Origin of the sequence: Saccharopolyspora cebuensis (assembly GCF_039542665.1) — a bacterium.
Taxonomy (GTDB): domain Bacteria; phylum Actinomycetota; class Actinomycetes; order Mycobacteriales; family Pseudonocardiaceae; genus Saccharopolyspora; species Saccharopolyspora cebuensis.
This window is the reverse complement of record NZ_BAABII010000011.1, coordinates 1-54,559: the sequence shown is the minus strand read 5'-3', so window position 1 is coordinate 54,559 and position 54,559 is coordinate 1. Positions and strand designations below refer to the sequence as shown.

Below are 54,559 nucleotides of genomic sequence, written 5' to 3'. Positions count from 1 at the left end.
GTATCAACTAAGGGTGGAGCTGAGGGGATTCGAACCCCTGACCCCTTGACTGCCAGTCAAGTGCGCTACCAACTGCGCCACAGCCCCGTGTTCTGCTCTCCGAGCGTCCCGGGGCTTTCCGTTCCCCGTTCATCTCGTGTGCCACTACAGTACAACAGCCCTTCGCGGGGCTCCGCAGGGGGGTGGGCCATTCGGGTCCGCGCAGGTCGGGCGGGGTGCGCCCCTGGGCGGGGGCTGCCGCTATCCGGGGCGGAGCGTCTCCGCCGCCACCCGGAGGTCCGCGACGAGCTCGGCGTAGCGCTGCTCGCGGTCGTCCTCGGAGCGCAGCACCGCCGACGGGTGGACGGTGGCCAGCACCCGCATGCCCTCGTGCTCGATCAGCTCGCCGCGCTGCCTGCTGACCCGGAACGACGGCCCGAGCAGCGCTTGCGCGGCGGTCGCCCCGAGGCACACCACGACCTCCGGCCGCACCACGTTGAGCTCGGCGGTCAACCACGGTCGGCAGGCGTTGACCTGACCGCGGGACGGCTTCTGGTGGATGCGCCGCTTGCCCTGCTGCCGCTGGAACCGGAAGTGCTTGGTGGCGTTGGTGACGTAGACGTCGTCGCGGTCGATGCCGACCTCGGCCAGCGCTTCGTCGAACAGCCGCCCGGCGGGTCCGACGAACGGGCGGCCGGCGCGGTCCTCCTGGTCGCCGGGCTGCTCCCCGACGACCACGGCCCGCGCCGACTCCCGCCCCTCGCCGAACACCGCCCGGTCGGCGTCCCGGTACAGCTCGCAGCCCCGGCACTCCTGCACCGCCTTGCGGAGCCCGGGCAGCCGGACGCGCGGCGGGACGTACTCCTCGGCGCCCGGCACGGTCAGCTCGCCCGGTTGTTCGGGCTGGGCAGGCCGCGGGTGTTGGCGGCCTTGACGAACTCCGCCCGCGGCTCGTGCAGCTCGCCCAGCGCGACGGTCTGGCGCTTGAACGGCAGCTCCAGCAGCCAGTCCCCGGCGATGCGGGCCTTGTGCGAGAACGTCGGCATCTTGGACAGGTGGTAGACCCGGTGCAGCAGCCACGCCGGGAAGCCCTTGAGCTTGATCCCGTAGACCTCGGCGGCGCCGCGGAACAACCCGAGCCCGGCGACCGATCCCGCGTACTTGTGCGCGTAGTTCTTCATCGGCTCACCGCGCAGCGAGGCGACCACGTTGTCGGCGAGCACCCGGGCCTGGCGCACCGCGTGCTGCGCGGACGGCCCGCACAGCGCCTCCGGGTCGCTGCTGGTCAGGTCGGGCACCGCGGCGCAGTCCCCGGCGCCGAAGACGTTGTGCGTCCCGCGCACCTGGAGCTTGGCGGTGCACTCCAGCCTGCCCTTGCCGTCGCGCGGGAGGTCGCTCTCCTCCAGCATCGGGTGCGGCTTCACCCCGGCCGTCCACACCACGGTGTCGGCGTCGAACTCGTCGCCGTCGGAGAGCACCACGTGCCCGTCCTCCAGGGTCTTGGCCGTGGTGTTCAGCTTCACCTCGATGCCGTGCTCCTCCAGCCGCCGCTGGGTGTACCGGCCCATCGGCGCGCTGACCTCCGGCATGATCCGGTCCATCGCCTCGACCAGCACCCAGCGCATCTCGGCGGGCGAGACGGTCGGGTAGTCGCGGCTGGCGTAGCGGGTCATGCTCTCCAACTCGGCCAGCGCCTCGATGCCCGCGTAACCACCGCCGATGAACACGAAGCTGAGCAGCCGCTTGCGCAGCTGGGCATCGGTGGTGCCCGCCGCGATGTCCAGCCGGGACAGCACGTGATTGCGCAGGTAGATCGCCTCGCCGATGGTCTTGAAGCCGACGCCGACGTCGCCGAGGCCGGGGATCGGCAGCGCGCGCGAGATCGACCCCGGCACCACCACGAGCACGTCGTACTCGATGTGCTCGGAGGTCCCGTCGGCGAGCGTGGCGGTGAGGTTCTGCTCCTTGCTGTCGATGCAGGTCACCTGGGCCGTGATCACCTCGGAGCGGCGCAGCGCCTGGCGCAGCGGCACCACCACGTGCCTGGGCTCCAGCGAACCGGCCGCCGCCTCGGGCAGGAACGGCTGGTACGTCATGTGCGGCTGGGTGTCGATCACGGTGATGCGGCCTTCCCCGGACCGCAGCTTGCGCTGCAACCGCAGCGCGAGGGTCAGTCCGGTGTGGCCGCCGCCGATGATGACGATCCGGGGCTCAGGCATGGTGCGGCGCTCCTCTCGCACCTTCTCTGGTGCGTCGGGGATCGACTTCGCGATCGGGGTGCCTGCGCAGGTACTCCTGCTCCAGTTCGAACGTGCGGGCGGTGTGCTCCCGCAGCGAGTCCGGCGAGCCGTGCAGGAAGGTGTCGTGGCGGGTCTCGTGGAGGTGCTTGAGCTCCTGGCGCAGCACCTCGTCGGACAGCTCCTCGCCCGGGACTCCGGTGGTCATGCTCATCACGCCCTCCAGCCACTCGGCCGCCGGGACGCCGCGGGTGCAGCGCCGACAGCTGAGTACCCAGTACACCCGCAGCGGAACCACCATCAGCCAAGCGGTGAATCCGCTTGCAGCCGAACCCGACCACCGTCAGGCAAGCGGCGAAGCCGCTTCCGCCTTACCCCACGCACGCAACTGGCACCGCCGCGGGTTCTCAGCGGCCTTCTCGCGAGGACGCCCTGACGCTGTGTACGTGGTTGGTACATGAGGAAGGGCGCCCGGAGCGAGAAGGCCGCTGAGGTTCCGCCACCCGCACCGCACCAACGCGACCACCACACCTCTTCCCGACGAGAAGACCGCTGAGGCTCCGCCACTGGCACCGCGCGCCAACCGGACCACGGCACCGACCAACTCAGTCCGCGACGCGGCGTGGTTCTTCTTCCTTCTCCTCCGCCACCGGAGCGGCGCGGGTTTCCGGTGCCCGCGCCCAGACCAGCAGCGCCAGCACGGCGGTGAGCCCGGTGACGGCGAACGCGGCGCGGAACGACACCGCGTCGGCCAGCACCCCGGCGACCAGCGGTCCGAGGATCGCCCCGAAGTCGGCGGCCATCTGGAAGGCGGCCAGCACCGGACCGCCGCGACCGCTGCCGACGACGTCGGCGACCGCCGCGTTCTGGGCGGGGTTGAGCAGCCCGGCGCCGATCCCGGCGACCAGCGAGGCGGCCAGGAACAGCGGCACCGATTCGGTCAGCCCCAGCGCGGAGGTGCCGACCGCCGAGACGGCCAGCCCGACCAGCACGAGCGGTCGGCGACCGCGCTGGTCGGCCATCCGCCCGGAGATCATCAGCACCGCGGCGTTGCCGACCGCGAACACCGACAGCGCGAATCCGGCCATCGCCTGATCGGTGCGCAGCACCTCGACGACGAACAGCGGCACCAGGGCGATCCGCACCCCGAACACCGCCCACCCGTTGCTGAAGTTCGACACGATCGCCGCCCGGTAGGCGCGGTGCGTCAGCGCCTCGCGGACCGACATGCCGGGGACGCGGCGGTCGGGTTGCGGCGCGGCCAGGGTCGACTTGCGCAGCATCGCCCAGCCGACGAAGGCGGCGACGAACAGCGCGATGCCGTAGATCACGAACGGCAGCCGCAGCGAGAAGCCGACCAGCAGGCCGCCGATGATCGGGCCGGAGATGTTGCCCATCAGGAAGCTGGTGGCCCACACCCCGGAGGCCCGGCCGCGCAGGTGCGGCGGGGAGAGCCGGATCAGCAGCGCGACCCCGGAGACGGTGAACATGGTCGAGCCGGTGCCGCCGAGCGCCCGGAACACCAGGAGCTGCCAGTACGAATCGGCGAACGCGCAGGCGGCGGTGCTCACCCCGACGATCGTGATGCCCCACAGGTACGTCGGCCGCTCCCCGAACCAGGACACCAGGCGCCCGCTGACCGGCGCGAACGCCAGCCGCATGAGGGCGAACGCGCTGATCACGAAGGAGGCCGCGGTGACCCCGACGTCGAAGCTGGTGGCGAAGGTCGGCAGCGCCGGGGCGACGATCCCCATCCCCACGGCGACGATGAAGCCGCCGATGACCAGGATCCAGATTTCCCGGGGCAGAGCGCGGATGCCCGGTTCCGGCCGCACCGAGGTGCTCGACACCGCTCCTCCGTCCTGAGGCCGCGCGGTGCCGCGCCTGCCCCCTCGCGACTTCCTCCGGCGCGGCGGCGGGTGCGGGCGCTCGGGAGGCGAACCAGAAGATCACGCGAGCAGCGGGCACATTTCACCCGTACGCGCGACCTCCTAGGTAAGCAGACGCGGACCGGTCGGTCAATCCGGACGGCACGCGCGGGGCGGGGCGGACCTCACAGCAGCTCGTCGACGTTGCGGGCGTAGGAGGTCACCGAGTACACCTCCTCGAACCCGCAGGCCCCGGCGAACCGCTCCGCGGGGGCGCCCTCGTCGCGGTGCCCGGCCACCAGCAGCGCGCCCCGCTCCCGCAGCGCGCCGACGACCTCGGCGACCAGCGTCCGGCCCACACCCCGGCGGCGGCGCCCCGGCCGCACCACCACCTGCTCCAGCAGCCCGACGCCACGCGCCAGGAAGCCCTGGGCGAACCCGGCGATGCGGTCGGCGCCGGGGTCGTCGACGACCCGCAGCACGGCGCGCGGCTCGTCCAGCCGGTGCCCGTAGTGCTTGCGCAGCGCGCGTTCGGCGCCGGCCGGGAGTTCCGCGTCGTCGGCGATCAGCTCCACGAGCTGCGCCAGGTCGTCCTCCCCGGCGGGGCGGGCGGACTCGGTGACCACCTGGTCGACCCGGTGCAGCAGGGCGACGTGCTCGTCGACCGCGCGCCACCCGGCGTCGTCGGCGATGCCCTCGATCTCGGCGACCGTGGTCGGCGAGGCCAGCACCAGCGCCTCGGACCGGCCCGCCTCGGCGAACACCTGCTCCAGCTCCAGCAGCGTGCCCGCCACCCCGGCGAGCGTGCCCCACAGCGCGCAGGCGTGGTTCGCGCTGGTCAGCGGGTTGTCGGGGTTGAGCACCACGGTCGCGTCGCCGACCCGGGTGCGGCTGCCGTAGCGCACCTGGGCCGAGGCCAGCCGGGCCTGCTCGACCAGCCCGGCCAGGTCGCGGGCCTGCCGGGGGCCGAGCAGCGCTTCGTCGTCGGGATCGTGCAGCGGGTCCACGCCCCCATTGTCGTGGACGGTCCAGCACCACCGTCCGGCCGGAGTGCGGCAGGATGGACGTGTGACGACCACCACGGAACTCGCCGACGAGCTCGTCGGGCTCCTGCTCGACGCCGATCCGGTGCAGGCCACCCTCTACGGCATCCGCGGCCGGGACGACCGGCTCCCGGTGATCGGCGCGGCGGCCGAGTGGGAGCTGCGCCGCCGCTGCGACGACATCCGGATGCGCGCGATGGGGATCGACACCGCGCACGCCGGGCTGGAGGAACGGCTGACCGTCGCGGTGGTCGTCCAGCACGCGCAGGCGATGGTGGACCACTTCGACGCCCGCGCCGCCGAGTACACCATCATCGGGAACCTGTTCGCGCCGGTGGCGGGCCTGCTGTTCCACCTCGGCCAGATCCGGATCGCCGACGCCGAGCAGGGCCGCGACTACCTGCGGCGGCTGCGCGCGATCCCGGAGTTCACCGCCTCGGCCGCCGACCGGCACCGGGCGGGGATCGCCGCGGGCCGGCTACCGGTCCGGCGGTTGGTCGACGACGCCATCGCGCACCTGGACGCCCACCTCGCCGCCCCGGACGACGACCCGCTGCTGGTCCCGGAGCTGCCCGACGCGGAGTCGGACGAACGGCGCCGGGTGCTCGCCGAGCTGGTCCGCCCGGCGCTGCGCACCTACCGCCGGGTGCTCGCCGACGAGATCGCCCCGCACGGGCGGGAGGACCGGCGGCCCGGCCTGTGCTGGCTGCCCGGCGGCCCGGAGATCTACCGCAGGCTGATCCGGGCGCACACCACCACCGAGCGGGAACCCGACGAGCTGCACGACACCGGCCTGGCGCACCTGCGGGAGGTGCGCGCCGAGCTCGGCGCGGTCGGCGAACGCGCGTTCGGCACCGGCGATCCGGACGAGGTGCTGGAACGGCTGCGCACCGATCCAGCCCTGCGCTGGCGGGACGCCGCGGAGATGCTCGGCACGGCGCGCACCGCCATCGGCCGCGCCGAGGCCGCCGCGCCGGGCTGGTTCGGGCGGCTGCCGGACCAGCCGTGCGAGGTGCGGGAGGTGCCGGGGCCCGCGTCGCCGAGCACGCCGCTCGGCTTCTACCTCTCCCCCGCGCTGGACGGCTCGCGGCCGGGCGTGTACTTCGCCAACACCGCCGACGCCGACCAGCGCCCCCGCTACAACGCCGAGGTGATCGCCTTCCACGAGGTGATCCCCGGCCACCACCTGCAACTCGGCCTCGCCCAGGAGCTCGGCGGGCTGCCGCTGCTGCGCAGGCTGATCAGCATCAACTCCTACACCGAGGGCTGGGGCCTCTACACCGAGCGGCTGGCCGACGAGATGGGCCTGTACTCCGACGACGTGGCGCGGCTCGGGATGATCAGCCAGGACGCGCTGCGGGCCGCGCGGCTGGTGGTCGACACCGGGCTGCACGAGGCCGGGTGGAGCCGGGAGCGGGCGGTGGAGTTCCTGCTCGCGCACACCACCCTGCCCCGGTTGGAGGCCGAGGCGGAGGTCGACCGCTACATCTCCTACCCCGCCCAGGCGCTGTCCTACCTGGTCGGACGGCTGGAGCTGGAGCGGGTCCGGGACGCGGCGCGGGAGCGGCAGGGCGAGCGCTTCGAGCTCCGCCGGTTCCACGACGTGATCCTCGGGCACGGTGCGCTGCCGGTGTCGGCGCTGGACACGCTCTGCGCCGAGGAGCTGCGCTGACGCCTGCGACATCCAGGTAGTCCTGCGCCGCGACCTCCGACATCGGCGCCGCGAACCTCTAGGGTCGACCGGAGCGTGCCCACCGCGGTCGAGCTGGGAGGTGCCGTGACCGGGACGTTCCACCCCCGCGACGAGCAGCAGGACCGGTCGGCCACCGGCGAGCCGCCGTGGATGCGGCGGGTGCTGGCCCGGATGCGCGCCGAGGACGGCTGGTACCTGCTGCGGAGCCGGTCCGCGCTGCCGGACGCGGTGCTGGTCGGTCCGCCGGGCGTGCTGGTGGTGCTGCTGCGCGCGGAACCGCCGGACCTCGCCGACACCCGCGCGGCGTTCGTCCGGGTCGCCGAGCTGCTGGCCGGGGTCGGCGGCCCGCGCGGGCTGCTCACCGAAGCCGTCGTCCGCACCGTCGTGGTGCACCCGGAAGGCGCCGCGGGGTTCGGCCGCTCCGGGGAGCACCTGGTGCTCGGCGAGTCCGAACTGGACCGGGCGCTGCGGCGCGGTGATCCGGTGCTGACCGCCGAGGAGGTGCGGGCGGTGGCGCGGCACCTGGACGACCGCGCCGAGCACCTGCGGCCGGACTGGAACCCGGCCGTGGTCCCCGGCCAGCGCGGCGATCCCGGGCTGTTCGAGGTCGCCGACGTGCGCGCGCAGCGGGTGGAACGCGCGCTGGACAAGCCGTTCCGGGACTGGCGGACCTTCCTCGACGACACCCAGCTCGGCGTGGTGCGCAGGCACTACTCGGGTCCGGCGCGGATCACCGGCCCGGCGGGCACCGGCAAGTCGGTCCTCGCGCTGCACCGGCTGGCCTACCTGGCGCGGCGCACCACCGGGCGGCTGCTGTTCACCACGCACGTGCACAACCTGCCGCGCATCGCCAAGGAGGACTTCCGGTCGCTGGCCCCGCAGTTGGAGCGGCGGATCGAGTTCGTCCACCTGCACGCCTTGGCGCGGGACCTGCTGGCCGCGCGCGGGCGCGACGCCGAGGTGGACGAACCGCGGGTCGACGCGGCGTTCACCGCGGTGTGGCGGTCCCCGCTGGCCGAGCCGCTGCGCGCGCACCGGCCCTCGAAGCACTACTGGCGGGCCGAGGTCGAGCGGGTGATCAAGGGCCGCGGCATCCGGGAGTTCGAGGTCTACCGGACGCTGGCGCGGCGCGGCCGGGGCACCCACCTGCCCGCCGCGGTGCGCAGCCAGGTCTGGCGGTTCTACTGCGAGTACGAGCGGGAGCTCTCCGAGCGCGGCGCGTTCGACCACAACGACGTGCTGATGCGCGCCCTCGCCGAGCTCGGCCGCCACCCGCTCCCGCGGCCGTACGCGGCGGTGGTCGTCGACGAGGTCCAGGACCTCACGCTCGTCGGGCTGCGCCTGGTGCACGCCCTCAGCGGGGACGGGCCGAACCAGCTCCTGCTCATCGGGGACGGCCAGCAGCAGGTCTACCCCGGGGGTTGGCGACTGTCCGAGGCGGGGATCGCGTTGCGCGGGCGCGGTGAGATCCTGCGCCGCAACTACCGGAACCGGGGCGCCATCGTGGACCGCGCGGGCGCGCTGCCCGCGATCAACCGGTTCGACGACCTCGACGGCGGGCCCACGGTGAACCTCGCCGCCGCGCACCCGGTGCTGGGCGGCGGCCAGGTCGTCGAGTGGACCGGCACCGACCAGGAACAGGCGCTGCTGACCGCGCTGCGCGCCCTCGACGACCCCACCGACGCCGTGGTCCTCACCCGCACCCGCGCCGCCGCCGACCGCTGGGAGCAGGTGCTGCGCGCGGCCGGCATCCCGGTGCAGCCGCTGGACCGCTGGGACCGCCGGTCCGGCGGGTGCTGCCACGTCGGCACCGTCCACCGCGCCAAGGGAACCGAGTTCCGCTCGGTCTTCCTCCCCGACGAGCAGCACCACGGCGGCGACCGCGGCGACGAACGCGAAGCCCGCGAACGCCACCGCCTCGTCGCCATGACCCGGGCCCGCGACTACCTCTGGATCGCCACCCGCTGAGCACCGCCCGCCGCCGCCGAGTCGGCGCCGCGGGCGCGGCGGTGCTCCAATGGTGGAGGGCTTCGGGGGGAGGACCGGCGTGGCGATCTACCAGTACCGGTGCGCGGCGCACGGCGCCTTCGACCGCTCCCACCCGATCGGCTCCGCCGCAGCGGAACAGCCGTGCCCGACGTGCCACTCGGCCGCGCCCCGGGTCTTCACCGCGGTGTCGCTCACCGGGGCGGCGCGCTCGCGGACGGCGCTGATCGACCGCACCGAGCAGACCCGCGAACGGCCCGCGGTGGTGTCCGCGCCGCCGCCCCGTCGCGGGCGCGGCGGTGTCACCACCAACCCGAAGCACCGGCACCTACCACGTCCGTGAGGGGGTCCCGCCATGCCCGAGGTCGTCTTCCCGCTCGACTCCACCAGGGGATTCGCCGACCAGCGGATCGTCGGCCACAACCGGTACCACCCGGACATCCCCGCCGTGGTCGAGGTCCGGCCCGGGGACGAGTTCCGGGTGCACTGCCGGGAGTGGTTCGACGGCGCCATCCGCAACGACGACTCCGCCGACGACGTCCGCGACGCACCGATGTCGCGGGTGCACGCCCTGTCCGGCCCCTTCGCGATCCGCGGTGCCCAGCCGGGTGACCTGCTGGTCGTGGACATCCTCGACGTCGGACCGCTGCCGCAGGAGGACTCCGGACCGCTGGCGGGCCAGGGCTGGGGCTACACCGGGATCTTCGCCCGGCGCAACGGCGGCTCGTTCCTGGTCGACCGGTTCCCGGACGCCTACAAGGCGGTGTGGGACTTCACCGGCCAGACCGCCACCTCGCGGCACGTCCCCGGGGTCTCGTTCACCGGCATCACCCACCCGGGCCTGATGGCCACCGCTCCGTCGGCGGAGCTGCTCGCGAAGTGGAACGCCCGCGAAGCCGCGCTGATCGCGACCGACCCGGACCGCGTCCCGCCGCTGGCGCTGCCACCGGAACCCCAGGACGCGATCCTCGGGAGCCTGACCGGCGCCGAACGCGACCGGGTCGCCGCCGAGGCCGCCCGCACCGCACCGCCGCGGGAGAACGGCGGCAACCAGGACATCAAGAACCTGACCAGGGGGACCCGCGTGTTCTACCCGGTCTTCGTACCCGGGGCGAACTTCTCCGTCGGCGACCTGCACTTCTCCCAGGGCGACGGCGAGATCACCTTCTGCGGCGGGATCGAGATGGGCGGTTTCCTCGACCTCCGCGTCGACCTGATCAAGGGCGGCATGGACCGCTACGGCGTGTCCGAGAACGCGATCTTCCTGCCCGGCAACACCGACCCGCAGTACAGCGAGTGGCTCGCGTTCTCCGGCACGTCGGTGACCCTCGACGGTGAGCAGCGCTACCTGGACTCCCAACTGGCGTACCAGCGCGCCTGCCTGCACGCGATCGACTACCTCACCACCTTCGGCTACCGCCCCGAGCAGGCGTACCTGCTGCTCGGCGCCGCGCCCGTCGAAGGCCGCTTCTCCGGCGTGGTCGACATCCCGAACTCCTGCGCGACCCTCTACCTCCCGACCGCCATCTTCGACTTCGACGTGCGCCCCTCGGCCACCGGCCCGCACCGCATCGACCCCGGCATCGGCGCACCCCACTCCCCCACCTGAGGACGCGGAGCCGGGTGAGGGGCACCGGCGGCGGTCGACCGGTCGCAGGCCCCTTCGGGTGATCTCGCGCCACGTCGTCCCCGCCCGAAGGGGCCGCGCACTACACACGAAGGCGTGAGCGAGGCCAACGATCTCCGTCGACCGCGCGGATTCCGATCCCTCATCCCTGCGCACGCGTGGGCGACCTTCGTCCAGGACGGGGTTCGCACCACCCATCGCGCCCGGGACCGGGTGCTGCGCCAAGGCGAACCCGGCGGGTGGGTGCTGGTGTGCGTGTCCGGTCGGCTGAAAGTGGTGTACTCGGAACCGGACGGTCGCGAGCTCATGCTGGCGGTGCGCGGACCGGGAGACGTGATCGGCGAGTTCTCCGGGTTGGACGGGCGGCCCAGGTCGGCCACCGTGCAAGCGATCGAACCGGGCATCACCTCGAAGCTCTCCGACCAGCGGTTCCACGCCATCGCCGAACACTTCGGCGTACGACCTCAGCTGAACAGCTACGTCCTGGGGAAGGTGCGGGAAAGCGCAGCCCACGCGTGGCAGCTCGCCCACCGCACCACGGCGTCCCGCCTCGCCGACCTGATCGTCACGCTGATCCGGGCCGCCGGTCCGGACCACCCGGCGGCCACCACCATCGCGATGTCGCAGGAAGAGCTCGCCACCGCGCTCGGCTTGGCCCGCTCGGCGATCACCCCGGTGCTGGCCGACTGGAAGAGCAACGGCCTGGTCGGCATCTCGCGCGGGAAGCTGCACGTGGACGACGTCCCGGCGATCCTCGCGCACCGAAGTCCCGATGTGTCCACTTCTGGACAGAACTGAACGGCGCACCCGGGCAGCCTCTGTTGGTGTCACCCCCTCGACCGATGGAGGCGAACCCGTGGACTGGGAACTTCCCGACAACAACGGCGCGCTCGGCGAATACTCCGGAATCCTCGCCGTGGACGTGCACGGCTTCAGCAAGCACAACGACGTCCAGCAGAACACGATCGCGGCATTGCTGCCCACCGTGCTCCAGCAGGCGGCCGACCGAGCGTCCCTCGACGAACTGTGGAACGGCCGTCGCTTCCGCGCCCCGCGCGGTGACGGCTACTTCCTGGGCTTTCGCCCCGATCTCGCGGGAGCCGTCGTGGACCGCTACTTCGACGCCCTGCAGAGCGAACTGCGACGCCGCTCGGGCGAGTTCCGCGCTTCCGGCGTGGAGCTCCGGCTGCGCGCCAGCCTGCACCTCGGTCCGCTCCAGTCCTTCGACGAGCTGGTTACGGACTCGCCGGTCGGCGGTGACATGGTGACGACCAGCCGGATGGTGGACGCCGACGCCGTCCGGGCCCTCCTGGACCGTTCCGCCCCGGACGTGACCTTCGTGGCGTCCGTGGTGTCCTCGACCGTGATGGACGCGGTCATCGCGGCGGGCTTGTCCTCCCGGCGTCCCACCGAGTTCGTCGAAGCCCCGCTACACGTCGAAGCCAAGAACTACACCGCTACGGGGTATCTGCGCGTACCCGCCCCATCGGGCGAACTGCTCACCGCTGGCTTGCTCGTCGACCGACCGGGAGCGACAGCCGAGGCCCAGGCTGCGTCGGTGTCCAACCGCAGCGATGGGGACGGGGAGACGATCGTGCAGAGCCGAGACGTGAACGGGAGTATCCGCGACCGCTCCACCGATGTGCACGGCCGTGTCGCGGTGAACGGCCGGCACAACGTCACAGCTGGACGGGACGTCATCGACCAGTCCTCGGGCAAGCAGGAGTTCTCAGGCACGTTCCGCACAGCGGGCGATTCCAACTACGGGGCCTCCAGCGGACGGCGCATCGGCGTCAACGGCGACGAGACGGGTCGGTGAGGGACGTGGACCTCGACTCCTTCGGAATCCTCGATCCGCCGCTGTCCGCAACGCTCGCGTCTCCGCTTCCCGAAGAGGCGGCGCCGGCTCCGCCGACCGTGGACGGCCACGACAACGTGACCGCGAGCCGGGACGCCTACGCCTCCCACCTCGATTTCCGCGGAGCCGTCGTCCTCAACAGCGAGTTGGTTGGCCAGGTGACCACTCCCCGGGTGCGGCAGCAGGGCGGGCGTGGGCTCCAGGATCCTGAGGCGCTGGATCGGCTGGCGAACAAGTACGTGCCGCCAGCCGGACTCCTGGGAAACCGGCCGGGCACCGCGTTCCACGCCTTGCTTACCCGCGGCCTAATCATCCTCGCGGCCGAGGAGGAGTCTGGAGGGCAGTTCGCCGCCGGCTTGGTGCTGGGGCGGGAGCTGCGTGACCTCGTTCCGCATGCCCTCGTCGTTCGCGAGGAACTCGTGGATTCCGAATTCCACTTCACGCCGGAAGAACTGCTTTCCGAGCACGAACCCGCCGCGGTCCTGCTCGACATGCGCGAGGCCGCGAGCGAAGACATCGACCGGGTCCTCCGCGGTCTCGCGGAATTCACCGACCACCTCGCGAAACGCCGCAGCTTCCTGATCATCATCGTGCCGCAGGAGCATGCCCGCCAGTTCGACGAGCGGTTCCCGGAACGGCTGCACCGGCTCCAGCGCCCCTCCCCCGCGGAGGTGCTCGCCCACTACCTCGACGGGCTCCCCGCCGTCGACTCGTTGTTGGCACGGGCCGGTACGCACGAGTCCTTTAGCCTCCTGTGGCCGCCCAAGGTGAAGGAGCTCGCGGATTGGATCGCCGACCGGGTGGCGCAGGGCACCGCACCTGTACCGGCGCTCGACGAATGGCTGCACAAGGAGCAGGGCGGATGGAGCGATGACCTCCGCACCGTGATCGAGGAGCATCAAGCCGCTGCGGACGCCGAGTGGATCGCCTTGCTGTTGGCGGCTGCCGCCCTCGAAGGCGCATCCGGGGACGCGATCGTCAGTGCCGCGGATCTCGCCATGGCGCACAGCTCGATCCCGTCCCCGGAACTCCCACCGTTGCTGCGACCGAGCTCCGTGGTCACGCTGTCGAAACTCGGCAAGCAGAAGTTCGTTTCCGCGACCCGCACCTTCGAACAGCCGGGTTTAGGCACCTGGATCCTCAAGCACGTCTGGCGGGAACACCACATGCTCCGCTGGCCGATGCGCGATTGGATGGGCGAACTCCCCGGGGTGCTCCGGGACATGGACAGCACGGCACTGGAGCAGCTCGCCGACCGCACAGCGGCTCTCGCCGGTGAAGCCGGCCCCGGCCTGGTCATCGACCTCGCGGTGCGGTGGGTCTTGCCCGGCGACCGGACGCACGAGAATTCGCCGCGGTGGCCCGAGCCCTACCGGCGCTCGATCGCCGCGCGGCTGTTGACCACGGCGGCGACCGACCCATCGCTCGGTCGGCCGATCCGGAAGAAGCTGCTGGACTGGTCGAAGACCGGGAGGCCGGTACTGCAGCTGCTCGCCGTCGACGTCTGCGCCGGTATCGGTGCGGAATTCCCCCGGGTGGCATTCACCCGGCTGAAGCACTTGGTCGGTTCGGCCCACCGGGGGGTGGCGTCTTCGGCCCGCGCCACGGTTCGTCAACTCGCCGCCGAAGTTGGTCCATCGGCCTTCTTACAGTACCTGGAGGAATGGTTCTACGCGGCCCCGCCCGAGCGGCTTGAGCTGGTGGCCGAGAGCGTCTCCGAAGTGCTCGCCGAGCGCGGCTGGGAAGTGGATTCCGATACCGCGACGTCGTTCTGGCAGCAAGCGCTGCTCTCGATGCCACCCGAGATCCTGCGCCTCGCCGTGGAGAGCTGGCTTCGCACCGCGGCGACCGCCCACGCCGAAGCGGGCGTGGCCATGGTCGAGTCGCTCGTGACGGCCACCGGGCACGAGTCGCGCCGGATCTCCCAGTTGCAGTACGCGAGCCGATTCAGCGGTTCCGCGCTGAGCGCGGGCACACCCGAAGAAGACGGCCTGTCCGAGACCGTCAAACACCTGTGGACTCGACTCGACGAAGTCGATCCCGTATGGCAGTAGGAGCAGTCTCCGTGATCGATTACACGCCGTGGCGCCCCGTGGACGCCGAGAACGCATCGGAAAGATGGACCGTACGGCATACGCCGGACCAGCAACAACCGATATATCGCGTCGAAACCGAGCTTGTGCTCAGTAGCGCCGATTGCGCCCTCCAGTTCACCGCCGCACTCGTCGTCGAGGGCGCCAGCGAGCAGGAACCACCACCGGCCAGCTTGTTGCAGATCGCCCGGGAGGGCATCTGGCGGCGCGCCGAGGACATCAGTCGCGAGCGCAAGCTGACCGAGGCGGAGCGGCTGCTCGGCCAGCTCAACGAGGTGCTGATCCCGTGGCAGCCGATCTCAAACACCCTGGTGCAAGCGCGCGCGCACTGCCACTCGGTGGATGCCGACCCGGGCCTCGTGGCCGCGGTCGCCGCCCGGGACGAGGCGATCAAGCAGGAGCTCATCGACGCGTGGAAACACGACCGGCGCAGCATGGGCGAGCGGCGGATGCAGGTTTTGCTCACCGATCCGCTCCAGGCGACCGCTTGGTGGTTCGTCGACAACCCCGACAAGACCGATCAGCTGCCGCACGTCGCCGAACGCTTTCGTTCCTTGCGCGCGCTCCTGGCACCCGAGCAGCAGGACTCCGCCGGCCGGCTCCTGAACGAGCTGTGGGAGGAACTCAACGACGGGGCGCGCGCGCACGCGGAGCGGGTCCTGAGCACGCTGTTCGACCAATACGGTCGTCGGGACCTCGGCGCACGGCTGCACAGGCTCGGCGCCACGGCGCCGGCGGAGGTTGAGCGGTCCGAAGTCCCGGGCTGAGGAGTCCTGGACCGACGCGGCGGGGCCGAGCGTCGGCCCCGTCGGCTGGGCGCCCCGCGTCCGGGCACGAAGAAGGGGGCCGACGGCTGTCGGCCCCCTTCGCAGGTGGTGGAGGTGCCGGGAATCGAACCCGGGTCCTCCGTCGCCTCATCGAGACTTCTCCGTGCGCAGTCCGCTATACCTCTGCTCGGCTCCACCGGTCACGCGGACAAGCCGGTGTGATGAGCCCAGTCGCTGTTCGATGTCCCACCAGATCCCGCGACCGGATCTGGCGGTGCGAGCCTCCTAGCTGATGCCGGATTCCGGGCCGGAGGCGCTCCCGGTCCGACAGAGTCGCTCCTAGCTGATCAGGCAGCGAGGGCGAACTCGCGCTGACTCTTGTCGGCGCTTGTTGAGTTGCGACGACGCTTCACGGTGGTCTCTCGCCTGCACCGGCACGCTTCCCTCGATTCAACGTACGGAGTCGAAACCGTTCACCCCCATGTCCCTTCTCGTTCCACCGGCTCTCACCGGCGCACCCAGGATAACGCGTCCCCCCGGCCGGATCATTCCCTTATCCCGCGAATCGATCACGTCCGGAGTTCTAGCAGGTCAGACGGGGTGTCGTGGAGCACAGCCCGGAGGAACGGGTCCCCCAGCCGCTCGTCGGCCGCCGCCCACCCGGCGATGGCCCGGAGCTGCTCGGCGTAGCTGTAGGGGATGTTCGGGAAATCGGTGCCGAGCACCACCCGGTCCCCGTGCTCGACCAGCCGGGACGGCCAGTCCGCGGGCAGCGGCGCGAACCGCTCCGAGAAGCCGACGCCGACCATCGTGGTGTCCACGTGCACCCTCGGGTACCGCTCCACCAGGTCCAACGCACCCGGGTAGTCGGGCATTCCGGCGTGCGCGAGGACCGCCACCAGCCTCGGGTGGGCGCGCAGCACCGCCTCGAACACGTCGAGCCCGGTGTGCTTCCCGCGCCGGGGGCCGTCCCCGCAGTGCACCACCACCGGGACGCCGGCCTCGGCGAGCAGCCCCCAGGCCGCGTCCAGCTCCGGATCGCGCGGGTCGAACGCGCCCACCTGCACGTGGACCTTCACCACCCGCGCGCCGGCGCGCAACGCCTCGGCCAGGTAGTCGGCGACCCCCGGCTCCGGGTACAGCGTCGCGGTCGGGACCGCGCCCGGGGTGCGGGCGGCGAACTCGCGGGCCCACCCGCTCAGCCACGCCGCCATGCCCGGCTTGTGCGGGTAGACCAGCGGCGCGAACGTCGTCACCCCCAGGTCGCGCAGCACCTGGATCCGGGTCCGCTCGGCGTGCCGGTAGAAGATCGGCCACTCGGTGCCGTAGTGCCGCCCGGCCTGGTCGAAGAACGCCCACACCTTGCGCAACACGCGTTCCGGCAGGAAGTGGGTGTGCAGGTCGACCAGCCCGGGCAGCCCCAGGTCCGCGACCCAGCCGCGGACCTGGGCGTCGTCGGCCGGTCCCACCACCGTCAGCGGATGCCCTTCGCCCGGCGACCCATCTCGCGCTGGATCTCCCGCTCGGCGTCGCGCTTGGCCAGGTCCTGCCGCTTGTCGTGGGCCTTCTTGCCCCGGGCCAGCGCCAGCTCGACCTTCGCCTTGCCGTCGGAGAAGTACAGCGACATCGGCACCAGGCTGAGCCCGGTCTCCTTGATCTTGCCGACCAGGCGCAGGATCTCGTGCCGGTGCAGCAGCAGCTTGCGGGACCGGCGCGGCTCGTGGTTGGTCCAGGTGCCCTCGGTGTACTCCGGGATGTGCACGTTGCGCAGCCACACCTCGCCGTCGTCGACGGTCGCGAAACCGTCGACCAGCGACGCCTTGCCCTGGCGGAGGCTCTTGACCTCGGTGCCGGTCAGCGCGATGCCGGCCTCGTAGGTGTCGAGCACCGACCAGTCGTGCCGCGCCCTGCGGTTCTGCGCGATCACCTTGCGGCCGCGTTCCTTCACCATGAGGACAACTCTAGCCGTCCCGTCACCCGGTTTTCCGAACCGCTACAACCGGACGTAGAGGCGCAGCGTGACGTAGCCGGTGATCGCCGACACCACCGCCGACACCAGCAGCAGGATCGGTGACACCACGCCGATGTCGCCGTAGGTGATCTCCGGGATCACCCCCGTGCCGGACAACGGCGCCATCACCTGGTCAATGAAGGCGGCCTTCGCCACCAGCAGCCCGCCGATCGCCAGCACCGCGCCGATCAGCCCGGACACCACCGCCTCCAGGAGGAACGGGAGCTGGGTGTACCAGCGGGTCGCGCCGACGAGCCGCATGATGCCGGTCTCGGTGCGCCTGGTGAACGCCGAGAGCTGGATGGTGTTGGAGATCAGCAGCAGCGCCGCCAAGGCCTGCACCAGCGCGATCGCGAACGTGGTGTTGCGCACCCCGTTGAGCATGGTGGACATCTGCTCCAGGTAGGTGGCCTGGTCCACCACCCGGTCCACGCCCGGCCGGTCGCCGAACTGCTGCTCGAGCGCGGCGAAGCGCTCCGGCGTGTCCAGCTTCAACCGCAGCGAGGCGGGCAGCGCCTGGGCGCGCGCGACCTCCACCAGCTCCGGCTGCGACTCGAACACCCGGGCGAAGTTGTCCATCGCCTCCTGGCGGTTCTCGAAGGTCACCGACTCCACCCCGGAGGTCGTTTCGAGCTCCGACTTCAGGGACGCGCACGGCTGCTGGTCGCAGCTGGTGTCGTTGGCGCTGACGTCGTCGGTCAGGAACACCACGACCTCGACCTGGTCCTGGTAGGTCGCCTGCATCTTGTCGATCATCCGGACGACGAGCAGACCGCCGCCGAGCAGGCCGACCGAGATGGCCGTCGTCAGGATCATCGCGATGGTCATCGTCACGTTGCGACGAAGGCCGTTGACGACCTCGCTGAATACGAAGCTCGCGCGCATCTTGTGTCAGCTTTCCTGGCTGGGGTTTCGGGGGCAGCGGGGGCGACCGCCGGGTCGTTCGGGGGACTCGCTCAGCGACCGACGCCGTAGACGCCGCGGGCGTCGTCCCGGATGACCCGGCCGAGGCTCAGCTCGACGACGCGGCGGCGCATGGAGTCGACGATCCCGTGGTCGTGGGTCGCCATGACCACGGTGGTTCCGGTGCGGTTGATCCGCTCCAGCAGCAGCATGATGTCCTGGCTGGTGTCCGGGTCGAGGTTCCCGGTGGGCTCGTCGCACAGCAGCACCAGCGGCCGGTTGACGAACGCCCGGGCGATCGCGACCCGCTGCTGCTCGCCACCGGAGAGCTCGTGCGGCATCCGGTCGGCCTTGCCGTCGAGGCCGACGAGCTGGAGGACCTCCGGCACCACCTTGCGGATGGTGTGCCGGGGCTTGCCGATCACCTCCAGGGCGAAGGCGACGTTCTCCGCGACGGTCTTGTTGTTCAGCAGCCGGAAGTCCTGGAAGACGCAGCCGATGCGCTGGCGCAGCCGGGGGACGCGGCGCCGCGGCAGCTTGGCCACGTTCCAGTCGGCGACGAAGACCCGACCGCGGGACGGCACGTCCTCCCGCAGCAGCAGCCGCAGGAACGTCGACTTCCCGGACCCCGAGGGGCCGATCAGGAACACGAACTCGCCCTTGTCGATGCCCACGGAGACGTCATCGAGCGCTGGTCGGGTCGACGTCTTGTACGCCTTTGACACGTGCTCAAGCCGAATCACGGGGCGTGAGTTTACCTGCGGCCGTTCGAGGGACGTCGCTCACCCGTACCGGCGGCACCGAGGCCGCTGACCTGCCCGTCGACGGGCAGGCCGGATCAGGCCGCGGACTCCTGCCGACGCCGCCAGCGGATCGCCGCCTCCAGGAAGCCGTCGATCTCCCCGTCGAGCACCGCCTCCGGGTTGCCCACCTCGTGCTCGGTGCGCAGGTCCTTGACCATCTGGTACGGGTGCAGCACGTAGGAGCGCATCTGGTTGCCCCAGCTCGACCCGCTGTCCTTGAGGGCGTCGAGCTCGGCGCGCTCCTCCTCGCGCTTGCGGGCCAGCAGCTTGGACTGCAGCACGCGCATCGCGGCGGCCTTGTTCTGGAGCTGCGACTTCTCGTTCTGGCAGGACACCACGATGCCGGTCGGGCCGTGCGTGATGCGCACCGCGGAGTCGGTGGTGTTCACGCTCTGCCCGCCCGGACCCGAGGAGCGGAACACGTCCACCCGGATGTCCTTCTCCGGGATCTCGACGTGGTCGGTCTCCTCGACGGAGGGCAGCACCTCGACCCCGGCGAAGGAGGTCTGCCTGCGGCCCTGGTTGTCGAACGGCGAGATCCGGACCAGCCGGTGGGTGCCCTGCTCGACCGACAGCGTCCCGTAGGCGTAGGGGGCGTTGACCCGGAAGGTGGCCGACTTGAGCCCCGCCTCCTCCGCGTAGGAGGTGTCGTAGACCTCGACGGCGTACTCGTGGCGCTCCGCCCAGCGCAGGTACATGCGCATCAGCATCTCGGCGAAGTCCGCGGCGTCCACCCCGCCCGCCTCGGCGCGGATGGTGATCATCGCCTCGCGGTCGTCGTAGTCGCCGGAGAGCAGGGTGCGGGTCTCCAGCGCGCCGAGGTCCTGGCGCAGCCGGTCGCGCTCCTCGTCGGCCTCGCTCAGGCCCGAGTCGTCGCCCTCCGCCTCGCTGAGCTCGTAGAGCACCTCGAGGTCCTCGACCCGCTGCCGGAGCTCGGTGACCCGGCGCAGGTCGGACTGCCGGTGCACGAGCTGGCTGCTGACCTTCTGCGCGTGCTCGACGTCGTCCCAGAGGTCGGGCTTGGCCGCCTCGGCCTCCAGGTCCGCGATCTTCGCGCGCAACGCGTCCACGTCCATCACGGCCTCGATGCCCTCGAGGGTGTTGGACAATTCCTTGAGCTCAGCGGCGACGTCGGGATTCACGGTGCTCAGCGTACTTCACCAGGTGCGGCCCGCGACGAGGACGGCACGCGCGGGCGATCGCGGCCCCGCCGGGACCGCCCGCTCGCCGATCACTCGGGGATGGCGTCCAGCAGCTTGATGATGGCCCGGTTGTAGGCCACGGTGAAGTCGGCCGCCGCCTTCTCGTAGGGGTCGGTGGTGGCCTTGGCCCCGGTCCTGGCCTCGTCGAGCTTCACCGCGTACTGGGCGCGCGCGGACTCCACCAGGTTCGCCCGCTGCTTCGGCGTCAGCGAACCCGAGTAGACCAGCCGCAGGATGAGCGGACTGCGGACGTTGTCCGGCCCCGGCTCGGTGTTCAGCCACGACTTGAAGGCGCGCTTGCCCGCAGCGGTGATCGCGTACTGCTGGCTGGAGCGCGGACCCTGCTTGCCGAGGCGCAGCAGTCCCTCGTCGGTCAGCGCCGGCAGCTCGCGGTACACCTGGCTGCGCGTCACGCTGAAGAACCCGCCGAAGCGCTCGGTGGCGGCAGCGACAAGCTGGCCACCGGTCTTCGGCCCTTCGTGCAGTAGCCCCAGCAGGGCTGCGGAGGTCGCATTCAGCTCGGTCACACCCCAACGGTGCCACGTCGGCGGAATGCTGTCCACAGTGGTCCGGGTTTCTGTCCACTGTGGTTGCAGTCGACTGGTCCGAGTGGACGAGCGATTGGGCCATTGGCGCGAGGTCCGGCGGCAGGCGGTCGCCCTCCGTGTCCGGCCGGGGTTCCGGACACGGAGGGCGACCACCGGGCGACGACGTCGCCTGTCCGGGGGTTCTTCCGTGCGCGAAGAGGTGCTATCACGGGTTGGGGGCTGCCTCGACGGGCCCGTGCCACTGCACTCTGCACACGGGCCGACCGACCGGCGGCCCGCGTGCGAACAGGAGGTGCGGACGTGCATCGCAGTTGGCTGCGGACCAAGCTCTCGGCGAGCAGGACGAAGGTATCCACGAAGGTCACCGCCCGGGCCAAGTCGTTGGTACCCGCGCAACTCGACGTCGAGACGGACGCGTGCATGGTGTGCGGCCGGTCGATGCGGCGGCACGGCGTGGTGCGCGGCGACGGACGGGTGTGCTCGCCCGGTTGCGCGCGCCGCTGGGCCGAAGGCCTCTGAAGAACGCAGCGCCGAAGGCCTCTGAAGCACAGCGCCGAAGGCCTCTGAAGAACGCAACGCCGAAGGTCTCTGAGCGCCTGCCCCGAACGCGGCCCCAGACCGCAGGAGCCTGCCACAGGCCGATGGTCCGGGGTGGCCTCCGTAGGCGCCGGACCTGCTGAGCGCCCCCGGCGGTGGCCGCGCGGTCGCGAGCCGCTCCGCGGACCGGGTCGAAGGCGGGGGCAGCACCCCCGGGAAATGCGCAACGGCGGTGTGCTGGAAGCACACCGCCGTTGACGTTGGTAGCGGGGACAGGATTCGAACCTGCGACCTCTGGGTTATGAGCCCAGCGAGCTACCGAGCTGCTCCACCCCGCGCCGTGTTTTTCTGTTGTGCCGTGAACTCTACACGCCCGTCCGAAGCCCTTCGCAGGGGGGTCGGTTTCGGCGATCATCCCCGCTCAGCGGCCTCGTCGCCGCCACTGCGCGGTGCCGACCGCGCGGCGCGGCCCGCACAGGGAAATGCGCAACGGCGGTGTGCCGGGAGCACACCGCCGTTGACGTTGGTAGCGGGGACAGGATTCGAACCTGCGACCTCTGGGTTATGAGCCCAGCGAGCTACCGAGCTGCTCCACCCCGCGCCGTGTTCTGCTGTTGTGCCATCACTCTAGCGAACCCCACCAGCCTAGTGCAAATCGCCTGGTCGCGGAAGGTGCGCGGCCGTCGACCACCCGAACGGCGGCAGGGCGGTGGTCGCCTCGCGACCACCGCCCTGGCACCTGCGCACCGGCCGGTCAGCCGCCCGCGGCGTTGAGCTCCTCGAAGCGGCGGATCGCCTCGTCGAGCTGCTGGTAGGCGGCGCCGAGATCGGCGAAGTTGCCGGACTGCTGGCCCTGCCGGACCCGCTCCAGCGCCGCGTCGATCTGCTGCACCGCCGCGGACATCTCCGGCGAGTCCTGCCCCGGGGGCTGCTGCCCGGGCGGCTGCTGCTGCCCCGGGTCCTCCGGCGGCTGCTGCGGTCGCTGGTTCGGATCCTGCGCCGCCTGCCCGGCGCCCTGGCCGAAGACCTCGTCCAGCGCGCCTTCCAGCGTCTCGTGGAACCCGACCCGACCGCCGAAGGAGACCAGCACGCGGGCGAGCTGCGGGTACGACTCCGCCTCGTTGCGCTGGATGTAGATCGGCTCGACGTAGAGCAGACCGCCCGCCACCGGCAGCGTGAGCAGGTTCCCGAAGATCGCCGTCACGTTCGGGTTGTTGAACAGCGTCCGGTTCTCGGTGACCTCGGGTGTCGACTCCATCTGGTTCTGCACCTGGTTCGGACCCGGTGTCTGGGTGTTCGTCGGCAGTCTCAGCACCGTGAGGTCGCCGTAGTTCTGCGGATCCGAGGACGCCGTCACCCAGGCCGCCAGGTTCTGCCGCCGCAGCGCCGTCAGCGCGCTGGTGATCTGGAACGTCGGCTGGTCCTGGCCCGGGGTCTGGGCGAGGACGTAGTACGGCGGCTGGTCGGCCGCCTCCGGCGCGCCGGGCCCGCCACCGCCGGTCGGATCGCCGGGCACCTCCCAGAACGTCTGGTTGGAGAAGAAGTCACCCGGGTTGTCGACGTGGTACTCGGTGAGCAGCTGGCGCTGCACCTTGAACAGGTCCTCCGGGTAGCGGAAGTGCTCGCGCAGCTCCGGGCTCACCGCGCTGGCCGGCTTCACCACCCCGGGGAAGACGCCCTGCCACGCCTTGAGCACCGGATCGTTCTCGTTCACCGCGTAGAGGTCCACGGTGCCGTCGTAGGCGTCGACGGTGGCCTTGACCGAGTTGCGGATGTAGTTGACCTGCTGGTTGGGCTGCCTGGCGACCCCGGTGAGGGAGTCGTTGGTGGCCTCGCCCAGCGAGGTCAGCTCCGAGTACGGGTAGTTGTTCAGCGTGGTGTAGCCGTCGATGATCCACTTGATCCGGCCGTCGATCACCGCCGGGTACGGGTCGCCGTCGAGCTTCAGCCACGGCGCCACGTTCTGCACCCGCTCGCGCGGGTTGCGCTCGTAGATCAGCTTCGAGTTCTCCCCGATGACCCCGCTGAACAGGAAGTTCCGCTCGCCGTAGTAGGCGGCGAACACGGCCCGCTGGAAGAGGTTGCCGATCGGGACGCCGCCCTCACCGGTGTAGGTGTACTGCCGGGTGTCGGTGTCGTACTCGCGCGGCGCCTCGCCCGGCTCGCTGCCGACGATCGCGTAGTCCGACACCAGCTCGCCGTAGTACACGCGGGGCTGCTCGACCGGGATCGCGCCCTGGCCGTTGTTGGCCACGTCGCTGATCTCGAAGACCGGGTAGCCGCCCTGGGAGGCCCCCTCGTCGAAGGTCGAGTCCACCCGGTCGGCGGGCGCGGCGATGAAGCCGTTGCCGTGGGTGTAGACGGTGTGCCGGTTCAGCCAGTTCTGCTGGTTGGCGGCCAGCCCGTCGGTGTTGATCTCGCGCAGCGCCACCAGGTAGTCCTGCAGCTGGCCGTTCTCGTCGCGGTAGCGGTCGACGTCCAGCTTCTCGGTGAAGCCGTAGAAGTTGTACTGCTGGGTGAGCTGGGTGAACGTGTCGGACAGCACGTTGGGGTCCAGCAGCCGGATGTTCGGGATGGTGCCCTTGTTGTCGGCGACCGCGGCGGGCGCCAGCTCGGTGCGGCCGGGGTAGTCGACGAAGTCGACCTTGTCGTCGTTGATCCCGAAGGCGTTCTTGGTCGCCTCCAGGTTCCGCTCGATCGACTGGGCCTCGCGCTGGTTGGCGTTCGGCCGGACCGAGAACTGCTCCATCAGGGCCGGCCACACCGCCCCGAGCACCACGCTGGACAGCACCAGCAGCACCGTCGCCAGCGCCGGGATCTGCAGGTTCCGGAAGAAGATCACCGCGAAGAACGCGATCGCGCAGAACACCGCGATGAACACCAGGATCAGCTTCGCGGGCATCACCGCGTTCAGGTCGGTGTAGCTGGCACCGGTGAACAGGTTGCTCCGGTTCGACAGCAGCAGGTCGTACCGGTCGAAGAAGTAGTCGACCGCCTTGAGCAGCACGAACAGACCGGCCAGCACCGCGAGCTGGATCCGCGCGGCGGTGGACAGCTGCCCGGAGCGCCCGGCCAGCCGGATGCCGCCGAAGATGTAGTGCACCACCAGCGCCCCGATGAAGGACACGGCCACCGCGACGAACGCCCAGGTCAGCAGGAAGCGGTAGAACGGGAGCTGGAAGGTGTAGAAGCTGATGTCGTTGCCGAACTCGGGGTCGGTCCGGCCGAACGGCACGCTGTTCACGAAGAGCTGGAAGGTCTGCCAGTCCGCCTGCGCGGCGAGCCCGGCGATCAGCCCGACGAGCACCGGTACGCCGATGGCGAACAGCCGGGAGCGCTCGGTGAGCACCGTCCGGTATCGCGCCAGCGGGTCCTCCGGCCCGCTGACCGGCACGAACACCGGCCGGGCCCGGTAGGCCAGCCACAGGCTGAGGGCGAGCACGCCGCCGACGAAGATCGCGGCCCCGGCGCCGAGCCCCAGCCGGGTCAGGATCTGGGTGGTGAACACCCCCCGGTACCCGACCTCTCCGAACCACAACCAGCTGACATAGGTGCCCAGCAGCCGTGATCCGGCGATCAGGGCGACCAGCACTATGCCGCCCAGGATCAGCAGGATTCGGCTTCGCCGGGACAGTTTCGGCATTCCGACCGGGGGCCGCATGGCCACAGCGCACGCTCCTGGTGACGTTCATCGGGCCTGGGCGGCCGTACCATCCCGGCAGCCCACGTGATGTTCAACTCTACGATGCCACCCGGAAGTTCCCGGAAGCGCCATCGCGAAATGGAAGAAGCGGACAAAGCAGCCCGGAATCATCCCTGGTCGTGGCGCCTGCACCGGTCCCGAGGCGCTGCTGGGAGCATGGCGCCCATGACAACGGAGAGCCCCGCGGAGCTGGTCGAGGCGCTGCCCGCCGCCGCCCGGGAGATCGAGGACTTCGCGCACACCGGCGGCTGGGACCAGCCGACCCAGGTGTTCGCCCTGGTCGCGACCCGCGACCTGCTGGCGGCCGAACCGGGCCTGGCCGACCAGGTCGACCCCGACGCCCCGCTCACCCCCATCGCGCAGGAGTCGCTGCCGAGCGGGGACCTGGCCGAGGCGCTGGCCCAGCTCGAATGGCCGGACCAGGTCACCGGCTGCGCGCTGGTCCAGGAGATCGTGGTGCTCCCGCCGGAGGCCGAGGCCGGACTGCCCGACGACCCGGAGGCGGCGCGGACCGCGGCCGCGGAGCACCCGGACCGCCGGGAGGCCCGGCTGGTCGCGGCGGTGCTGCGCGGCGGCGGCGAGGCCTGCGCGATGCGGCTGCGCGCGACCGGCGACGGCGAGGACGACCTGGTCCAGGGCGCCGAGATCGCGCCCAACCTGCTGCACGCCCTGCACGCCACGTTCGACTGACCGCTGCCGCGCGAGGCCGGGTGCCGCCCGGGAGGGGGCTCAGCAGCCGGCGGGCTGCTGACCGTTGCGCAGGGCCTCCAAGGCGGCCAGCGCCTCGTCGAGGGTGCCGACCTTGGCCAGCTGCAGGCCCTCGGGGGCCTGGGCCGCGGCCTCGGCGCAGTTGCCCGCCGGGACCAGGAAGGTGGTGGCCCCCGCCTCGCGGGCCTTGGTCATCTTGAACGGGATGCCGCCGATCGGGCCGACGTCGCCGGTGGCCGAGATCTCGCCGGTCCCGGCGACGAACCGGCCGCCGTTGAGCTCGCCCGGGGTGAGCTTGTCGATGATCGCCAGCGCGAACATCAGCCCGGCGGACGGACCGCCCACGTCGGCGAGCCGGATCTGCACGTCGAAGTCGACGTCCGCGCGCTCGGCGGCCGCCACCCCGAGGAAGCCCTGCTGGTCGCCGGTGGGGTTCTCGCCGAGCCGCGCGGTCACCGTCCGCGGCTGCTCGTCACCGCGCTGCACCTCGATCGGGACCTCGGTGCCGGGCGTGGTGCCGGTCAGCGCGGTCCGCAGCGCCGCCGCGTCCGGCACCGGCTTGCCGTTCGCCGACAGCACGCGGTCGCCCGGGGCGAGCAGGCCCTCGGCCGGGCTGCCCGGGACGATCCGGTCCACCACGACCTCGGTCGGGTAGCCCAGGTGGCTGAGCGCGGCGGTCTTGGCGACGGTCTGCGAATCGCTGAACGCGGCGGTGTTCTGCTGCTCGATCTCCTGCTCGGTCTTGTCCGGCGGGAAGTACAGCTCGCGGGGCGCCAGCGCGTAGCGACCGCTGACCCACAGCCCGAGCGCGCCGAACATCGACAGGTGGTCGGTCACCGACACCGTCGTCATGTTCAGGTGCCCGGCGGTGGGGTAGGTCCGCTCGCCTTCGACCGAGATCACCGGAGCGCCTCCGTCCGACCCCAGGGTGTTGAAGGTCGGTCCCGGGCCGAGCGCCACGTACGGCACCCGGACGAACGCACCGAGCAGCCCGAATGCGGCGACCAGTACGACACTCGTCAGCAGCGTCCACGTGCGGCGATTCACGAGGCGACAGCCTACGTGTTCGCCCTCGGCGATGTTGGGGCCGCCGGGGGCCGCCACCGGCCCGGACACCTTCAGCAGAGCGGCCCGGGCCGCGTACGGTGGTGTTATGACCAACTTGCCGTTCGGGTTCGGCCCGCAGGACCCCGACGACCCCGACAAGGGGAATTCGTCCGAGGGTGGCTCCGGGGACAAGCCCGGTTTCGGATTCGGCGGCATGCCCGGACCCGGCGGCATGCCGAACTTCGACCTGGGCTCCCTCGGCCAGATGTTGACCCAGCTCGGCCAGGCCCTCAGCCACTCCGGGGCCGGTGGCGACACGGGGCCGGTGAACTACGACCTGGCCAAGCAGCTCGCGGTGCAGCAGCTGCACTCCGGCAACCGCACCGAGCGCCCGAGCCAGGAGCAGGTGCGGGCGGTCGAGGACGCGGTCCGGCTCGCCGAGCTGTGGCTGGACCCCACCACGTCGCTGCCCGCCGGGGTGCGCTCGGTGCAGACCTGGTCGTCGGTGGACTGGGTGGAGAAGACGCTGCCGACCTGGCGGCGGCTCTGCGACCCGGTCGCCCAGCGGATGTCCAACGCCTGGCTGGAGGCGCTGCCCGAGGAGGCCAAGCAGGCCGCCGGGCCGTTGCTGTCGATGCTCGGCCAGATGGGCGGCATGACCTTCGGCTCGCAGCTCGGCAACAGCATGGCGCAGCTCGGCGGCGAGGTGCTGACCTCGACCGACGTCGGCCTGCCGCTGGCCCCGACGGGCACCGCGGCGCTGCTGCCCGCCAACATCGAGCGCTTCGTCGAGGGCCTGGACCGGCCGATCAGCGAGGCCACGGTGTTCCTGGCGGCCCGGGAGGCGGCGCACCACCGGTTGTTCACCCACGTGCCGTGGCTCGGGCAGCGCCTGCTGGCCACCGTCGAGGAGTACGCGCGCGGCATCCACGTCGACACCTCGGCGCTGGAGGAGCTCGCGGGCAAGGTCGACCCGACCAACCCCGAGTCGATGCAGGAGCTGATGGGCTCCGGGATGCTGGAGCCGAAGAACACGCCCGAGCAGCAGGCCGCGCTGAGCCGGCTGGAGACGCTGCTCGCCCTCGTCGAGGGCTGGGTGGACGTGGTCGTCGCGGACGCGATCGGCGAGCGGCTGCCCGGGGCGGGCGCGCTCGGCGAGACCGTGCGGCGGCGCCGCGCCACCGGCGGACCGGCCGAGCAGACCTTCGCCACCCTCATCGGCCTCGAACTGCGCCCCCGGCGGATGCGCGACGCGGCGAACCTGTGGCGGCTGCTCACCGAGCGGCACGGCCTGGAGAGCCGCGACCGGGTCTGGGACCACCCGGACCTGCTGCCCGGCAGCGCCGACCTGGACGAGCCGCTGGACTTCGCCGACCGCTGGGAGTCCGGTTCGGCGGACTTGGACGACCCGATCGCCGCGATCCGCCGCGCGGAAGCCGACGAGCGGGCCCGCGGCGAGGAGGACGACCAGCGCCGCGACGACGAGAGCTGAGGCGAGCGGGCCGCTGCCCGGCAGCGGCCCCGGGCCCGGGAGCGGTCGGCCCGTGCCTGCGCGCGGGTTCTGCGAGCACGGCCCCGCGGGCTCGACGGCGGGCCGCTGAGAGGCGCGCGGGTGCTCAGTCCTCGTCCGCGTCCAGGCCCAGGTCGAGGTGCGCGGCGGCGGAGAGCCCTTCGAGGTAGCCGATGGCCCGCTCGGTCTTCGGGTAGCGCCGCACCCACTTCCAGAAGTCCGCGCCGTGGCCGGGGACCAGCAGGTGCGCCAGCTCGTGCACGAGCACGTAGTCCAACACCCATCCGGGTACATCTCGGAGGCGTCGGCTGACCCGGATCGTTCCCTCGCTCGGGGTGCACGACGCCCACCTCGTGCGCATCGGTGCCACCCACCGGACCCCGCTCGGTTCGGCCCGCCCGTCGAGGTACCGGGCGGCCAGTTCGCGGCACCGCCGCACCAGCGCCTCGTCCGACTCGCGGGCGGGTGAGCGGCGGCGCGTCTCGCTCCGCTGCAACCGGCTCAGCATGTCCGCCACCCAGCGCTTTTCCTCCGCGCGGGACATCCGGGCCGGGAGCAGGACGACGATCTTGTCACCGTCCCGGTAGGCGCTCACCGTCTGCCGACGTCGCTTGCTGCGGCGCACCTCGACCTGGGGTTCAGCCACGATTGGCGACCCTAGCGAGTCGGCCCGACATTGGGAGCCCCCTGTGATCCCCGCCTCAACTCGCGCGGGACCCCGATGACTCCATTCGGCCCAACTCGCGGTGATCTCAATGCCTGCATATGCCGTAGGCCACAGGTACCGTTCCCCACGCCCACCCGGAGTAGGTCCGGAGGCGCGACACGAAGGAGGGGAGCCGTGGCCGAGACGTACAACGGCTACTGCGTCAAGTGCCGTGAGAAGCGCGACTTCTCCGGCGAGGTCTCGGAGACCAACGGTCGCCGGATGGCCAAGGGGACCTGCCCGGTCTGCGGTACCAAGATGACCCGCATCCTCGGCAAGGCGTGACCGGCCCGCGGGTGGGCAGGCGTCGGGCCGCCCACCCGCCTCGGCCGAGGCGGCGATCAGCACCCACGACGTCGCCGCGAACCTCTAGCATGTGACCGGGTGGTTCGGTTCGAATACCTCTTCGGACGTCGAGAGCCCCGCGCGCATCAAGGAGGACTGGTGGCCGAGATCCCCCGCCGGGCGGCGCGCCGCACCGCCAAGCTCGCCAGCCTGCCCCTCGGCGTCGCCGGGCGCGTGGCCGCGGGCTGGGGCAAGCGCCTCACCGGTCAGGACGCCGAGCAGATCAGCGCCGACTTCTCCGCCCGCACCGCCGAACAGCTCTTCGGCGTGCTGGGCCAGCTCAAGGGCGGCGCGATGAAGTTCGGCCAGGCGCTGAGCGTGTTCGAGGCGGCCGTGCCGGAGGAGATGGCCGAGCCGTACCGGGAAGCGCTCACCAAGCTCCAGTCGGCGGCACCGCCGATGCCCGCGGCCGACGTGCGCCGGGTGCTCGACGAACAGCTCGGCACCACCTGGCGGACCCGGTTCGCCGAGTTCGACGAGACCCCGGCCGCCGCGGCCAGCATCGGCCAGGTGCACCGAGCGCGCTGGCACGACGGCCGCGAGGTCGCGGTCAAGGTGCAGTACCCGGGTGCCGACGAGGCGCTGCGCGCCGACCTGCGCCAGCTCCTGCGGTTCACCCGGCTGTTCCAGTCGCTGGCGCCCGGCACCGAGATCAAGCCGCTGCTCACCGAGCTCCAGGACCGGATGGTCGAGGAACTCGACTACCGCGCGGAGGCCGACAACCAGCGGGCCTTCGCCGCCGCGTTCGACGGCGATCCGCGGGTGCTGGTGCCGAAGGTGGTGGCCAGCGCCCCGAAGGTCCTGGTCACCGAGTGGGTCACCGGCACCCCGTTCTCCCGGCTCATCGTCGACGGCACCCGCGAGCAGCGCGACGCCGCCGGTGCGCTGCTCGCCGAGTTCCACTTCTCCTCCCCCGCGCGGTCCGGCATGCTGCACGGCGACCCGCACCCGGGCAACTTCATGCTGCTGCCCGACGGGCGGCTGACGGTGATCGACTTCGGCGCGGTGGCCCGGCTGCCCGACGGCCTGCCCGCGCCGATGGGCCGGATGCTGCGGCTGGCCGCGGAGGACCGCCCCGACGAGCTGCTCGACCTGCTGCGGACCGAGCGGTTCGTGCGGGCCGACCAGGAGGTGACCGCCGACGAGGTGCGGGCCTACCTGGGGCCGTTCGTCGAACCGGCGCGCACCCCGGTGTTCCACTTCACCCGGTCCTGGCTCCAGCGGCAGGCCGAACGGGTCGGCGATCTGAGCGGGCCGGACTTCCGCACCGGCCGGTCGCTGAACCTGCCGCCGGAGTACCTGATGATCCACCGGGTGACCTCCGGCGCCACCGGCATCCTCTGCCAGCTCGACGCCGAGCTGCCCGCCCGCGAGATCATCACCCGGTGGCAACCGGGCTTCGGCGACTGATCCCGCCCACCGGCGCACCCGAGCGGGAACACGCCCGCGAGGCGCCCAGGCCGTCCACCCCGACCAGGTGATCCGCTCGCAGGTGAGGGGCACCTTCATCCGGCATGGTCGGATGCAGGTGCCCCTCACTCACCACCCTTCCGGGTGGTCCGGCGTTGCGGGCCCGAGCGGCTGCGGTGCGTTCAGGCCGGGCGGGTGGCGAGGTGCACCGTGTTGGCGTTGAGGTAGTACACGTCGTCGCGCTTGCCGACGTAGTGCGGTCCGGCGGGGTCGAGGAGCTGCGCCAGGGTGTCCAGGTCCGCCGGGTCGGCGCGGTCCTCGCCGTCGGCGTGCAGCCAGTCGAGCCGGCGCAGCACCGCGTCGAGCACCACGTCGTCGATCGGCGCGGGCCGGTCGATCAGGTAGCTCCAGGTGCGGACGTCGGTCAGCCCGGCGTCGCGCAGCGCCCGCGGCCAGCCGGTGCCCAGCCGCACCGAGCCCGCCATCTCGGCGCGCATCTCCCGGAACCACGCGTCGCGGGCGGCGGTCAACCGCGCTTCGAGACCGGGCTCGCCGAGGCCGAGGTCCCAGGGCAGCACCCGCGGTTCGAGGCCGAACTCCACGAGCACCAGCCGCCCGCCCGGCCGGACCAGCTCGGCGAGCCTGCGCAGCCCCGCGAGCTGGTCGGGCAGGTGGTGCACGACGAAAGCCGCGAAGACCAGGTCCGCCGTCGTGCCGACCGCCGCCGCGAGCCCGTCGTCGGCCGCGTCGGCGAGCACCGTCTGGACCTCCACCTGCCCGAGACCGGCCTCGGTGGCACGGGCACCCGCCTCCGCCAGCAACTGCGGGGCGCCGTCGACGAGGGTGAGCTGCCCGCCGGAGCGGGACAGGGCGGCGGCCAGCGCCGCCGAACCACCGCCCGCACCGGAGCCGATCTCGATCACCGCGCGGTCCTCGGCGCCCAGCACGGCACCGACGAGCTGCGCCGTCTCGGGGGCGGTCAGGTCGTCGGCCGCGCGGAGCTGCTGCAACCGCGTGTCCCAGTCGATGTTGTCGTGCGAATGATGATGTGCCACAACGGAACACTGTACGGCGCGCGGCCCCGGACGACCCGCCGTCCGAGGCCGCGCACCGGTCAGCGCGCGGCCCGCTCGGCGCGCGCCGCGGCGTAGTCGGCGATCCGGCGCCACCACCTCCCGGCGGTGAGGTCGCGGGCTATCCGATGTCGGTGCGCCTCGGCCATCAACTCGCGACTTCGGATCTCGTGCAGGTGTTCGGGCAGGTACATCTGGATCTCGCTCCCGTGCGTTCCGGTGGTGCCGGTGGTGGTGTGCCGGATGTCGGTCATGCCGCTCGCTCCTGACGTCGTGCGGCGGCCGGCTCCACCGGTGCCGCGTTCTTGCGGGGACGGCCGCGCGGCCGCTTGCGGGCGATCACCGCACCGCGTTCCAGGATTTCGCCGCCCCAGACGCCCCACGGCTCGCCTCGGGACAGGGCGCCGGCCAGGCAGGCCGAGCGGATCGGGCAGTCGGCGCAGCGGGCCTTGGCCAGCTCCAGCTCCTGGGGGTTCTCCGCGAACCACAGGTCGGGGTCGGCGCTGCACGGCAGCTCCTCCCCCGCTCCGATCGGCGCCGTCAACAAGGACGCGACCGACTCGGTTTCCTGCTCCGCGTCGTCGTGCGAGGAACCCGACCCGGCTGTCGGAACACTCGCGGTCAACATACGACTTCCTCCTGTGATCGTGCTGGGGCCTGTTGTTGTGCTGTCGCGATGAGGAGGGTTCGAACGACGACGAAAAGGCCGCGAACCCGATGGCTGGGTCCGCGGCCTTGGTGAGCCTGGAGGCGTTGCCTAGATCAGTGGATCGAGGACACGCCGGCGCGCGGACCAGCGCAGACCCGGAACGGTCTGCCAGAGCGCGTAGAAGGAGCGCGGCTTGGCCGCGCGGAAGCGGATCGAGAACGCATCAGTTGCCGGAGACATTCCGATGCCCCGAACCACGAGGTGGCCCGGGTACCCGAAGTCGACGATCTTCTTCACCGGAGCCACCTCCTTCCTGGGGATTCGGGCCGCAGTCACTCCGCGGCCCCACGCTCATGCAGGTTATTCGGCCCGGCGCACCGGCCGCAACGCATTTTTCGAAGATTTCCGGTAGTCACCCGAAAGACGGGTGTGAGCTGCGACAACGCGGCTCAGAGTTCGCGTGGAGAGGGGCTGCCGTTGCGAGCGGTGTCCACGTGGATGAGCCGCAAGGCGGAGGAAGGAGTCGCAGCGGAGCTGCGGCGACTGACGACAACGCAGCGGATCGCCGCGTGGAAACCGCGCAGCAGGCTCCGCCCTCTCCGCGCGGACTCTCAGGGCCGCTCGCCCTGCACCAGCGCGAGCACGTCGGCGCCGAACTTCTCCAGCTTCGAGGCCCCGATCCCGGAGATCCCGACCAGCGATCCCACGTCCGCCGGCCGCTGCTCGGCGATCGCGGTCAGGGTGGCGTCGGTGAACACCACGTAGGCGGGCACCTTGAGCTGCCGGGCCCGCTCGCCGCGCCACGCCTTGAGCCGCACCAGCAGGTCTTCGTCCACATCGGACGGGCAGGTCGAGCAGCGGCCGAGCTTGATCTCCAGCGTGCCGGACAGCGCGGACTCGCAGATCCGGCACCGCGGGGTGGTCGCCTTGGCGCGCGGCTGCGCCTCCTGCTGCTGGCGACCGCGCACCGGCAGCGCCGCCGGGTGGTCGTCCGGCACGAGCCCGTGCAGGAACCGGCTGCGCCTGCGGAACCGGCGCCCGCCCGCGCGGGCCAGCGCCCACGACAGGTGCAGGTGCTCGCGGGCGCGGGTGGCCCCGACGTAGAGCAGCCGGCGCTCCTCCTCGACGGCGGCGTCGGTGTCGGCGTGCTGGATCGGCAGCGTGCCCTCGACCAGGCCGACCAGGAACACCGCGTCCCACTCCAGGCCCTTGGCCGCGTGCAGCGACGCCAGCGTGACGCCCTCCACCGTCGGCGGGTGCTGCGACTCGGCCCGGCCCGCCAGCTCGGCGGCGTAGCGCCGCAGCCCCGCCTCGGGTACCGCGGCCACCAGCTCCTCGGCCAGCTCCACCAGCGCGATCAGCGACTCCCAGCGCTCCCGCGCCGCCCCGCCCGCGGGCGGCTCGTCGGTCAGGCCCACCTCGCGCAGCGCGTCGCGCACCGCGCCGGGCAGGTCGTCGACCTCGTCGTCGGCCGCCGCCGCACCGCGCAGCACCACCATCGCCTGCCGGACCTCGGGGCGGGCGAAGAACCGCTCCCCGCCGCGCACCTGGTACGGGATCTCCGCGTCCGACAGCGCCTGCTCGTAGACCTCGGACTGGGCGTTGACCCGGAACAGCACCGCGATCTCGGACAGCGGCACCCCGCGCCCGGCCAGCGCGGCGATCTTGCGGGTGATCGCCTCCGCCTCCTCGGCCTCGTCGTCGTACTCGGCGAAGTCCGGGCGCGGGCCGTCGGGGCGCTGACCGACCAGCTTCAGCCGGGTGCCCGCCGGGCGTTCCCGGGCGGCGCCGATGACCCGGTTGGCCAGCTCCACCACCTGCGGCGTGGAGCGGTAGTCGCGTTCCAGGCGGACCACGGCCGCCTCCGGGAACCGGCGCGCGAAACCTATCAGCCAGCGCGGCGAGGCACCGGCGAAGGAGTAGATGGTCTGGTTGGCGTCGCCGACGACGGTGAGGTCGTCGCGGGGTCCGAGCCAGGCGTCCAGCACCCGCTGCTGGAGCGGGTTGACGTCCTGGTACTCGTCGACGACGAACGAGCGGTACTGGGCGCGGAACTCCTCGGCGACCTCGGGCTGGTCCTCCAGGATCGCCGCGATGTGCAGCAGCAGGTCGTCGAAGTCGAGCGACTGGGCGCGGTTCTTCAGCGCCTCGTACCCGGCGAAGACCCGGGTGAACTGGGCGGGCACCACCGGCGGCTCCCGGCCGGCCCGGGCGGCGGCCTCCGGGTACTGCTCGGGGCCGATCAACGACGACTTGGCCCACTCGATCTCACCGGCGAGGTCGCGCACGTCCTCGCGCTCGGTGGACAGCCCGAGCTTGTTCGCGGCGTTGGCGACCAGCCGGAACTTGTTGTCCATGAGCTGCCACATGCCGGTGTCGTGCACCCGCGGCCAGAAGTAGCGCAACTGCCGGAAGGCCGCGGCGTGGAACGTCTGCGCCTGCACCCCGCCCGCGCCGAGCGCGCGCAGGCGGGTGCGCATCTCACCGGCGGCCCGGGCGGTGAACGTCACGGCCAGCACCTGCCGGGGGACGACCAGTCCGCGCTGCACGAGGTAGGCGATGCGGTGGGTGATCGTCCGGGTCTTGCCGGTGCCCGCCCCGGCCAGCACGCACACCGGTCCGCGCGGTGCGGCGACCGCCTGCCGCTGCTCCGGATCCAGTCCTTCCAGGAGTCGCGGTTGCTCGGCCATGCCCGGCATCCTCGCAGATCCGCACCGCCCGGCCGACCGCACACCCCGCCGACGGCCCTCCCCCGCACTTCACCCGGAAGGGTCATGAGTGAGGGGCACCCTTGCCCAAGTTACTGGGACAAGGGTGCCCCTCACCTGGGAAAGATCACTTGGTCGGGGTCACTTCCAGATGGCCCAGCCGCGGATCATGCGGTGCGCGATCGACACGCTCGGCGGCAGCCGCAGCCCGTCCACGGCGTCGCCCTCCGAGTCCAGCGCCGCGAGCACGACGTCCCGGTGCACCCAGCGGGCGTCCTCGATCTCCCCGTCGGCGGGGGTGATGGCGGCGTCCCGGTCGGCGGTGGCGGCGAAGCCGAGCATGAGCGAACGCGGGAACGGCCAGGGCTGGCTGCCCAGGTAGCGCACGTCGGTGACCGGGACCCCGACCTCCTCCAGGGCCTCCCGCTCGACGCAGGCCTCCAGCGACTCGCCGACCTCGACGAACCCGGCGATGACCGAGTACCGGTCCGGCGGCCACACCGGTTGCCGGGCCAGCAGCACGTGGTCCGCGCCGTCGTGGATCAGGCAGATCACGGCCGGATCGGTGCGCGGGTACTCCTCGCGGTCGCAGCCGGTGCAGGTGCGGGCCCACCCGGTGCGCACCGGGACGGTGGCCGCGCCGCAGATCGCGCAGTAGCGGGCGTTGTCGTGCCAGCCGAGCAGCCCGACGGCGGTGGTGAGCAGCCCCGCGTCGGTGTCGGACAGCAGCGCGCCGCCGCTGCGCAGGTTGATCCAGCCGTCCTGGGCGCCGTCGTGCTCGGTGCGCATCGCCCAGTAGCTGGTGCCGTCCTGGACGCCGAGCAGCACCGAGTGCGGCGCCGGGCCGTCGCCGAAGTCGACCGCCGGTTGCAGGTCGAGCCGGGATTCCGCGTCGATCGGGGTGCGGCCGCGGGCGTCGACCAGCAGCATCCGCCCGGACGTCCACATCTCGGCCCCGCCGTCCGGCGTGTCCCGCAGGCCCTCCCGGCGGTCCACCGTGGACCGGGACAGCAGCGGTGCGGCGTCGAGCGGGAAGCTCCCCGGCCCGGCGGTCGCGTCACGGCTCATCGGTCACCTCGCGCGCTCACGGCAGCTCCACCCCGCCCAGCATCCGGAGCTGGTCGGCCAGCACGTCGGCGTCACCGACCACGATCCCGGTGAACGCGGTCGGCGCGAACAGCGCGGCGGCCTCGGCGATCTGCTCCACGGTGACCGCGCGCAGCCGGTCCGGGTGCGCGCCGAGCCAGTCGGCGCCGAGGCCGGAGGCGGCCAGCGCCATCAGCATCGACGCCATGCCGGACTGCGAGGACGTCGAGGTGAGCAGCCCGCCGATGGCGTACTGCCGGGCCGATTCGACCTCCTCCGGGGTCGGCGGGGTCAGCGCCATCCGGGCGAACTCGTAGCGGATCTCCAGCAGCGCCGCCGCGGTGACCTCGCTGGCCGTGTCGGCGTCCACCAGCAGCGTGCCGTTGCCGGGGGTGAACTCGAACGACGAGTGCGCGCCGTAGGTGTAGCCCTTGTCCTCGCGGATGTTCTCGACCAGCCGGGACGAGAAGTAGCCGCCGAAGACCAGGTTCGCGACCTGCAGCGCCGGGTAGCGCTCGTCGGTGCGCGGCAGGGCCTGCGCGGAGAACCGGAGCTGCGACTGCACGGCGCCCGGCCGGTGCACCAGCCGCACCGGACCGCCGGTGACCACCGGCAGCGCGGGCAGCTCGAAGGCGGCGCCCGGGGAGTCCCAGGAGTCGAACGCGCGCGCCACGTCGGCCACGGCCCGCTCCGGATCGATGTCGCCGACCAGCACCAGCACCGACCCGCGCGGCAGCACGGACTCCCGGTGCAGCCGCCGGACCTCCTCGGCGGTGACCGCGGCGACGTCGTCGGCGTCGGGCACCTCGCGGACGAACGGGTGGTCGCCGTAGCGGTGCCGCTGCAACTCCTCGCGGGCGATGGTGCGGGGCTGCGAGCGGGCCACCGAGATCCGCTCGACGAGCCGGGTCCGCTCGCCCTCGACCTCCTCGTCGCGGTACACGGCGCCGGTCAGCGCGTCGGCGAGCACGTCGAGCAGCGTGTCCAGGCCGTCGGCCAGCGCGTCCCCGCCGATGCTCAGCCGCTCCGGGTCGACGACCGCGTGCAGGTCGGCGCCCGCCTCGGCCAGGTCGGTGTCCACCTGGAACCGGTCCCGCCGCTCGGTGCCGGTGAGCAGCGTCTCGGCCAGCACCTCGGCGCGCGCCGGGTGCTCCGGGGCCTGTCCGGCGAACGGGATGCGCATCCGCAGCTCGACCATCGGGACCACGCCGTGCCGGGCCGCGATCACCCGCAGGCCGTTGTCCAGCACGGTGTCCACGGCCTCCGGGGTGCGTCCCGGGGGCGGTTCGGCCAGCGGCGGCAGCGGGCGCGGGCCGAGCTCGGTGCGGCCGATCTCCTCGGCGCTGCGGTGCGTTGCGCGGGTCATGCCGCCCCTCCAGTGGGTTGGATCTCGAGCACCGCGCGGGCGTCGGCGCGCATCGCCTTCGCCGCGGCGGCCACGTCGTCGGCGCTGATCTCACCGATGCGGGCGGGCAGCTCGGAGATGAGCTCCGCGCGCCCGTGCAGCAGCTCGGCGCTGCCCAGGTCGAGGGTCCGCGAGATCACCCGGTCGTGCTCCCGGTACAGGCTGGCCGACCAGCGGGCGGTGACCCTGGACAGCTCCTCGGCGGCGGGGCCGTGGGCGGCGAGGTCGTCGAGCACCTCGTCGATGGCCCCGATCACGCGCTCCACCCCGACGTCGGGGGTGTGGATCGCGGTGAAGGTGAAGGTGTCCGGGTCGCGGGCGTCCAGCGGCGCACCCATCAGCCCGGCGCCGGCGTGCACGTCGACCACGAGCTGATCGCGGAAGACGAGCCGCTGCTGCAACCGGGAGGCGTCGCCGTCGGTGAGGATCGCGGCCAGCACCACGTTGGCGAGGTAGGCGTCGAGCTCACCGACCGGGTCCGGCAGCCGGTAGCCGAGGGCCACCGCGGGCAGCGGGGCGTGCGGGTCGGAGTGCGCGCCGCGCAGCTCGGTGGCGGGCGCCGGCTCGGCGAACGACGGGCGGACCGGCACCTCGCGGGCGGGCACGTCGCCGAAGTGGCGCTGCACCAGCTCGACGGTCCGGTCGACGTCGAGGTCCCCGGCGACGGTGAGCACCGCGTTGCCCGGCGCGTAGAAGGTGTCGAAGAACGCGGCGCAGTCGTCGACCGTCGCCTGCTCCAGGTCGGTGAAGTCGCCGTAGCCGTTGTGCGCGTTGGGGAACGTCGAGTACAGCACCGGCGGCAGCAGGATCCACGGGAACCCGCCGTAGGGGCGGTTCAGGACGTTGAGCCGGATCTCCTCCTTGACCACGTCGACCTGGTTGCGCAGGTTCTCCTCGGTGATCTTCGGCGCCCGCATCCGGTCCGCCTCGAGGAACAGCCCGCGCTCCAGCGCCTCCGACGGCAGCACCTGGTGGTAGTCGGTGTAGTCCTGGTGCGTCGAACCGTTGAACGTGCCGCCGGAGCCCTGCACGTGGCGGAAGTGCGCGAGCTTCTCCAGGCTTTCGCTGCCCTGGAACATCAGGTGTTCGAAGAGGTGCGCGAAGCCGGTGCGCCCTTCCGGCTCGGAGCGGAAGCCCACGTCGTAGTGCACGCTGACACCGACCACGGGAGCCCGCCCTGCTCGTTGGCCCGCCGCCGAGTCCGGTGCCAGCACCACGCGCAGCCCATTGGGCAAGGTGACGCGATGCAGCTCTGGTTCGACCATGCGTGCAGCCTACGTGCGTCCGGGCCCCCGGCGCCCGCCCCCTTCCGGACGCCGCGGGCGCTTCCGCCGATGGCCCGGACCGCGGCGGCGGTTCAGCGCACCTGGTCGATCAGGGCCCGCACCCGCGCCCCGACCGACCGGGCGTCGGCCGGGCTGATCAGGTACAGCCGCTCGCCGGAGGCACCGGGTTCGGCGTAGTCGAGGTAGCGGCCGTCGGGTTCGGCGTTGTCGAACCAGCGCAGCACGGCCGAGCGCGTGGTCCGGCCGTTCGGGTCGCGCAGGTTCGCCGCGATCTGGCCGAGCCGGACGTGCGGCGCCTTGCCGATCTCCTGGTACCGCGCGAACTCCCGGTCCCCGCTGGTGGTCCGCTTCGGCCGCTCCATCACGTCCCACTCGTCGGCGTCGTCCGGGTGGTCGACGCGGAACGAGCTCGCCGGCACCTGGACCGCACCCCGGTTCCCCGGCGGGGCGGGCGGCAGCGTGGGCAGCAGCACCTGCGGCAGCGGCACGCCCTCGTGCACCTCGACGGTGAGCATCCCGCCGTACCGGCTGGACTCGCCGGGCGGCTGCACGCCGAGGACCACCCGGTCGCCTTCGGTCTGCACCGCCAGCGCGCGCCAGCAGTGGTCCTCCCCGACCTGCGGGAACCACAGCGAGTCCACCCACAGGTACGGGCGGGCCAGCACCCGCAGCGCCTGCGCGAGCCGCGGCTCGATCTCGTCGGCCACCACGATCCCGGCGGCGACCAGCCCGGGCTGCTCGGCACGCACGATCGCGGCGAACTCCTCACCGGTGCGCCCGTAGGACCGCGCGCCCAGCGGCAGCGTCAGGCCGTCGATCCCCAGGTACTTCAGCACGACGTCCAGCTGCACCGGCGTCAGCCGCCACCGACCCGACACGCTCACCGCTCGTCCTCCCCGACCGCGTTCACTCGCCCAGCACCGGCGGTGCCGTCTTGGGCATGTCGTCGAGCCACACGTCGTCCTGCTCCTCCAGCCAGGACGGCCGCTCGTGCTCCTGGTCCTCCCCGCCCTGGCCGCGCTGACCGGCGCCCATGCCGCCGCCCATCATGCCGCGACCGGCGCTCGACCCACCGCGTCCGGCGGCGCCCGCGGCACCGGCTCCGGCGGGACCGCCACCAGCGCCCACCGGCCCGGCCCCGGCCCGGCCACCCGCGGTCATGCCGGAACCCGCGCCACCACCGGCGCGCCCGACCCCGCCCGCGCCGACGCCACCGGCACCGCGCACCCCGCCGGCGCCGCCCGCGCCGCCTCCGCCGAGGCCGGGCACCATCCCGGCCCCGCCGCCACCGCCACCGCCGCCACCGGAGGGCGGCGCAACGGCGCCGGGCCCCGGGGTGGGGCCGGGCGCGGGGGTGTTCCAGGAGCTCTCCGTCTCGTCGGGCCCGTCGGAACCGCGACCACCGCCGCGACCGCCGTCGGAACCGCGGGATCCTTCGGAGCTGCCGTCCTGGCGGGGGTCCGGCGGCACCTCGCCGCCACCGCCCGGCGACTCGCGCCAGGGCACGGCGCCGCCGCCGCCCGGGGCGGGGTACGAGCCGCCACCGCCACCGACCTCGCCGCCGCCACCACCGGGACCCGGCGGGCGCACCGGGGTGCCCCAGCCGGTGTCCTGGTGCGGGCGGCGCGGGCTCGGCGGTTCGGCCGGGGTGCCGTCGGGCTTCTGGAAGGCGGGCATCCGCGCGTCGACGTCGGTGAGCGTCGGGCTGTAGACCCGCGCCATCGTCTCCTGCGCCTGCTTCTCCGCCTCGCGCTGCTCCCGCATCTGGGAGACCACGTCCGCCGTCACACCCGGCCCCCCGGCCAGCGCCGCGACCGCGGTGCGGCCCCAGCGGTAGCCCTCGGGCTCCGGGATCGCGCTGCGCACCTGGCCCGCGCCGGACGCCGCGGTCTCCAGGTTGTTGCCGGTCATCTCGAAGGCCGCGCCGCTGCCCTCCATCCAGTTCCGGACCGGCGCGCCCATCCGCTGCGCCTGCTCGGCGGCCTCACCCCGCCAGCCGGAGCTGATGATCTCCCGCAGCTTCGAGTCGAACGGAACGGCCCGCGCGCGCAACGACTTCCCCAGGTCCTGCCAGGCCCGCGCGGTCTCGACCGCCTTGCCCTCCTCGATCGTGTCCTGGTTGGTGTTGTAGATCTGCTCGTGGTCGAAGGCCGTCCAGTTCACCGACGAGGAGATCCCCGGCGAGTCGAAGCCGGTGACCTCATCGGCCAGCGCCCGGTTCTCCTCGGCGATCTGGGCCCGTTCCTTCGTCCCCGCGCGCGCCGCCTCCTGCGCCTGCTGCTGCGCTTCCTGCTGGACGTAGGTGTCGTACCCGAAGAGACCGGCCCCGGTGTCGTGCACCGCCCGCCAACCCTGATCGGCCTTGTTCGAGGCCCACTCCATGAAGCCCACGCGTTCCTCCCGCCCCCATCACTCCGGAAGTCTCGACGCCGTCCGCTCGGCGATCGCCTCCACCTCGCCGCACGCGTCGACCGACGACCCGAAGGCCGCCGTGATCCCGTACAGCACGACACCCCCACCGGTGTCGACGACGGCTTCGCACACCCCTTGGTCGGTGCCGCCCGCAGGCACGGCGATCGCCGCCGTCCGGCCTGCCAGCGGGGCCTCGGTGTAGCTGTCCCAGTTCGACGTCGCGTACGACTGGACGCTCTCGTCCTCGTTCTTCTGGAAGGTGAGATCCATGTCCTCGCCGTTCCACTTGCACCCGGGCTCGAAGCTGACCGGGGTGAACTCCTCGGCCTCCGGCCCGACGCCGAACGAGCTCAGTTCCTCGGGCGCGAAAAAGGTGCACGGGTCGAATCCCGCCAGCGCGGGAGCCTCCTCGGGCTGCGTCCGGTCATCTCCCGCGGTCGGTCCGGCGCAGGCCGCCGCGCCGAGCACGGCGATGCCGACCATCGTGGCGCGTGCGGAGCGGAAAAAACTACTCACCTGTACCTCGCTGTAGATCTTCGGCGATCTGCTCGTCAGTCGTCCGGTAGTCCTTGCCCGCCTGGCGGTACGACTCGGCGAGCTTCTGCAACTCGGCCTGCATCTCTCGCAGCAGCGGGAGCGCGCCAGCGGAAGAATCCACCGCCTTGTCGGTGAACCGCTTCTGGAGATCCTGCCCGTCCGGGTAATCGCCGAGTCCGTGAACGCGCTCGATCGCACGTGCGCGGCTGATCAGATCGTCGAGGGCGTCGATCTCGTCCTCGCAGTGCTTTGCGGCGTTCTCCGCCGCGTCCGGCTCTAGGGCGAGCTTGCCCGCGCCGACCGCCTTGCTGATCCAATCGCGCTCCGCGGCGACGGCCTTCAGGCCGATCGCCGCACCGGCGAATCCCGCTCCACCGCCCACCGCGCTGGTCATGGCCATCCCTCCGGGCTCCGGTGATCCATCGCACAGCCGGGAACCACTGTAGTCCCGACGAAGGGGTCATCGGGGCGGTTCCCGGCAAAGCTGGCGGAGCGCCCGGAATTCACCCGAACGGCTCCTGCCGCAGGTGTCCACGCGCGAGCGGGGCGGGAGGTTGCCCGGTGCGGCGGCGCGCCCGTTCGGTCAACACCGCCCGCGTCCGAAGGTCGCCCCGCTAGGCTCGGAGGCGCCACCGTCGCACCGAGGAAGTCACCGGACATGACCCACCGCCGGGCGCCCGCCGTCCACACCCGACCCGCGCTGGCCGAGGCATGACCGGGCCGCCCTGGCAGCAGCCGCCCGGTCCCGGATGGGGCGGACCGCACGGCGGGCCCGATCCGCGGTTCGGGCCGCCTCCCGGACCCCCACCCCCCGGACCTCCGCCTCCCGGGCCCCCACCTCCCGGGCCGCCGCCGCACCAGCCCTGGGGGGAGCCGCCGCGACCGCCGAAGCGCGGTGGCGGACCGCTGCTCGCGCTGCTGCTGGTCGGCGCGGTGCTGGTCACCATCGGCGCGGTGGCGGTCGGCGTCGCGCTCACCTCCGGCGACGCGTCGAACGCGGGCGCCACCGCGACCAGCAGCACCGAACCACCGCCGACCTCGACGACCACCACCACGAGCAGCAGCGCCACCACCAGCGCGCCGCCGACCACCAGGGCGCCCGGGGCCGAGACCGCCCCGGGCCCGCGAGCGGTCGTCGCGCTCGGCGACCACCCGATCAACGTCGCGGGCAACGGCGCGGTCAACACCTCGTGCTCGCTGCCCGCGTTCAGCACCGACGTCGCCGCGCAGGACGCCTTCTACCAGGCCGCGCTGCCGTGCCTGGTGGAAGCGTGGACGCCCGCGCTGGAGGAGGCGGGCCTGCCGGTGGAGACGCCGACCGTGGTCACCACCGGGACCGACGTCGAGACCCCGTGCGGCGTGCGCGGGTGGGACGAGACGGCGATGTACTGCCCGGGCAACCACACCATCTACATGACCGCGCGGTACTACTCCGAGGTGGAGGGGATCACCCAGGCGGGCGCCTACCTCGGCCAGTTCGTCCACGAGTTCGGCCACGCGGTGCAGGGCATGGTCGGCATCCAGACCGCCTACGGGCAGGCGAAGCAGGACGCGGGCGAACCCACCTCCCCCGCCGCGCTGGAGCTCACCCGGCGTTCCGAGCTGCAGGCGACCTGCTTCGAGGGGATGACGCTGGCCGCGCTGCAGAACGGCGGCCTCAGCAACGACTACATCTTCCCGGCGCTGGAGGACTCCTCGAACCGGGGCGACGAGTACAACGTCCACCCCGACCACGGCAGCGTGGCGACCAACCGGGCGTGGGTGGAGCAGGGCTTCTACAAGAACGAGGTCACCCAGTGCAACACCTGGCTGGCCGCGGCCTCCGACGTCGACTGACGCCGGTGCGCGCTCACGGCCGCCGGATGCGCAGCATGACGGCGTAGCAACCGCCGCTGACGGAGGCGAGGGTGAGCAGCACCCAGTTCAGCCGGTCGGCCAGCGCGCCGCGGTCCGAGGTCGGTCCGCCCGCGGGCAGCGCGGTGAACTCGCCGGAGACCTCGACGGGCACCAGCACCTCCAGCCGCTGCCCGTCGACGTGCCCGCAGCCGTCGTAGCGCACCCGGTGCGGCCGTCCGTCCACGACGACCTCGACCAGGTCGCCCCGGGTGCTCCGGGCGCACGGCTCGGGTTCCAGGACGGTGGCGGTGGCGCGGCGGAGCTCGGCGCGGGGACCGGCGGTGAGCTGCGGCCACATCGATGCGGCCAGCACCGCGATCCCGAGCAGCCCCAGCACCAGAAGGATGGGCCCGACCGCCACGGCCCCGCGTTGCCTCCGCACACCCTGGATCGTCCCAGAAACGACTCACCCGGTCGTGCGCACTCGTGGCACCGCCGGATCACGGTTCGGCAGGGGTCACCTTGCGGACGTAGAGCAGCCGGTCGCCCGCCTCCACGGCGTCGGCCTCCGGCGCGTCCACCCGGTAGAGCTGCCCCTCGCGGACCACGCCGAGCACGATGTCCGGCAGGTGCCGGGGCGAGCCGCCGACCTCCTTCGGATCCACCTCGCGCTCGGCGATGGCCAGGCCGACGTCCGGGGTGAGCAGGTCCTCGAACATCTCCACCACCGACGGGGTCGAGGTGGCCATGCCGAGCAGCCGGCCCGCCGTCTCGCTGGAGACCACCACCGAATCGGCGCCGGACTGGCGCAGCAGGTGGACGTTCTCGGCTTCCCGCACCGCGGCGACGACCTGCGCCTTCGGGGCGAGCTCCCGCGCGGTGAGGGTGACCAGCACGGCGGTGTCGTCGCGGGCGGGCGCGACCACGATGGCGCGGGCGCGCTGCACGCCGGCGACCCGCAGCACGTCCGAGCGGGTGCCCGAGCCGTTCACCGTGACCAGGCCGAGCGAGGACGCCGCCTCCAGCGCGGCCTGGTTGGTGTCGACCACGACGATGCGGCCGGCGTCGATGTCGTCGCCGAGCAGCGCCGTCACCGCCGACCGCCCCTTGGTTCCGTATCCGATGACCACGACGTGGTCGCGCACCTTGGACCTCCAGCGTTGAATGCGCAATGCCTGCCGGGAGCGCTCGGTGAGCACCTCCAGCGTGGTACCGACCAGCACGATCAGGAACAGCACCCGCAGCGGCGTGATGACCAGGACGTTGACCAGCCTTGCCATCGGGCTCACCGGGGTGATGTCGCCGTACCCGGTCGTCGACAGCGACACCGTGGCGTAGTAGACGCAGTCGAGCAGGCCGAGCTCACCGCCAGCGCTGTCCTTGTACCCGTCGCGGCCGAGGTAGACCAGCACGACCGCGATCGCCAGCGCGATCCCGGCGCCGATGACGCGGCGGACGATGGACTGCGCCGGGCTGACCCCGGGTCCGGGCATCCGGATCACGCCGACGAGGGTGTGGTCCGGCCGGTTGGTCAGCCCGTCGGTGAGCTCCTCCTTGTTCCGGCCGACGAACGGGTGCGCCAGCCGGGCGGCGCGACGGGGGCTCATGGCACGTGCTCCTGGTGAAGGGGTGCGGGACCGGCGGGCGGTGGTGGCTCGGGGACGCGAGCGGTCGCCGCTTGGGCCCGAGGCCGAAGCGGTGTCGTCGACGGGCACCGACCGCTCACGGCGATGACGGTAACCCGCGCGGAGCGGCGCGCCGCGGCACACCACTGCGCTGTTTCAGTAACAGGTGCCACACGGTGTCCAGATGACCTTGTCCAGTACCACGTACGGCGATTTACCATGCTCCGGTGCAGCGATTCGAGCACGCGGCCCGCGCCGTCGGCTGGGACGGCGACCTCGTCCCGGACGTCGACGTGCTCGGCGCCCGCTTCACCGCCGTGGCGCGGTTGCGCCCGGAGGTCCACCGGTGGCGCACCGACCACGGCTGGGTACCCGAGCTCGACCCGCACCGCTTCCGCCCTTCCGCCGACGCGCACCCGCACGACCAGGTGCCGGTCGCGGCCGTGGACCTGGTCGGCATCCTGGTCCCGGTCTCCCGCGCGCGGCACGCGTTGCGGGCGTGCGGCACCCTGATGACCCTGGCGCCCTGCACGGTGGTCCTGCCGCCGAACTACCCGTACCGGGCGTGGTCGATGCTGGAGCTCGACTACTACGGCATCGGGGTGGTCAGCGGCGGCCAGGACGACCCCGCCGAGCTGGTGGTCCGCCCGGAGGACCGGTCCGCCGAGTTCGGCTCCTCCACCTTCGGGCGCTGGCTGCTGGAAGTCCTCTACTCCCGACTACTCGAACACGACCGGGAACGCACCGAAAACCCCACCTGACCAGCGCCATCAAGCAAGCGGCGCCAGCCGAACCCGCCAGCTCACCCAGCCCCCGTCAGGCAAGCGGCGAAAGCCGCTTCCGCTTTGCCCCACCTAAGCAACTTGCACCGCCGCGGGGTTCTCAGCGGCCTTCTCGCGAGGACGCCCTGACGCCGTGTACGTGGTTGTACATCAGGAAGGGCGCCCGGAGCGAGAAGGCCGCTGAGGTTCCGCCACCGGCACCCCTACGCAACATGACCACGGCACCAGAAGAACTCAAGCCACCACGTATTCGTGCCAGTTGAGGGCTTCTGGATTCCACCTCATCCCCCGGCCGTCCTTGAGCGAGCGCAGCGCCTGCATGCAGTGCGGCCAGCGGCGGATCACGTTGGCCACGGCGACCGGGGTCATCATGTCGGCGGTCCGGTGGTGCTCACCGGGGCCCAGCAGCGCGATCCCGCCCGGGGTGTGCAGGATGTCGCTGAGCGTCACCTGCCCGGACAGGGCGGCCTGCTCCACGCTCACGATGCTCTGCGGCTCCAGGTCCGCGGGCCAGGCGCGCCGGTCGATGTCGCTGGCGACCGGCTGCTCGCAGCCACCGCACTTGCACTCGAACTCCGAGGCCCAGCCGTGCTGCCGCCAGGACCAGATCACGGTCCCGCCGCTGTCGAGCTCGGAGAGCGCGGCGACGTGCGGCCACGCGCCGACCACGGCGCCCAGCACCGTCCTCTTCGACGCCGTGGCCGCGCCGGGCCCGTCGAACGACCAACCACCGGTGTCGTCGCGGTGCACGCGGACCAGCGGGGCGCGCATCGCCAGCACGTCCTCGTCCACGTTCACTTCGGTTTCCGGCGGTGCCTTGAGCTTCCAGTCCGTGTTCATCGCGGGCATGTTCTTCCGCCGAGGACCGGCAACTCAAGCCAGTTAACTCGAAAGTGTATTCATGACAGCGGTTCCGGTGATCGTGGCCGAGTCCCGGCGACGGTCGGCTACCGGGCCTCGGGCACCGCGCTGATCAGGTCCCGCAGCCCGTCGGCGTCGAGCAGGTCGGTGGGCCGCAGCGTGCGGTCGTGCCGGACGTAGTGGAAGGCGGCGCGGACCCGCTCCACCGGCGTGCCGGACAGCTCCGCCCAGGCCAGCCGGTACGCCGCGAGCTGGACCGACAGCGCGGGCAACCGCTCGTCGGGCGGCACCGCGCCGGTCTTCCAGTCCACCACCGTCCAGCCGCCGTCGGCGTCGGCGAACACCGCGTCCATCCGGCCCCGGACCACCACGCCCCGCACCTGCGTCTCGAACGGCACCTCGACCCGGTGCGGCGCGCGCTCCGCCCAGGACCCGGCCAGGAACGCCCGGCGCAGCGCGTCCAGGTCCTCCTGCGGCGGGGCGGATTCGTCCGCGGCGCCGGGGAGTTCGTCGACGTCGAGCAGCGCGTGGGAGGTGAACCGGTGTTCCAGCCAGGCGTGGAACGCGGTGCCGCGCCGGGCCATCGGGTTCGGCGGGAAGGGCAGCGGGCGGCGCAGCCTGCGGGCCAGCGCGTCGGGATCACCGGCGAGTTCGACGAGCTGGCTGACCGACAGGTGATCGGGCAGCCGGACCTGCTCCCGGCGCCGCGCGGCGGCGTCCCGCTCGGCGAGCAGCACGTCCACGTCCCGCGCCCAGGCCGCGGACTCCTCGTCGGGTTCCGCCGCGTCGTCCGGGGGCGCGGCCAGCGCCGCGCGCACCAGTTCGGCGCCTTCGGTGACCGCGGGCCGCCTGCCCGCCAGCGGGTCGGCGGGCCAGCTCGCCGAGCGCACCGCTTCGGCGAGCGGGTTGGCCGCGTCCTCCTCGGGTTGCTCGGCCCAGCGGTCGATCGCCCCGGCGCCGGAACCGCGCAGCGTTTCGGCGAGTTCGAGCAGGAACTCCGACGGCCCCTTGGGCTTGGTGCCGCTCTCGGACCACCAGTGCCCGGACAGCAGCAGGGTCCGCTCGGACCGGGTCACCGCGACGTAGAGCAGCCGGCGCTCCTCGGCGAGCCTGCGCTGCTCGAACCCCTCCTCGTGCGCGTCGAGTTCGGCGGTGAGCTCCTTGCGGTCCATCCCGGCGAGCCGGTCCAGGTCCAGCGCGGGCAGGTCGCGCGCGTCACCGCGCAACCCGGCGGGGAGCTGGGTCACCGAGCGCAGCCAGCTGGAACTCTTCTTCCTGCCGGGGAACACCTCGCGCACCAGGTGCGGCACCGCGACCACGGCCCACTCCAGCCCCTTGGCGGCGTGCGCGGTGAGCACCTGCACCCGGTCCTCGGCGACCTCCACCTCGCCCGGCTCCAAGCCGTCCTCGGCCTGCTCGGCGGCCTTGAGGTAGTCCAGCAGCGCGGGCAGCGTGGCCGACGGGCTGGCGGTGGCGAACTCGGTGACCACGTCGGCGAAGGCGTCGAGGTGGATGCGTCCGGTGCTGGTGGGCCGGGCCAGGCTCTCGATGTCCAGCAGCAGCGAGCGTTCCACGTCGGCGACCAGCTCGGGCAGCGGCTGGTCGAGGCGGCGGCGCAGCGCGGCGAGTTCCTTGCCGAGCCGCCGGATGCGCTGGGCGCCCGCGGCGGAGTACCGCTCCGGCTCGCCCGGGTCGTCGAGCGCGTCGACCAGCCCGGCCTGCTCGGCGGCCTCCCCGGGCAGCGCCTCGGCCACCGGGGAGTCGCCGCCCGCGGGTGCGCCCTGCCCGCCGAGTTCGCGCGCCCGCTCCCACAGCGCGGCGAGGTCGGCGGCGCCCAACCGCCAGCGGGCACCGGTGAGCAGCCGCATCGCCGCGGTGCCCGCCAGCGGGTCGACCAGCACCCGCAGCGCGCTGACCAGGTCGCGGACCTCGGCCTCGTCGAGCAGCCCGCCGATCCCGACCACCTCGACGGGCAGCCCGCGATCGCGCAGCGCGGCGGCCACGTCGGCCATGTCGGAGCGGCGGCGGACCAGCACGGCGGCGGTCGGCGGCGAGCCGGTCCCGTCGAGCTCGGCGTGCCACTGCGCGGCGACCTGGTCGGCGACCCAGTCCCGCTCCTGCCGGACGTCCTCCGTGAGGGCCAGCCGGATGTCCCCGGCCGCAGCGCCGTCCCGGGCCCGCAGCTCCTCCACTTCCAGTCCCAGATCCCGCAGCGGCGCCGACACCGCGTTGGCCAGGTGCAGCACCTCGGGCGGGTTGCGGAAGCTGGTGAGCAGCCCGTAGCGCCGGGCCGGGCCGTCCTGGCGGGGGAAGTCGGTGGTGAACCGCGGCAGGTTGGCCGCGCTCGCCCCGCGCCAGCCGTAGATGGCCTGGGCTGGGTCGCCGACCGAGGTCACCGGCAGCGCCGCGGCCTCGCCGAACAGCGAGCGCAGCAGCACCCGCTGGGCGTGCCCGGTGTCCTGGTACTCGTCGAGCAGCACCGCGCCGTAGCGCTCCCGCTCCCCGGCCACGACCTCCGGGTGCTCGCGGGCCAGCAGCGCGGCCAGCGACATCTGGTCGGCGAAGTCCATCGCGCCCTCGCGCCGCTTGTTGCGGGCGTACTCCTCGACCAGTGGCAGCAGCGCGGTCCGGAGCCGCTGCGCGGCGATGACGTCGGTGAGCTCCTTCGGGATCTTCGCGGACTGCCGCTTGGCCGGGGGCGCGTCCTCGATCTCCCGGCACAGCCGCGCGGCGTGCTCCCGCAGCGCCGCCGGTTCGACGAGGTGCTCGGCCAGCTCCCCGGCCAGCGCGAGCAGGTGGCCGGTCACCGTGGCCGGGACCTTGTCGGTGTCCAGGTCCTCGGTCCAGGTCGCCACCACGCGGTGCGCGAGCTGCCAGGACGCGGTGGCGCTGAGCAGCCGCGCGCCCGGTTCCACCGGGATGCGCAGGCCGTGCTCGGCGACCAGCCGCCCCGCGTAGGCGTGGTAGGTCAGCACGGTCGGTTCGGCGACCGCCACCTCGGCGCGCAGTTGCCCGCCCGGGTCGACCTCGTCGAGCAGCCCCGATCCGGCGAGCCGGCGCAGCCGGGCGCGGACCCGGTCGGCGAGCTGGCGGGCGGCCTTGCGGGTGAAGGTCAGGCCGAGGACGCGTTCCGGGGTGACCACCTGGTTGGCGACCAGCCAGACCACCCGGGCGGCCATCGTCTCGGTCTTGCCCGCCCCGGCCCCGGCGACCACCAGCGCCGGTTCGGGGGGCGCGGCGATCACCGCGGCCTGCTCCGGCGTCGGCGGGTGCAGGCCGAGGGCCTGGGCGATGCGGTGCGGGGTGATCACCGGCCCACCTGCCTGCCCGCCGGGTGCACCGGGCAGCTCGTCCGCGCCGGGCAGCGCCCGCAGTCGCTGTTCTCGGTGGCCAGGTAGGCCGGTCCGACGCTGTCCGCGGCGGCGGAGTGCACCACGTCCAGCCACACCTCGATCCGGTCCTCGTCCAGCGCGGCCTGGCCGCGTTCGGTCGCGGCGCCGTGCTTGTCGGCCTTGGCGACGTAGAGCAGCCGGGCACCGCCGGGCTCGGTGCCCTCGGCGTCGCCGAAGGCGCCCAGCGCCGCGGCGAGCTGGTAGACGGCCAGCTGCGGGTGTTCCTCGGCGTCCTTCTTGGACACCGGCTGCTTGGCGGTCTTGACGTCCACGACCACCGGGCGCCCCTGCGCGTCGACCTCCAGCCGGTCCACCCGGCCGCGCAGCCGCAGCCACGGCCCGTCGTCGCGGGGCGCCACCTTGAGGTCGAGGTCCCGCTCCACCCCGGCCTGGGTCAGTTCGCCGCGCGAGGAGCCGAGCCAGCCGAGGAACGCCTCCAGCATCCCCTGCACCCGCACCCGCTCCCGGCGGGAGAACCAGGGCGCACCGGCGTCCACCGACTGCCACGCCTCGTCGAGCTCGCGGCGCAGCTGCTCGGCGTCGGCGCCCTCGGCCGCGCGCTGCACCAGGGCGTGCACCAGGGTTCCGGTGATGGCGGCGAGTTCGGCGGTGTCCTGCCCGCCGTGGCGCTCCAGCATCCAGCGCAGCGGGCAGCTGCTCAGCGTCTCCACCGTGGACGGCGACACCCGGACCGGCTCGTCCCCGGCGAACAGCGGGGTGGTGGTCGAGCTGTCCGGCAGCCCGTACCAGGTGTCGGGGTCGGCGCCCGGCACGCCCGCCTCGGCCAGCCGGGCGAGCTGCGCGGCGGCGCGGCGGCGGCGCCCGGGGTCGGACTCCGCGTCGCACACCACCCGCCGCAGCTCGCCGACCAGGTCGGCCAGCGACAGCCCCCGTTCCGGCGCGACGACCGGGCGTTCGGCGGTGTCCGGGTCGCTGACCACGCCTTCGAGCTCGTCGAGGAACCGGGACGGCTGCTCGTCCTCGCCGCGCACCGCGCTGACCAGCAGCGACCGCCGGGCCCGGCTGGCCGCCACCAGCAGCAACCGGCGCTCCTCGGCCAGCAGCGGGGCGGTCGCCGAGACCCGGGCGTCCACTCCGGACAGCACGTCGACCAGCCGCTCCACGCCGAGCAGCGAGCCGCGCGAGCGCAGGTCCGGCCAGACGCCCTCCTGCACCCCGGGGATCGCCACCACGTCCCACTCCTGGCCGGTGGCGGCGTGCGCGGTGAGCACCGCGACCGCGTTGTCCCGGGGGGCCTTCGGCGCCAGCGAATCCCCGGCGATCTGCTGGCCTTCCAGGTAATCGGCGAACACCGCCACGTCGGCCCCGGGCAGCCGGTCGACGTGCTGGGCGGCGGCCTCGAACAGCGACACCACGGCGTCGAGGTCGCGGTCGGCCTGCGCCCCGGCGACGCCGCCGCGCTCGCTGGCCGCGACCCAGCGCCGTTCCAGCCCGGTGGCCTTCCAGACCTGCCACAGGACCTCCTCGACGGAGCGACCGTCGCGGACGGATTCGGTCGCGGTGCGCAGCAGGCTCGCGATCCGCCGGGCCGGGGCCGCGGCGGCGTCCTCCAGCGCGGCCAGCTTCTCGTCGGTGCGCAGCGCCTCGGCGAGGAGTTCACCGCTGGGCCGGTCGCCCCCGGCGGCCACCTCCAGCCGCCGCAGCCCGCGCCGCAGCCTGCGCAGCGCCAGCGGATCGGCGCCGCCCAGCGGGGAGGACAGCAGTTCGGCGGCGGACTCGGCGTCCAGCGCCTCCGGCCGGGCCGCGCAGCGCAGCAGCACCAGCAGCGGGCGGATCGCGGTGCGCTGCGCCAGCGGCACGTCGTCCACCGGCAGCGCGATCGGCACCCCGGCGGCCAGCAGCGCGCGGCGCAGCACCGGCAGCGACAGCCCGGTGGAGCGCACCACCACCGCCATCCGGGACCACGGCACCTCGTCGATCAGGTGGGCGCGGCGGAGCTGATCGGCCACCCAGGACGCTTCCTGCGCCTCGGTGGCCAGCAACCGGACCTGCACCGAGCCGTCGGCGCCGTCCTCGGTCGCCCGCAACCGGCGCTGCGGTCCGGTGGCGGGCAACCGCTCCGCGAGCCTGCGCACCGCGTCCCGGACCGCGCCGGACATCCGGTGGTCGACGGTGAGGACCTCGGTGCTGGTCCCGGCCGGGTCGGCGTCGAGCAGCTGGCGCGGGTCGGCGCCGCGGAAGCCGAACACGGCCTGGTCCGGGTCCCCGGCCAGGACGCACTCGGCCGCCGTCTCCCCCAGGCGCCGCACCAGCCAGAACTGCTGCGGGTCGAGGTGCTGGGCGTCGTCGACGAACAGGTGGCGCACCCGCTGCCGCTCGGCGGCGAGCAGCTCGGGGTCGCCGTCGAAGGCGAGCAGCGCGGAGCCGACGAGCTCGGCGGCGTCGAGCGCGGCGGCCTGCGCGCCCCCGGCTCCGCGCAGCAGCGTGACCTCCTCGTACTGCCGCCCGAAGCGCCCGGCGGCGATCCACTCCGGACGGTCGTGGCGCTCCCCGAGTTCGATCAGCCCTTCCGGGCCGATGCCGCGTTCGGCGGCGCGGGAGAGCAGGTCGCGCAGCTCCTCGGCGAACCCGGGCACGGTCAGCGCCGGGCGCAGCGCTTCGGGCCAGTCGGCGGCGCCGAGCGCCACGTCCCCGGCGAGCAGTTCGCGGATCAGGACGTCCTGGTCGGGTCCGTTGAGCAGTTGCGGCGGCGGCAGCTCGTCGCGGACGGCTTGCAGGCGCAGCACCGCGAAGGCGTAGGAGTGGACGGTGCGGACCAGCGGTTCGGCCGCCGTGCGCAGCGGCCCGTCGTCGCCGGTGAGCCGCCGGGTGATCGCGGTGCGCATCCAGGCCGCCGCGCGGCGGCTCGCGGTGAGCACCAGGACGTTCTCCGGCGCGACGGCACCGCGCTCGATGCGGCGGGCGACGGCCTCGGCGAGCAGCGTGGTCTTGCCGGTGCCTGGTCCGCCGAGCACGCGCAGGAATCCCGAGGAGCGCTCCAGCACGCGCTGCCCGGCGGCGTCCCAGCTCAGCCGCGCCGGGGTCGGGTCGCGGCGGACCAGTACGGGGGCGGTCGGGGCGGGCACGACGTCGATGGAACCACGTGCGCCGGACGCGGTGGCGCAGGGAGGGCGGCGGTTCGCGATCGGGCTCACGTCCTCCGTTTGGTGGTTTAAACCAATTCCCGGGCTCTGGGACTCTTCAGCTCCGCGGGTCGCTCCCCCGACGGCCCGGTCCCCCACGGCGCGCGACCGCGCGCCCCCGCAGGAGGTCCACGGTGACGAAGCTCCGCACGACCTTGCTGGCCACCCTCACCGCCGCGTGCGCGCTGGTCGCGACACCCGCGCTCAGCGCGGCCGGCCCGACCGCGGCGCCGAGCCCGATCGGCGCCTCGCCCTACCTCTACAACGGCTGGGCCAGTCCGCCGAACCCGGTCGAGGTGATGAACGCGACCGGAATCCGGGATTTCACCCTCGCCTTCGTGCTCTCCGACGGCACCTGCAACCCGGCGTGGGACGGCACCCGACCGCTCCAGGGCGGCGTCGACGCCGCGACCATCGACGCCATCCGCGCCGCGGGCGGTGACGTGATCCCGTCCATCGGCGGCTACAACGGCGCCAAGCTCGGCGAGGTCTGCCCGGACGCGACCTCGCTCGCCGGGGCGTACCAGGAGGTGATCGACGCCTACGGCTTCAACTCCATCGACATCGACATCGAGGCCACCGAGTTCACCGACCCCGCCGCGCAGGACCGGGTGCTGGAGGCGCTGCGCATCGTCGAGGCGAACAACCCGGGCCTGCGCACCGTGGTCACCTTCCCGACGCTGATCAGCGGCCCGAACCAGGCCGGGGTGCGGATGGTCCAGCGCGCCGCCGAGCTCGGCACCGACGTCGACGTGTGGACCCAGATGCCGTTCAACTTCGGCGGCACCGACATGGCGGCCGACACCATCACCGCCACCGAGGCGCTCAAGGACCTGCTCAAGAGCACCTTCGGCTACAGCGACGCCGAGGCCTACGCGCGCACCGGGATCTCCTCGATGAACGGCCGGACCGACACCGGCGAGATCGTCCGCCCCGCCGACTTCCAGCGGATGGCCGACTACGCCACCGCCAACGGGCTCGGCCGGTTCACCTTCTGGTCGGTCAACCGGGACCGCCCGTGCTCCGGCGACCCGTCCGCGTGCAGCGGCATCGACCAGCAGCCCTGGGAGTTCACCCGCATCGTCGCCGCCTTCGCGGGCTGACCCACCGCCCTATCGTGACGTGAGTGAGGGGCACCCTTGTCCAAGTTACTTGGGCAAGGGTGCCCTTGGGTTCAGGG

47 protein-coding genes, 3 tRNA genes and 1 other RNA gene are annotated in these 54,559 nt (G+C 72.8%); 16 read left to right on the top strand and 35 right to left on the bottom strand.

What is annotated here, in order from left to right; all coding sequences use genetic code 11:
• Positions 1-14: 14 nt before the first annotated feature.
• The 6 genes from ABD976_RS17385 to ABD976_RS17360 all read right to left on the bottom strand — a co-directional run bounded on the left by ABD976_RS17385 (position 15) and on the right by ABD976_RS17360 (position 5,091).
• Positions 15-87, bottom strand: a tRNA-Ala gene (locus ABD976_RS17385).
• A gap of 153 nt (positions 88-240) precedes the next feature.
• Complete coding sequence (locus ABD976_RS17380; RefSeq protein ID WP_345364391.1) at positions 241-858, bottom strand: UdgX family uracil-DNA binding protein; 618 nt, start codon at positions 856-858, stop codon at positions 241-243.
• Positions 859-860: 2 nt separating this feature from the next.
• Entirely contained in the window at positions 861-2,198 is a 1,338-nt protein-coding gene (locus tag ABD976_RS17375; RefSeq protein ID WP_345364389.1) for an NAD(P)/FAD-dependent oxidoreductase, read from the bottom strand.
• On the bottom strand, positions 2,191-2,517 hold the full coding sequence (locus ABD976_RS17370; protein ID WP_345364388.1) for a DUF6158 family protein: 327 nt from the start codon (positions 2,515-2,517) through the stop codon (positions 2,191-2,193). The genes ABD976_RS17375 and ABD976_RS17370 overlap by 8 nt, the downstream gene beginning before the upstream one ends.
• Before the next feature lie 304 nt (positions 2,518-2,821).
• Positions 2,822-4,066, bottom strand: coding sequence for an MFS transporter (locus tag ABD976_RS17365; RefSeq protein ID WP_369775010.1), 1,245 nt, complete (start codon positions 4,064-4,066; stop codon positions 2,822-2,824).
• 203 nt (positions 4,067-4,269) lie between these two features.
• Positions 4,270-5,091: a GNAT family N-acetyltransferase gene (locus ABD976_RS17360; protein WP_345364386.1), complete on the bottom strand. Its 822-nt coding sequence runs from the start codon at positions 5,089-5,091 to the stop codon at positions 4,270-4,272.
• 61 nt (positions 5,092-5,152) lie between these two features.
• Here ABD976_RS17360 and ABD976_RS17355 point away from each other — a divergent pair, with 61 nt between their 5' ends.
• From ABD976_RS17355 to ABD976_RS17320, 8 genes are all read left to right on the top strand, one after another.
• Positions 5,153-6,799 carry a DUF885 domain-containing protein gene (locus tag ABD976_RS17355; protein WP_345364385.1) on the top strand — a complete coding sequence of 549 codons (1,647 nt, stop codon included), beginning with the start codon at positions 5,153-5,155 and terminating at the stop codon, positions 6,797-6,799.
• 75 nt (positions 6,800-6,874) lie between these two features.
• A complete protein-coding gene (locus tag ABD976_RS17350) occupies positions 6,875-8,788 on the top strand; it encodes a UvrD-helicase domain-containing protein (protein ID WP_345364383.1) in 1,914 nt (637 codons plus the stop codon).
• A 79-nt stretch (positions 8,789-8,867) separates the two neighbouring features.
• Entirely contained in the window at positions 8,868-9,149 is a 282-nt protein-coding gene (locus tag ABD976_RS17345; protein ID WP_345364381.1) for a zinc ribbon domain-containing protein, read from the top strand.
• A 12-nt stretch (positions 9,150-9,161) separates the two neighbouring features.
• Positions 9,162-10,415, top strand: a complete 1,254-nt coding sequence (gene fmdA, locus ABD976_RS17340) for a formamidase (RefSeq protein WP_345364379.1) — start codon at positions 9,162-9,164, stop codon at positions 10,413-10,415.
• Positions 10,416-10,529: 114 nt separating this feature from the next.
• A complete protein-coding gene (locus ABD976_RS17335; RefSeq protein ID WP_345364377.1) occupies positions 10,530-11,231 on the top strand; it encodes a Crp/Fnr family transcriptional regulator in 702 nt (233 codons plus the stop codon).
• 58 nt (positions 11,232-11,289) lie between these two features.
• Entirely contained in the window at positions 11,290-12,252 is a 963-nt protein-coding gene (locus ABD976_RS17330) for a hypothetical protein (protein ID WP_345364375.1), read from the top strand.
• A 5-nt stretch (positions 12,253-12,257) separates the two neighbouring features.
• On the top strand, positions 12,258-14,345 hold the full coding sequence (locus ABD976_RS17325) for a hypothetical protein (RefSeq protein ID WP_345364373.1): 2,088 nt from the start codon (positions 12,258-12,260) through the stop codon (positions 14,343-14,345).
• Positions 14,346-14,356: 11 nt separating this feature from the next.
• On the top strand, positions 14,357-15,151 hold the full coding sequence (locus ABD976_RS17320) for a hypothetical protein (RefSeq protein WP_345364371.1): 795 nt from the start codon (positions 14,357-14,359) through the stop codon (positions 15,149-15,151).
• 106 nt (positions 15,152-15,257) lie between these two features.
• Here the strand turns inward: ABD976_RS17320 and ssrA are convergent.
• The 7 genes from ssrA to ABD976_RS17285 form a co-directional block, all read right to left on the bottom strand.
• Positions 15,258-15,632: a transfer-messenger RNA gene (ssrA, locus tag ABD976_RS17315) on the bottom strand.
• 88 nt (positions 15,633-15,720) lie between these two features.
• The gene (locus ABD976_RS17310) at positions 15,721-16,620 is read right to left on the bottom strand and encodes an amidohydrolase family protein (RefSeq protein WP_345364369.1); all 900 of its coding nucleotides are present in this window, start codon (positions 16,618-16,620) and stop codon (positions 15,721-15,723) included.
• Positions 16,621-16,625: 5 nt separating this feature from the next.
• Positions 16,626-17,102, bottom strand: coding sequence for an SsrA-binding protein SmpB (gene smpB, locus ABD976_RS17305; protein WP_345364367.1), 477 nt, complete (start codon positions 17,100-17,102; stop codon positions 16,626-16,628).
• A gap of 42 nt (positions 17,103-17,144) precedes the next feature.
• Positions 17,145-18,047, bottom strand: a complete 903-nt coding sequence (ftsX, locus tag ABD976_RS17300; RefSeq protein WP_345364365.1) for a permease-like cell division protein FtsX — start codon at positions 18,045-18,047, stop codon at positions 17,145-17,147.
• Positions 18,048-18,118: 71 nt separating this feature from the next.
• On the bottom strand, positions 18,119-18,808 hold the full coding sequence (gene ftsE, locus ABD976_RS17295; protein WP_345364363.1) for a cell division ATP-binding protein FtsE: 690 nt from the start codon (positions 18,806-18,808) through the stop codon (positions 18,119-18,121).
• A 95-nt stretch (positions 18,809-18,903) separates the two neighbouring features.
• Positions 18,904-20,010 carry a peptide chain release factor 2 gene (gene prfB, locus ABD976_RS17290; RefSeq protein WP_345364361.1) on the bottom strand — a complete coding sequence of 369 codons (1,107 nt, stop codon included), beginning with the start codon at positions 20,008-20,010 and terminating at the stop codon, positions 18,904-18,906.
• 89 nt (positions 20,011-20,099) lie between these two features.
• The gene (locus ABD976_RS17285; RefSeq protein ID WP_345364359.1) at positions 20,100-20,597 is read right to left on the bottom strand and encodes a PadR family transcriptional regulator; all 498 of its coding nucleotides are present in this window, start codon (positions 20,595-20,597) and stop codon (positions 20,100-20,102) included.
• A 321-nt stretch (positions 20,598-20,918) separates the two neighbouring features.
• Between ABD976_RS17285 and ABD976_RS17280 the strand changes: the two genes are divergently transcribed.
• Complete coding sequence (locus ABD976_RS17280) at positions 20,919-21,137, top strand: hypothetical protein (RefSeq protein WP_345364357.1); 219 nt, start codon at positions 20,919-20,921, stop codon at positions 21,135-21,137.
• A 279-nt stretch (positions 21,138-21,416) separates the two neighbouring features.
• Here the strand turns inward: ABD976_RS17280 and ABD976_RS17275 are convergent.
• The 3 genes from ABD976_RS17275 to ABD976_RS17265 form a co-directional block, all read right to left on the bottom strand.
• Positions 21,417-21,493 (bottom strand) — tRNA-Met (locus ABD976_RS17275).
• Positions 21,494-21,679: 186 nt separating this feature from the next.
• A tRNA-Met gene (locus ABD976_RS17270) sits at positions 21,680-21,756 on the bottom strand.
• 153 nt (positions 21,757-21,909) lie between these two features.
• Complete coding sequence (locus ABD976_RS17265) at positions 21,910-24,816, bottom strand: UPF0182 family protein (RefSeq protein ID WP_345364395.1); 2,907 nt, start codon at positions 24,814-24,816, stop codon at positions 21,910-21,912.
• Between the two features lie 198 nt (positions 24,817-25,014).
• Between ABD976_RS17265 and ABD976_RS17260 the strand changes: the two genes are divergently transcribed.
• A complete protein-coding gene (locus ABD976_RS17260) occupies positions 25,015-25,548 on the top strand; it encodes a PPA1309 family protein (protein ID WP_369775671.1) in 534 nt (177 codons plus the stop codon).
• A gap of 39 nt (positions 25,549-25,587) precedes the next feature.
• On the opposite strand, the gene ABD976_RS17255 is transcribed toward ABD976_RS17260, so the two are convergent.
• Positions 25,588-26,613: a YlbL family protein gene (locus ABD976_RS17255; protein WP_345364353.1), complete on the bottom strand. Its 1,026-nt coding sequence runs from the start codon at positions 26,611-26,613 to the stop codon at positions 25,588-25,590.
• 106 nt (positions 26,614-26,719) lie between these two features.
• On the opposite strand from ABD976_RS17255, the gene ABD976_RS17250 reads away from it, so the two are divergent.
• Entirely contained in the window at positions 26,720-28,105 is a 1,386-nt protein-coding gene (locus tag ABD976_RS17250) for a zinc-dependent metalloprotease (RefSeq protein ID WP_345364351.1), read from the top strand.
• A 124-nt stretch (positions 28,106-28,229) separates the two neighbouring features.
• On the opposite strand, the gene ABD976_RS17245 is transcribed toward ABD976_RS17250, so the two are convergent.
• On the bottom strand, positions 28,230-28,769 hold the full coding sequence (locus tag ABD976_RS17245; RefSeq protein ID WP_345364349.1) for a M48 metallopeptidase family protein: 540 nt from the start codon (positions 28,767-28,769) through the stop codon (positions 28,230-28,232).
• Between the two features lie 195 nt (positions 28,770-28,964).
• Between ABD976_RS17245 and ABD976_RS17240 the strand changes: the two genes are divergently transcribed.
• Together ABD976_RS17240 and ABD976_RS17235 are read left to right on the top strand one after the other, a co-directional pair.
• A complete protein-coding gene (locus ABD976_RS17240) occupies positions 28,965-29,114 on the top strand; it encodes a DUF5679 domain-containing protein (protein WP_010693945.1) in 150 nt (49 codons plus the stop codon).
• A 159-nt stretch (positions 29,115-29,273) separates the two neighbouring features.
• Positions 29,274-30,584 carry an ABC1 kinase family protein gene (locus ABD976_RS17235; protein ID WP_345364347.1) on the top strand — a complete coding sequence of 437 codons (1,311 nt, stop codon included), beginning with the start codon at positions 29,274-29,276 and terminating at the stop codon, positions 30,582-30,584.
• 182 nt (positions 30,585-30,766) lie between these two features.
• Here ABD976_RS17235 and ABD976_RS17230 read toward each other — a convergent pair whose 3' ends face one another.
• The 12 genes from ABD976_RS17230 to ABD976_RS17175 all read right to left on the bottom strand — a co-directional run bounded on the left by ABD976_RS17230 (position 30,767) and on the right by ABD976_RS17175 (position 42,134).
• Positions 30,767-31,639 (bottom strand): class I SAM-dependent methyltransferase, encoded by an 873-nt coding sequence (locus ABD976_RS17230; protein WP_345364345.1) that lies wholly within the window; start codon positions 31,637-31,639, stop codon positions 30,767-30,769.
• Positions 31,640-31,698: 59 nt separating this feature from the next.
• Positions 31,699-31,911: a hypothetical protein gene (locus ABD976_RS17225; protein WP_345364343.1), complete on the bottom strand. Its 213-nt coding sequence runs from the start codon at positions 31,909-31,911 to the stop codon at positions 31,699-31,701.
• Positions 31,908-32,285, bottom strand: a complete 378-nt coding sequence (locus ABD976_RS17220) for a WhiB family transcriptional regulator (protein ID WP_345364341.1) — start codon at positions 32,283-32,285, stop codon at positions 31,908-31,910. Before ABD976_RS17220 ends, ABD976_RS17225 begins: the two co-directional genes overlap by 4 nt.
• Positions 32,286-32,414: 129 nt before the next feature.
• The gene (locus ABD976_RS17215) at positions 32,415-32,603 is read right to left on the bottom strand and encodes a hypothetical protein (protein WP_345364338.1); all 189 of its coding nucleotides are present in this window, start codon (positions 32,601-32,603) and stop codon (positions 32,415-32,417) included.
• A gap of 314 nt (positions 32,604-32,917) precedes the next feature.
• Entirely contained in the window at positions 32,918-34,996 is a 2,079-nt protein-coding gene (locus ABD976_RS17210; RefSeq protein ID WP_345364335.1) for an ATP-dependent DNA helicase UvrD2, read from the bottom strand.
• A gap of 159 nt (positions 34,997-35,155) precedes the next feature.
• Positions 35,156-36,082: an NAD(+) diphosphatase gene (gene nudC / locus ABD976_RS17205; protein ID WP_345364333.1), complete on the bottom strand. Its 927-nt coding sequence runs from the start codon at positions 36,080-36,082 to the stop codon at positions 35,156-35,158.
• Between the two features lie 16 nt (positions 36,083-36,098).
• On the bottom strand, positions 36,099-37,466 hold the full coding sequence (locus tag ABD976_RS17200) for a M16 family metallopeptidase (RefSeq protein WP_345364331.1): 1,368 nt from the start codon (positions 37,464-37,466) through the stop codon (positions 36,099-36,101).
• Entirely contained in the window at positions 37,463-38,770 is a 1,308-nt protein-coding gene (locus tag ABD976_RS17195) for a M16 family metallopeptidase (RefSeq protein ID WP_345364329.1), read from the bottom strand. The genes ABD976_RS17200 and ABD976_RS17195 overlap by 4 nt, the downstream gene beginning before the upstream one ends.
• A gap of 92 nt (positions 38,771-38,862) precedes the next feature.
• Positions 38,863-39,675: an ESX secretion-associated protein EspG gene (locus ABD976_RS17190; protein ID WP_345364326.1), complete on the bottom strand. Its 813-nt coding sequence runs from the start codon at positions 39,673-39,675 to the stop codon at positions 38,863-38,865.
• A 22-nt stretch (positions 39,676-39,697) separates the two neighbouring features.
• Entirely contained in the window at positions 39,698-41,173 is a 1,476-nt protein-coding gene (locus ABD976_RS17185; RefSeq protein ID WP_345364393.1) for a PPE domain-containing protein, read from the bottom strand.
• A gap of 27 nt (positions 41,174-41,200) precedes the next feature.
• Positions 41,201-41,719 carry a DUF3558 family protein gene (locus ABD976_RS17180; protein WP_345364324.1) on the bottom strand — a complete coding sequence of 173 codons (519 nt, stop codon included), beginning with the start codon at positions 41,717-41,719 and terminating at the stop codon, positions 41,201-41,203.
• Complete coding sequence (locus tag ABD976_RS17175) at positions 41,712-42,134, bottom strand: hypothetical protein (protein ID WP_345364322.1); 423 nt, start codon at positions 42,132-42,134, stop codon at positions 41,712-41,714. The genes ABD976_RS17180 and ABD976_RS17175 overlap by 8 nt, the downstream gene beginning before the upstream one ends.
• A 317-nt stretch (positions 42,135-42,451) precedes the next feature.
• Between ABD976_RS17175 and ABD976_RS17170 the strand changes: the two genes are divergently transcribed.
• Positions 42,452-43,576: a neutral zinc metallopeptidase gene (locus tag ABD976_RS17170; RefSeq protein ID WP_345364320.1), complete on the top strand. Its 1,125-nt coding sequence runs from the start codon at positions 42,452-42,454 to the stop codon at positions 43,574-43,576.
• Positions 43,577-43,589: 13 nt separating this feature from the next.
• Here the strand turns inward: ABD976_RS17170 and ABD976_RS17165 are convergent, their stop codons facing one another.
• Both ABD976_RS17165 and ABD976_RS17160 read right to left on the bottom strand, forming a co-directional pair.
• Complete coding sequence (locus tag ABD976_RS17165) at positions 43,590-44,018, bottom strand: hypothetical protein (RefSeq protein ID WP_345364318.1); 429 nt, start codon at positions 44,016-44,018, stop codon at positions 43,590-43,592.
• A 58-nt stretch (positions 44,019-44,076) separates the two neighbouring features.
• On the bottom strand, positions 44,077-45,183 hold the full coding sequence (locus tag ABD976_RS17160; RefSeq protein WP_345364316.1) for a potassium channel family protein: 1,107 nt from the start codon (positions 45,181-45,183) through the stop codon (positions 44,077-44,079).
• 245 nt (positions 45,184-45,428) lie between these two features.
• On the opposite strand from ABD976_RS17160, the gene ABD976_RS17155 reads away from it, so the two are divergent.
• The gene (locus tag ABD976_RS17155; RefSeq protein ID WP_345364313.1) at positions 45,429-45,962 is read left to right on the top strand and encodes a hypothetical protein; all 534 of its coding nucleotides are present in this window, start codon (positions 45,429-45,431) and stop codon (positions 45,960-45,962) included.
• Positions 45,963-46,217: 255 nt separating this feature from the next.
• Here ABD976_RS17155 and ABD976_RS17150 read toward each other — a convergent pair whose 3' ends face one another.
• The 3 genes from ABD976_RS17150 to ABD976_RS17140 form a co-directional block, all read right to left on the bottom strand.
• On the bottom strand, positions 46,218-46,823 hold the full coding sequence (locus ABD976_RS17150) for a hypothetical protein (RefSeq protein WP_345364311.1): 606 nt from the start codon (positions 46,821-46,823) through the stop codon (positions 46,218-46,220).
• A gap of 107 nt (positions 46,824-46,930) precedes the next feature.
• Positions 46,931-50,155: an ATP-dependent helicase gene (locus ABD976_RS17145; RefSeq protein WP_345364309.1), complete on the bottom strand. Its 3,225-nt coding sequence runs from the start codon at positions 50,153-50,155 to the stop codon at positions 46,931-46,933.
• Positions 50,152-53,322, bottom strand: coding sequence for an ATP-dependent helicase (locus ABD976_RS17140; RefSeq protein WP_345364307.1), 3,171 nt, complete (start codon positions 53,320-53,322; stop codon positions 50,152-50,154). The genes ABD976_RS17145 and ABD976_RS17140 overlap by 4 nt, the downstream gene beginning before the upstream one ends.
• A gap of 191 nt (positions 53,323-53,513) precedes the next feature.
• Here ABD976_RS17140 and ABD976_RS17135 point away from each other — a divergent pair, with 191 nt between their 5' ends.
• On the top strand, positions 53,514-54,482 hold the full coding sequence (locus ABD976_RS17135) for a chitinase (protein WP_345364305.1): 969 nt from the start codon (positions 53,514-53,516) through the stop codon (positions 54,480-54,482).
• Positions 54,483-54,559 lie beyond the last annotated feature (77 nt).

Bases quoted from the DNA above. Each gene is read 5' to 3' on its own strand.
- ABD976_RS17375 (WP_345364389.1), bottom strand. From the start codon at position 2,198: ATGCCTGAGCCCCGGATCGTCATCATCGGCGGCGGCCACACCGGACTG.
- ABD976_RS17370 (WP_345364388.1), bottom strand. From the start codon at position 2,517: ATGGTGGTTCCGCTGCGGGTGTACTGGGTACTCAGCTGTCGGCGCTGC.
- fmdA (WP_345364379.1), top strand. From the start codon at position 9,162: ATGCCCGAGGTCGTCTTCCCGCTCGACTCCACCAGGGGATTCGCCGAC.
- smpB (WP_345364367.1), bottom strand. From the start codon at position 17,102: ATGGTGAAGGAACGCGGCCGCAAGGTGATCGCGCAGAACCGCAGGGCG.
- ftsX (WP_345364365.1), bottom strand. From the start codon at position 18,047: ATGCGCGCGAGCTTCGTATTCAGCGAGGTCGTCAACGGCCTTCGTCGC.
- ABD976_RS17265 (WP_345364395.1), bottom strand. From the start codon at position 24,816: ATGCGGCCCCCGGTCGGAATGCCGAAACTGTCCCGGCGAAGCCGAATC.
- ABD976_RS17260 (WP_369775671.1), top strand. From the start codon at position 25,015: ATGGCGCCCATGACAACGGAGAGCCCCGCGGAGCTGGTCGAGGCGCTG.
- ABD976_RS17250 (WP_345364351.1), top strand. From the start codon at position 26,720: ATGACCAACTTGCCGTTCGGGTTCGGCCCGCAGGACCCCGACGACCCC.
- ABD976_RS17225 (WP_345364343.1), bottom strand. From the start codon at position 31,911: ATGACCGACATCCGGCACACCACCACCGGCACCACCGGAACGCACGGG.
- ABD976_RS17220 (WP_345364341.1), bottom strand. From the start codon at position 32,285: ATGTTGACCGCGAGTGTTCCGACAGCCGGGTCGGGTTCCTCGCACGAC.
- ABD976_RS17210 (WP_345364335.1), bottom strand. From the start codon at position 34,996: ATGGCCGAGCAACCGCGACTCCTGGAAGGACTGGATCCGGAGCAGCGG.
- nudC (WP_345364333.1), bottom strand. From the start codon at position 36,082: ATGAGCCGTGACGCGACCGCCGGGCCGGGGAGCTTCCCGCTCGACGCC.
- ABD976_RS17200 (WP_345364331.1), bottom strand. From the start codon at position 37,466: ATGACCCGCGCAACGCACCGCAGCGCCGAGGAGATCGGCCGCACCGAG.
- ABD976_RS17195 (WP_345364329.1), bottom strand. From the start codon at position 38,770: ATGGTCGAACCAGAGCTGCATCGCGTCACCTTGCCCAATGGGCTGCGC.
- ABD976_RS17185 (WP_345364393.1), bottom strand. From the start codon at position 41,173: ATGGAGTGGGCCTCGAACAAGGCCGATCAGGGTTGGCGGGCGGTGCAC.
- ABD976_RS17175 (WP_345364322.1), bottom strand. From the start codon at position 42,134: ATGACCAGCGCGGTGGGCGGTGGAGCGGGATTCGCCGGTGCGGCGATC.
- ABD976_RS17170 (WP_345364320.1), top strand. From the start codon at position 42,452: ATGACCGGGCCGCCCTGGCAGCAGCCGCCCGGTCCCGGATGGGGCGGA.
- ABD976_RS17160 (WP_345364316.1), bottom strand. From the start codon at position 45,183: ATGAGCCCCCGTCGCGCCGCCCGGCTGGCGCACCCGTTCGTCGGCCGG.
- ABD976_RS17150 (WP_345364311.1), bottom strand. From the start codon at position 46,823: ATGAACACGGACTGGAAGCTCAAGGCACCGCCGGAAACCGAAGTGAAC.